General features: G+C 36.0%; 55 protein-coding genes and 2 tRNA genes (2 of these 57 cut by a window edge). 29 read left to right on the top strand and 28 right to left on the bottom strand.

Features of this window, described 5'->3' with window-relative positions; genetic code table 11:
* The 4 genes from IW15_RS02365 to IW15_RS02350 all read right to left on the bottom strand — a co-directional run.
* A protein-coding gene (locus IW15_RS02365) for a hypothetical protein (RefSeq protein WP_034709001.1) crosses the window boundary here: on the bottom strand, positions 1–444 show its 5' end (the start). Its footprint begins 543 nt before the window's first position; 444 of the gene's 987 nt are visible here — the first part of the coding sequence; the start codon lies at positions 442–444; its stop codon lies off the left edge, out of view.
* A 114-nt stretch (positions 445–558) separates the two neighbouring features.
* Positions 559–1,089, bottom strand: coding sequence for a hypothetical protein (locus IW15_RS02360; RefSeq protein ID WP_034709000.1), 531 nt, complete (start codon positions 1,087–1,089; stop codon positions 559–561).
* Between the two features lie 7 nt (positions 1,090–1,096).
* Positions 1,097–1,627 (bottom strand): hypothetical protein, encoded by a 531-nt coding sequence (locus IW15_RS02355; RefSeq protein ID WP_034708998.1) that lies wholly within the window; start codon positions 1,625–1,627, stop codon positions 1,097–1,099.
* A gap of 17 nt (positions 1,628–1,644) precedes the next feature.
* Positions 1,645–2,196, bottom strand: coding sequence for an RNA polymerase sigma factor (locus IW15_RS02350; RefSeq protein WP_034708997.1), 552 nt, complete (start codon positions 2,194–2,196; stop codon positions 1,645–1,647).
* Between the two features lie 96 nt (positions 2,197–2,292).
* Between IW15_RS02350 and IW15_RS02345 the strand changes: the two genes are divergently transcribed.
* The 4 genes from IW15_RS02345 to porW all read left to right on the top strand — a co-directional run bounded on the left by IW15_RS02345 (position 2,293) and on the right by porW (position 6,775).
* Positions 2,293–3,042 (top strand): Rossmann-like and DUF2520 domain-containing protein, encoded by a 750-nt coding sequence (locus IW15_RS02345; protein ID WP_034708995.1) that lies wholly within the window; start codon positions 2,293–2,295, stop codon positions 3,040–3,042.
* On the top strand, positions 3,032–3,550 hold the full coding sequence (locus IW15_RS02340) for a KdsC family phosphatase (RefSeq protein ID WP_034708993.1): 519 nt from the start codon (positions 3,032–3,034) through the stop codon (positions 3,548–3,550). Before IW15_RS02345 ends, IW15_RS02340 begins: the two co-directional genes overlap by 11 nt.
* A gap of 10 nt (positions 3,551–3,560) precedes the next feature.
* Entirely contained in the window at positions 3,561–4,115 is a 555-nt protein-coding gene (locus IW15_RS02335; protein WP_034708991.1) for a Maf family protein, read from the top strand.
* 86 nt (positions 4,116–4,201) lie between these two features.
* Complete coding sequence (gene porW, locus IW15_RS02330) at positions 4,202–6,775, top strand: type IX secretion system periplasmic lipoprotein PorW/SprE (RefSeq protein ID WP_034708990.1); 2,574 nt, start codon at positions 4,202–4,204, stop codon at positions 6,773–6,775.
* A 17-nt stretch (positions 6,776–6,792) separates the two neighbouring features.
* On the opposite strand, the gene tsaB is transcribed toward porW, so the two are convergent.
* From tsaB to rpiB, 8 genes are all read right to left on the bottom strand, one after another.
* Positions 6,793–7,473 carry a tRNA (adenosine(37)-N6)-threonylcarbamoyltransferase complex dimerization subunit type 1 TsaB gene (gene tsaB / locus IW15_RS02325; protein WP_034708989.1) on the bottom strand — a complete coding sequence of 227 codons (681 nt, stop codon included), beginning with the start codon at positions 7,471–7,473 and terminating at the stop codon, positions 6,793–6,795.
* Between the two features lie 84 nt (positions 7,474–7,557).
* Positions 7,558–8,307, bottom strand: a complete 750-nt coding sequence (locus tag IW15_RS02320) for an SDR family NAD(P)-dependent oxidoreductase (RefSeq protein ID WP_034709813.1) — start codon at positions 8,305–8,307, stop codon at positions 7,558–7,560.
* A gap of 56 nt (positions 8,308–8,363) precedes the next feature.
* Positions 8,364–8,735, bottom strand: coding sequence for a YraN family protein (locus tag IW15_RS02315; RefSeq protein ID WP_034708988.1), 372 nt, complete (start codon positions 8,733–8,735; stop codon positions 8,364–8,366).
* Positions 8,736–8,756: 21 nt separating this feature from the next.
* Positions 8,757–9,695 (bottom strand): S66 peptidase family protein, encoded by a 939-nt coding sequence (locus IW15_RS02310; protein WP_034708987.1) that lies wholly within the window; start codon positions 9,693–9,695, stop codon positions 8,757–8,759.
* A gap of 7 nt (positions 9,696–9,702) precedes the next feature.
* Positions 9,703–10,389 (bottom strand): LysE family translocator, encoded by a 687-nt coding sequence (locus IW15_RS02305; RefSeq protein WP_034708985.1) that lies wholly within the window; start codon positions 10,387–10,389, stop codon positions 9,703–9,705.
* The gene (locus IW15_RS02300) at positions 10,390–10,899 is read right to left on the bottom strand and encodes a hypothetical protein (protein WP_034708984.1); all 510 of its coding nucleotides are present in this window, start codon (positions 10,897–10,899) and stop codon (positions 10,390–10,392) included.
* Positions 10,899–13,052 (bottom strand): ribonuclease R, encoded by a 2,154-nt coding sequence (rnr, locus tag IW15_RS02295; RefSeq protein ID WP_034708982.1) that lies wholly within the window; start codon positions 13,050–13,052, stop codon positions 10,899–10,901. Before rnr ends, IW15_RS02300 begins: the two co-directional genes overlap by 1 nt.
* Before the next feature lie 528 nt (positions 13,053–13,580).
* Positions 13,581–14,015, bottom strand: a complete 435-nt coding sequence (rpiB, locus tag IW15_RS02290) for a ribose 5-phosphate isomerase B (protein WP_034708981.1) — start codon at positions 14,013–14,015, stop codon at positions 13,581–13,583.
* 554 nt (positions 14,016–14,569) lie between these two features.
* Between rpiB and IW15_RS02285 the strand changes: the two genes are divergently transcribed.
* On the top strand, positions 14,570–15,760 hold the full coding sequence (locus IW15_RS02285; protein WP_034708979.1) for a phosphoglycerate kinase: 1,191 nt from the start codon (positions 14,570–14,572) through the stop codon (positions 15,758–15,760).
* Positions 15,761–16,383: 623 nt separating this feature from the next.
* Here IW15_RS02285 and IW15_RS02280 read toward each other — a convergent pair.
* The 6 genes from IW15_RS02280 to IW15_RS02255 all read right to left on the bottom strand — a co-directional run bounded on the left by IW15_RS02280 (position 16,384) and on the right by IW15_RS02255 (position 25,250).
* Complete coding sequence (locus IW15_RS02280; protein WP_034708978.1) at positions 16,384–17,205, bottom strand: class I SAM-dependent methyltransferase; 822 nt, start codon at positions 17,203–17,205, stop codon at positions 16,384–16,386.
* Positions 17,206–17,320: 115 nt separating this feature from the next.
* On the bottom strand, positions 17,321–19,183 hold the full coding sequence (mnmG, locus tag IW15_RS02275; RefSeq protein WP_034708977.1) for a tRNA uridine-5-carboxymethylaminomethyl(34) synthesis enzyme MnmG: 1,863 nt from the start codon (positions 19,181–19,183) through the stop codon (positions 17,321–17,323).
* Positions 19,184–19,388: 205 nt separating this feature from the next.
* Positions 19,389–19,799, bottom strand: coding sequence for an rRNA maturation RNase YbeY (gene ybeY / locus IW15_RS02270; protein WP_034708976.1), 411 nt, complete (start codon positions 19,797–19,799; stop codon positions 19,389–19,391).
* A gap of 4 nt (positions 19,800–19,803) precedes the next feature.
* On the bottom strand, positions 19,804–21,960 hold the full coding sequence (locus IW15_RS02265; RefSeq protein WP_034708975.1) for a patatin-like phospholipase family protein: 2,157 nt from the start codon (positions 21,958–21,960) through the stop codon (positions 19,804–19,806).
* A gap of 3 nt (positions 21,961–21,963) precedes the next feature.
* On the bottom strand, positions 21,964–24,411 hold the full coding sequence (locus IW15_RS02260; RefSeq protein WP_034708973.1) for a bifunctional UDP-N-acetylmuramoyl-tripeptide:D-alanyl-D-alanine ligase/alanine racemase: 2,448 nt from the start codon (positions 24,409–24,411) through the stop codon (positions 21,964–21,966).
* 248 nt (positions 24,412–24,659) lie between these two features.
* Entirely contained in the window at positions 24,660–25,250 is a 591-nt protein-coding gene (locus IW15_RS02255; protein ID WP_034708971.1) for a thymidine kinase, read from the bottom strand.
* A 60-nt stretch (positions 25,251–25,310) separates the two neighbouring features.
* On the opposite strand from IW15_RS02255, the gene IW15_RS02250 reads away from it, so the two are divergent.
* From IW15_RS02250 to fabG, 3 genes are all read left to right on the top strand, one after another.
* Entirely contained in the window at positions 25,311–26,864 is a 1,554-nt protein-coding gene (locus IW15_RS02250) for a ring-infected erythrocyte surface antigen domain-containing protein (protein WP_034708970.1), read from the top strand.
* Positions 26,865–26,866: 2 nt separating this feature from the next.
* Positions 26,867–27,541, top strand: a complete 675-nt coding sequence (gene rsmI / locus IW15_RS02245) for a 16S rRNA (cytidine(1402)-2'-O)-methyltransferase (protein ID WP_034708968.1) — start codon at positions 26,867–26,869, stop codon at positions 27,539–27,541.
* 365 nt (positions 27,542–27,906) lie between these two features.
* Positions 27,907–28,650: a 3-oxoacyl-[acyl-carrier-protein] reductase gene (gene fabG, locus IW15_RS02240; RefSeq protein ID WP_034708967.1), complete on the top strand. Its 744-nt coding sequence runs from the start codon at positions 27,907–27,909 to the stop codon at positions 28,648–28,650.
* Positions 28,651–28,702: 52 nt separating this feature from the next.
* Here the strand turns inward: fabG and IW15_RS02235 are convergent, their stop codons facing one another.
* The 3 genes from IW15_RS02235 to surE form a co-directional block, all read right to left on the bottom strand.
* Entirely contained in the window at positions 28,703–29,743 is a 1,041-nt protein-coding gene (locus IW15_RS02235) for a GMP reductase (protein ID WP_034708966.1), read from the bottom strand.
* 223 nt (positions 29,744–29,966) lie between these two features.
* Positions 29,967–30,629: a GNAT family N-acetyltransferase gene (locus IW15_RS02230; RefSeq protein WP_034708965.1), complete on the bottom strand. Its 663-nt coding sequence runs from the start codon at positions 30,627–30,629 to the stop codon at positions 29,967–29,969.
* The gene (gene surE / locus IW15_RS02225) at positions 30,629–31,399 is read right to left on the bottom strand and encodes a 5'/3'-nucleotidase SurE (protein WP_034708964.1); all 771 of its coding nucleotides are present in this window, start codon (positions 31,397–31,399) and stop codon (positions 30,629–30,631) included. The genes IW15_RS02230 and surE overlap by 1 nt, the downstream gene beginning before the upstream one ends.
* 145 nt (positions 31,400–31,544) lie before the next feature.
* On the opposite strand from surE, the gene IW15_RS02220 reads away from it, so the two are divergent.
* Positions 31,545–33,674: a carboxy terminal-processing peptidase gene (locus tag IW15_RS02220; protein ID WP_034708963.1), complete on the top strand. Its 2,130-nt coding sequence runs from the start codon at positions 31,545–31,547 to the stop codon at positions 33,672–33,674.
* 54 nt (positions 33,675–33,728) lie between these two features.
* On the opposite strand, the gene IW15_RS02215 is transcribed toward IW15_RS02220, so the two are convergent.
* Positions 33,729–34,232 carry a superoxide dismutase family protein gene (locus IW15_RS02215; RefSeq protein ID WP_034708962.1) on the bottom strand — a complete coding sequence of 168 codons (504 nt, stop codon included), beginning with the start codon at positions 34,230–34,232 and terminating at the stop codon, positions 33,729–33,731.
* A 149-nt stretch (positions 34,233–34,381) separates the two neighbouring features.
* On the opposite strand from IW15_RS02215, the gene IW15_RS02210 reads away from it, so the two are divergent.
* From IW15_RS02210 to IW15_RS02165, 10 genes are all read left to right on the top strand, one after another.
* Positions 34,382–35,281: an AraC family transcriptional regulator gene (locus IW15_RS02210; protein ID WP_034708961.1), complete on the top strand. Its 900-nt coding sequence runs from the start codon at positions 34,382–34,384 to the stop codon at positions 35,279–35,281.
* 80 nt (positions 35,282–35,361) lie between these two features.
* Positions 35,362–36,012 (top strand): 4'-phosphopantetheinyl transferase family protein, encoded by a 651-nt coding sequence (locus IW15_RS02205; protein WP_034708960.1) that lies wholly within the window; start codon positions 35,362–35,364, stop codon positions 36,010–36,012.
* 185 nt (positions 36,013–36,197) lie between these two features.
* Positions 36,198–38,429 (top strand): TonB-dependent receptor, encoded by a 2,232-nt coding sequence (locus IW15_RS02200; protein WP_034708958.1) that lies wholly within the window; start codon positions 36,198–36,200, stop codon positions 38,427–38,429.
* 82 nt (positions 38,430–38,511) lie between these two features.
* Positions 38,512–39,162 (top strand): hypothetical protein, encoded by a 651-nt coding sequence (locus tag IW15_RS02195; protein WP_034708957.1) that lies wholly within the window; start codon positions 38,512–38,514, stop codon positions 39,160–39,162.
* Positions 39,163–39,290: 128 nt separating this feature from the next.
* Complete coding sequence (locus IW15_RS02190; RefSeq protein ID WP_034708955.1) at positions 39,291–40,607, top strand: 2TM domain-containing protein; 1,317 nt, start codon at positions 39,291–39,293, stop codon at positions 40,605–40,607.
* A gap of 10 nt (positions 40,608–40,617) precedes the next feature.
* Positions 40,618–40,917, top strand: coding sequence for a 2TM domain-containing protein (locus IW15_RS02185; protein WP_034708954.1), 300 nt, complete (start codon positions 40,618–40,620; stop codon positions 40,915–40,917).
* 62 nt (positions 40,918–40,979) lie between these two features.
* Positions 40,980–41,549, top strand: coding sequence for a methyltransferase family protein (locus IW15_RS02180; RefSeq protein ID WP_034708952.1), 570 nt, complete (start codon positions 40,980–40,982; stop codon positions 41,547–41,549).
* Between the two features lie 181 nt (positions 41,550–41,730).
* Positions 41,731–42,030 (top strand): 2TM domain-containing protein, encoded by a 300-nt coding sequence (locus IW15_RS02175; RefSeq protein ID WP_034708950.1) that lies wholly within the window; start codon positions 41,731–41,733, stop codon positions 42,028–42,030.
* A 9-nt stretch (positions 42,031–42,039) separates the two neighbouring features.
* Complete coding sequence (locus IW15_RS02170; protein ID WP_034708946.1) at positions 42,040–42,315, top strand: 2TM domain-containing protein; 276 nt, start codon at positions 42,040–42,042, stop codon at positions 42,313–42,315.
* A 59-nt stretch (positions 42,316–42,374) separates the two neighbouring features.
* The gene (locus IW15_RS02165) at positions 42,375–43,118 is read left to right on the top strand and encodes a LytR/AlgR family response regulator transcription factor (protein WP_084681351.1); all 744 of its coding nucleotides are present in this window, start codon (positions 42,375–42,377) and stop codon (positions 43,116–43,118) included.
* Between the two features lie 201 nt (positions 43,119–43,319).
* Here the strand turns inward: IW15_RS02165 and mnmA are convergent, their stop codons facing one another.
* On the bottom strand, positions 43,320–44,507 hold the full coding sequence (gene mnmA, locus IW15_RS02160) for a tRNA 2-thiouridine(34) synthase MnmA (protein WP_034708945.1): 1,188 nt from the start codon (positions 44,505–44,507) through the stop codon (positions 43,320–43,322).
* 116 nt (positions 44,508–44,623) lie between these two features.
* Between mnmA and IW15_RS02155 the strand changes: the two genes are divergently transcribed.
* Positions 44,624–45,151 (top strand): hypothetical protein, encoded by a 528-nt coding sequence (locus IW15_RS02155; protein ID WP_034708943.1) that lies wholly within the window; start codon positions 44,624–44,626, stop codon positions 45,149–45,151.
* Positions 45,152–45,286: 135 nt separating this feature from the next.
* Here IW15_RS02155 and IW15_RS02150 read toward each other — a convergent pair whose 3' ends face one another.
* A complete protein-coding gene (locus tag IW15_RS02150) occupies positions 45,287–47,815 on the bottom strand; it encodes an ATP-dependent Clp protease ATP-binding subunit (RefSeq protein WP_034708941.1) in 2,529 nt (842 codons plus the stop codon).
* 151 nt (positions 47,816–47,966) lie between these two features.
* On the opposite strand from IW15_RS02150, the gene IW15_RS02145 reads away from it, so the two are divergent.
* The 4 genes from IW15_RS02145 (at position 47,967) to IW15_RS02130 (ending at position 50,771) form a co-directional block, all read left to right on the top strand.
* Positions 47,967–48,194, top strand: a complete 228-nt coding sequence (locus IW15_RS02145) for a hypothetical protein (RefSeq protein ID WP_034708939.1) — start codon at positions 47,967–47,969, stop codon at positions 48,192–48,194.
* A complete protein-coding gene (locus IW15_RS02140) occupies positions 48,191–49,297 on the top strand; it encodes a glycosyltransferase (RefSeq protein ID WP_034708937.1) in 1,107 nt (368 codons plus the stop codon). Before IW15_RS02145 ends, IW15_RS02140 begins: the two co-directional genes overlap by 4 nt.
* Positions 49,298–49,377: 80 nt before the next feature.
* Complete coding sequence (locus IW15_RS02135; protein ID WP_034708936.1) at positions 49,378–49,797, top strand: SufE family protein; 420 nt, start codon at positions 49,378–49,380, stop codon at positions 49,795–49,797.
* 2 nt (positions 49,798–49,799) lie between these two features.
* Positions 49,800–50,771 (top strand): glycosyltransferase family 9 protein, encoded by a 972-nt coding sequence (locus IW15_RS02130; protein ID WP_034708933.1) that lies wholly within the window; start codon positions 49,800–49,802, stop codon positions 50,769–50,771.
* Here the strand turns inward: IW15_RS02130 and IW15_RS02125 are convergent.
* The 4 genes from IW15_RS02125 to IW15_RS02110 all read right to left on the bottom strand — a co-directional run bounded on the left by IW15_RS02125 (position 50,761) and on the right by IW15_RS02110 (position 53,507).
* A complete protein-coding gene (locus tag IW15_RS02125) occupies positions 50,761–51,882 on the bottom strand; it encodes a glycosyltransferase (protein ID WP_034708931.1) in 1,122 nt (373 codons plus the stop codon). The two genes, IW15_RS02130 and IW15_RS02125, sit on opposite strands and share 11 nt — an antisense overlap.
* 150 nt (positions 51,883–52,032) lie before the next feature.
* Positions 52,033–52,107, bottom strand: a tRNA-Val gene (locus IW15_RS02120).
* 35 nt (positions 52,108–52,142) lie between these two features.
* Positions 52,143–52,217, bottom strand: a tRNA-Val gene (locus IW15_RS02115).
* Positions 52,218–52,262: 45 nt separating this feature from the next.
* A complete protein-coding gene (locus IW15_RS02110; protein WP_034708929.1) occupies positions 52,263–53,507 on the bottom strand; it encodes a bifunctional folylpolyglutamate synthase/dihydrofolate synthase in 1,245 nt (414 codons plus the stop codon).
* 97 nt (positions 53,508–53,604) lie between these two features.
* Between IW15_RS02110 and IW15_RS02105 the strand changes: the two genes are divergently transcribed.
* The 5 genes in view from IW15_RS02105 to IW15_RS02085 are tightly spaced (at most 35 nt apart) and all read left to right on the top strand, a layout consistent with a single transcriptional unit that may run on beyond the window.
* Positions 53,605–54,951, top strand: a complete 1,347-nt coding sequence (locus IW15_RS02105; RefSeq protein WP_034708927.1) for a TolC family protein — start codon at positions 53,605–53,607, stop codon at positions 54,949–54,951.
* A 1-nt stretch (position 54,952) separates the two neighbouring features.
* A complete protein-coding gene (locus tag IW15_RS02100) occupies positions 54,953–55,543 on the top strand; it encodes a SprT-like domain-containing protein (protein ID WP_034708925.1) in 591 nt (196 codons plus the stop codon).
* 2 nt (positions 55,544–55,545) lie between these two features.
* Complete coding sequence (locus IW15_RS02095; protein WP_034708923.1) at positions 55,546–56,628, top strand: mannose-1-phosphate guanylyltransferase; 1,083 nt, start codon at positions 55,546–55,548, stop codon at positions 56,626–56,628.
* A gap of 35 nt (positions 56,629–56,663) precedes the next feature.
* On the top strand, positions 56,664–57,326 hold the full coding sequence (locus tag IW15_RS02090) for a hypothetical protein (RefSeq protein WP_034708921.1): 663 nt from the start codon (positions 56,664–56,666) through the stop codon (positions 57,324–57,326).
* Positions 57,295–57,671 carry the 5' portion of a GNAT family N-acetyltransferase gene (locus IW15_RS02085; RefSeq protein ID WP_034708918.1) on the top strand. Its footprint extends 157 nt past the window's final position, so only the first 377 of its 534 coding nucleotides appear in the window; the start codon lies at positions 57,295–57,297; its stop codon lies off the right edge, out of view. Before IW15_RS02090 ends, IW15_RS02085 begins: the two co-directional genes overlap by 32 nt.

Raw genomic sequence — 57,671 nt, 5'->3', positions numbered from 1 at the left:
TCTTGCCAGACTTTTCGAAAGGTACGCGGTAACTCTTGAAGAAATAGTTACTACAGTATCTTTTCTGTACAGAAAATGATAGCCATCATTTCTTTTCAAAAATGTGCTTGCTTTAAAATTAATTTTCCCTTCTGAATATTTTTCTCCTTGCTCTTCTGAAACATTTAATTTTTCCAGCATCAAAACCATATCATCATTTCCTCTTTCTTTATTGCTTTTATTAAACCATGTTTTAATATCTGTAACCGCATCATTTGGAAAAACAATGCTTACTTTTTCCTTGTTTTGCATAACTGTCCCTATCTCTTTATCAGCTCTCTGATCGATAACATCGAAACTTTTAACAGTAGATCTGCGGTCATTAATTGATTTACTGAGATTAATTGTCTCAATTTTCTGTGCAAAGAATATCACAGGGCACAAAAGAAAAAGTATCTTTTTCATCATTCAATTTTTTTTGCAAAAATAATAAATGTAAAACCTTTTTGGACCTATAAAATTAAACGACTCTCACAAAACTTTTCTGTGAGAGTCGTCCAACATTAAAAAAATAAACTATTATGGGTTTTGTTTGGGCCTTTCAGCACCACCATTCCCATTATGAGGTCTTCTTTCATTCATTTTATCCCTCATCATTCCCTCAGACTGGAATAGTTTCAAAACTTTCTGACAGGGTATTACCTGCTGCATTTTTTCTGCATATTTTTTTCTGTTATCCAATAATTTTTGTCCTACCTCGAAACTCTGCTGCAGTTTGGCTTTAGCCTCATCATCAGATAAGGTTTCAGGATTAAAATTAGAGTTAAACTGGCTTTTTATCTGTTTCTGGTTCTCCAGGTATTCGGTATATAAACTCGTGAATTCAGCTTTATCATTTGGGTCAATATTCAGATTTTCCATTACCATATTATTCCGGAACTTGGTAAGAAGCACCTTTCTCTCTTCCGGAGAAAGATTATTGATTACCTCTTTCCGCTGTTTAGGGTCCATCTTTTTCCAGTCATATTCTGAACTCTGAATATTTTGCGCATTTTGGGCATGCAGTCCAAAACCAGCAATAATAAAAAGCGTAAATAATAATTTTCTCATCTTTCCTTTAATTATATAAATCCAAATAAACGTCTTGAGTTGAGTTGCTTGCTAATTCTGAAATCTCAGAGTTAGAAAACGAATCCAAATATTCATTCACTTGCTTTTCTTCTTTTTTTGAAACAGCTTTTACCGGGGCTGCTTTTATTTTCTCTTCCCTCTGCTGTACATAAGAGTCAGTTTTAGTTTCCTGATTGTCAGAATTCTGATCATTATTATCAACAGAGATTACATCAGATTTCAACGTTTCATAAGCGATCTCGCTTTCTGTCTTTGGCTCATTTTTATTTTCTGCATATATTCCTTGTGAATTTCCAACATCTGTGGCAGGAGTATCATCAGAATTAAAAACAAAAGCTGCTCCAAAAATCAAAGCCAATGATGCCGCAGCTCCATATGCCCAATTCAGTTTAAAAATAGGGGCTTTTCTGGCTGGCTTTACATCATGCATTACTCTATCCTGAATATTTTCAAATAAATGTTCAGGAACTTTGTAAATGTTTTTACGTTCTAGTTTCTCTATGTCGAACTCTTTCATTTTTGTTTGTTCAAAAATTATTTTTCGTAATTTTCTTTAATATATTCTTCTATTTTCTGCTTGGCATAATGATAATTGGTTTTTAAGGTCCCTACAGACATATCTACGATTTTTGATATTTCTTCGTAAGGCAAATCATCATAATACCGCATCATAAATACCAGTTTCTGTTTTTCAGGCAGGCTTTGTATGGCTTTCTGCAATAAAATCTGTATTTCTTCTGCATCTCCTTCTGTATTGTCGGCCACAAGATTCTGCATATAATATTCAGGATCTTCATCGGTCTTCTGCATTTTCTTCATCTTATTTACCTGCTGTAACGCTTCGTTGGTGGCGATTCTGTACAGCCAGGTATATAACTGGCTATCATTTTTGAATTGGTGAAAATTCTGATAAGCTTTTATAAAAGTGTCCTGCAGGGTGTCCTGAGCAAGATCTCCGTCCACAATAATTCTTCTTATGTGCCAATACAGTCTACTCTGATAAGCATCCATCAGGGCACGAACTCCTTTATCCTGAGTTCGTGGGTCTTGCATCAGCGTAATAATCTCCGCGTCCTTAATCTTCATAAGATGCTTTCACTGTTTTGGATTACAAAAATAGCAGAAAGTTAAATTACTTCTTCAATTTTTAGTCCAAATATCATAAAATCTTATCTTTGTTAGATGCAAATTGTAATTATCGGTTCCGGAAACGTCGCCTATCACCTGGCAAAAGCTTTTGTTCTGAAAAACATTCCTTTAGCTCAAATCTTTGGAAGGAATACAGAAAATCTGAAGAAAATTTCTGAAGAATTACATGTTCCCTATTCCACAGAGCATTTGGAAGACGCAGATCTGTACATTATTTGTGTAAGCGATCAATCCGTGGAAAGTGTTTCTCAAATGATTACTAAAAAAAACTGTCTGGTCGCCCATACTTCGGGTTCCCTTTCTAAAGAAATTTTAATTGGTGGCTACAGAAAAGCAAGCTTTTATCCTTTACAGACTTTTTCAAAATCAAAAAATCTGGAGTATGAAAAGATTCCGTTTTTTATAGAAACTGAAACGGAAGAAGATAAAAAGCTTCTTTTTGACATCGCCTCCCAGGTTTCAAAAAATGTCATGGAAAGCAGTCATGAAAAAAGAAAATACATTCATCTTACCGCCGTTTTCGCCTGTAATTTTGTGAATCATCTTTTTTCTAAAGCTAAAGAAATATCAGATTCCCAGGAAATCCCCTTTGACTATTTCCTGCCGTTAATTGATGAAATGGTTCAGAAAATCCATGAAATAGATCCTAAATCTGCGCAAACCGGACCTGCGGTAAGAAATGATGTACGGGTGCTGGAAATGCACGAACAGCTATTAAAAGACGAAAGTCTTGCAATTTATAAAACAATGAATCACTCTATTAAAAAAATGTATGAGTTATAAAGAGAAATTAAAAGATATAAAAGCCTTTGTGTTTGATGTAGATGGAGTTTTTACCGATGGAAGCGTATATCTTCTTCCGGGAGGACATATGAGCAGGGTGATGAACGTGCTGGATGGGTATGCCGTGGTAAAAGCCTTAAAAAATGAATATCTCATAGGAGTTATTACCGGTGGAAATGACGAAATGGTGAAAAACAGGATCAATTATCTGGGTATTGAGGATTATTATCCGAAGTCTCACAATAAAATGACTGATTTTGAAAACTTTAAAAAGAAATATAATCTGAAGAATGAAGAGATTCTTACCATGGGTGATGATCTTCCTGATATCCGAATCATGGAAAGTTCTGCAATAGCTGCCTGTCCGGAAAATGCAGTTCCCGAAGTAAAAGGCATAGCGGATTATATTTCTCCTGCAAAAGGCGGAAGCGGTGCGGTGCGTGACGTCATTGAACAGGTAATGAAGGTTCAGGGAAACTGGCACGAAGACAATACCCAATCTATTTAATTAACTGATTATGAAAATACTTTTAGCATCACAGTCTCCCAGAAGAAAGGAATTATTGTTCAGTTTAGGTTTCGATTTTGAAGTGGTAAAAATTGACTGTGAGGAAATTCTTCCGGAACATATAGAAATAAAAGATGCCGCAGCTTATCTTTCTCAATTAAAAGCAGATACGTTTGAAAATCTTGCAGAAGATGAAGTTCTGATCACCGCAGATACGATTGTTGCCATTAATGATACCATTCTTGGCAAGCCTAAAGATGCAGCCGATGCCCGAAAAATGCTTCTGGAACTTTCCGGAAAAACCCATCAGGTATATACCGGAATTACGATAAAAACGTCTTCTAAAATGATTACTAAAACTGATGTGGCGGATGTAGAGCTTGAAATTCTTTCTGATGAAGAAATAGAGTATTACATTCAGAACTATAAGCCTTTTGATAAAGCAGGAAGCTATGGGATCCAGGAATGGCTGGGTATGGCGAAAATCAAAAAACTCTCAGGGAGCTTTTACACGATAATGGGGCTTCCCACCCATCTGGTCTACAAAATTTTGAAAGAAATATAAATTTTTCCCACATAAAATTTTATTATTTTTACAAAATCATCAAACAGCTTTATAATAAAAAGTATATTAGCGAGTTATATTGAATAATGAAAAAGAATATTTTATTCCTTTTAGCAGCATGTATCATTGTTTCCTGTACAACGAAGCCCAAGAAGCCGGAACAACGATCAAAGTTCATGAAAGGATTTTCCACATACTATAATACCCTATTTAATGCAAAAGACGCATTGAACAGTGAATTTACGACTCGAGATAAAGGACATAAGGATAATTTTTATGCTCCTTATATTCCTATCCTTACTTATGAAGATCAGCCTTTGGGAAGCGATCTGGGCCAGTCTGCAGCCTTTGCAGAGAATTCAATGAAAATGGCGGAAGTAAGCAGAGGACCTTCATCGGGAAGAACCAACCCGGGTATGCCTCCGGGAATGCCGGGAAATCAAGGCAACGGAGTACCAGGAATGCCTGACGAAGCCAATCAAGGCAAAGGGGCAACCACTTTAGAAATTGCCGAAGCTAAGGCTTTAAAAGCGATCAATAAATATTCTGTTATTAAAGGCGGGGAAGAAAAAAATAAGCAGATCTTTGAAGCGTACATGATTCTCGTACAATCCAGAATTTACCAGAATAAATCTCTTGAAGCATTGGATGCTCTGAATTATGTTTTTACTCACATGAAAGATGATAAAAGGCTTCCACTGGCGAGGATCTATCAAGGTCTGGCCTATGATCAGCTTAAAGACTATCATAAAGCTCATGAGGCGTTTGCAAAGCTAGAAGGTGAGGATATCAATAAAAACTATGCAAAACTGCTAAGTATTTATTATTCTGAATCTCTATTGGATGCCGGTAAAAAGGAAGAAGCAGCGAAAGAACTTGACAGAGCTTTTGAGCTTAATTCTAACAGAAAACTTAAAAGCAGAATCGCTTATCTGAAAGGACAGGTTTTTGAAAACCTTGGACAAAATGAGAAAGCCAGAGAAAGCTTTATGGCTGCCTACAAATACGCCAACGATTTTGAGTTTGAGGTGAAATCTCAAATTGCCATCGCCAAAACCTATAACGGAAAGGGCGATTATGCCGGAGCTAAAAATTATCTTGAAGGAATAAGCAAAAAAGGAACCTATGCTTCCAGAAAAAACGAATTCTATTATGCGTTAGGCTTAATGGCCAATAAATCAGGGAAGAAAGAAGAAGCCCAGCAGTTTTTCAGAAAGTCTTTATTTGAAAAGGTTTCTGATCCTCAGGTTCGTGGTCTTGCCTATTATGAAATCGGAAAAGATTATCTGGAAAGAAACGACTATATCGGAGCGGGAAGCTATTATGATTCTGCTCTTGCCGTTATGACTTATGAGCCTTCTAAAGTTCTTTTACAGGATCAGTCCGGGAACATCAAGAAGATTTCTAAAAATTATTATCTCATCAAAAAGAATGACAGTATTCTTTCTCTGGCTAAAATGAGTGATGCCCAAAAGAATGATTTTTTTGCCAAACACATCGCAAAACTGAAGCTTAAAGAAGAAAAGGATGAAATCGAAAGAAAACGTGCCGAAAGAAGCAAAGGCTTCGATACGGGAGATTATAATGCCAATTCGATGTTTGCCAACAATACGAATGCTTTCGAGGATTTTGGGGTAACAACTAAAGGTTTTTATTTCAACAATACCGGTACAGTAAGCAAAGGAACATCATCATTTAAGCAGACCTGGGGCGACAGAGCTCTTGCCGATAACTGGCGTTCTTCGAAAAAGATGAGTTCTATTGAAGATATGAAGAACGAGGCATTGGGAGTAACTTCAGCGCCTAACCCAAGACGTTTTGAACCTGCATTTTATATTGAGCAGATTCCTACGGATGCTTCGAAGCTTTCCCAGCTGAAAAAAGACAGAGATACGGCTTCATTAGGTCTAGGAGTGATGTATCAGAACTATTTTACCAATACTCCCCTTGCTACAAAAACACTGTATGATCTGGTAGATGTACAGCCTGAGGAAAAAGTAATGCTGCAGGCGTTGTATGAGATTTTTTCTATGAACTATGAGAAAACTCCGCAGGCATCGGACCGTGCGAAACAAATTTTATTAAAAGATTATCCTTATACATCATATGCAGAGTTTGCAAGAAATCCGAAGAACAATTCATTCGTAAAATCTTCTGAAGATGTAGAAAATGAATATAAAAAAGCATATGCTTTATTTGAATCTGAGAAGTTTGGAGAAAGCCGGGATATTATTGATCAGACCCTTCTAAAGTATCCTAAAGATGCACTTGTTCCTAAATTATATCTTTTAAATGCCTTTAATGCAGGAAAAGCCAGCGGAAAAGAAGTCATGATCTTACAGCTGGAGCAGGTTGTACTGAATTATGCCAAAACACCGGAAGGCGTCAAAGCCAAAGAAATGCTGAATTACCTGAAAAGTGATCTGAGCTTTCAGCCTACGGATAACAAAGGAAATGGTATTCCTCAGAATCCCGGAGTGCCCAACCAGCCTAATAATCAGAATAATATACTGCAGAACCCGGGAACTTCTGCTACTGACATTCAGCCGCAACAGTCTCCTATGAGTCCCAATCAGCAGAAGCTCAACAATAAGCTGCAACAGCAGCTGAAAAGGGCCAATGACAATAAACCTTCATCAGTTCCTATGAAGCCTCAATAAAATAAAAAAGCGAAGATCTAATCTTCGCTTTTCTTTTTCTTTACTCCATGGAAATCTTTTAAATAAAAAGGCTCGAAATAAGCAATATCTTCAAAGTCTTTCTGCTCTATTTTCCGGAGGGTATTTTTAATTAAGAATTGTGCTGAAGGATAAATATTTTCATTGTATTCAGCATTGGGAAACTGAATGATTTCTTTTGTTTTAGCCGCTCCATCTCCTATGAACAAGATTTTTTTATCTTTCAATTCTTCAAAAGAATGCTCGTCCAAAACTTTAGCCTCAGTCGGAACAACCTCTTCTCCAGTTTCACCGTCATAAACGGCCGTATACACCTCCATTCTCCTTGCATCTATTAACGGGACTATATAGTCGTAGTTCTGTCCTAAAAAGGGCGCTATCATACTCTCCATGGAATTGATCGCTACTAATGGAACCTTAAGCCCATAGCAGAACCCTTTAGCAGAAGATGCACCGATTCTTAATCCGGTATAAGATCCAGGTCCTCTTCCCAAAGATACTGCCTCAATTTCCTTGATAGAAATTCCGGCGCCTTCCAAAGCCCATTCTACAAAAGAATGAAGACTTTCAGACTGCTTGTAATTTTCAGATACTTCTTCGCAAACACACAGCAGATTTTCATCATCAGAAATAGCTACTGAACAGTTTTTTGAAGATGTTTCAATATATAAAATTTTCATTTTGATACAACATTTTAATGACGCGGTATACCACTCCTACTCTACCGCCGATATCTCCTGCAAATTTATGGCTTTATTTCGATACTACTTCCTGTAAATTGTTCTCGGCTCACTCTGAGCACTTGGATAAATTGTCATATCTGAAACCATGACATGCTTAGGGGCATTAACGCAATATGCAATGGCATCCGCAATATCTTCTGCTTTTAAAGCTTCATAGCCTGCATACACTGCGGAAGCTTTATCATTATTCCCTTTGAACCTTACCAGAGAGAAATCTGTTTCTACCGCGCCGGGTTGGATATTGCTAACTTTGATTCCAAATTCTGTAAGCTCCAGGCGCATTCCTTCTGAAATTACATCTACAGCTTTTTTAGTAGCACAGTACACTACTCCATTCGCGTAGGTTTGTCTGGCCGCTACAGAACTGATATTAACAATGTGTCCGGAGTTTCTTTCTTTCATTCCGGGAATGATCATTTTGGAAACATATAAAAGTCCCTTTACATTTCCGTCGATCATAGAATCCCAGTCTTCTGTTTTTCCTGCAGAAAGCGGATCTAAACCATGGGCATTTCCGGCATTATTGATTAATATGTCTATACTTTTCCATTCTTCAGGAAGCGAGTTGATCGCCGTTTCAACTTCTTCTAAATTCCTTACATCAAATATTAAACTAAATATTTCGGTAAAAATAGAAAGTTCAGTTTTCAGAGATTCTAAAACCTCAGATCTTCTTCCGCAAATGATGATTCTGTTTCCTTGTTTAGCAAGCAGTTCTGCTGTAGATTTTCCTATTCCGGAAGTAGCTCCGGTGATGAGTATTGTTTTCATTTTATTATAAAATGTATAATTGTACATCATACAAAGTAACAAGGTACTTTGTACTTTTAGTTTGCATCAAATGCTTCAAAGGCATTTTCAATATGTTCTATATTTAAATTTCTTTTTTCGTCGGCAAGAACAGACATAATATCAAATCTCACTTCCTGATTTTTATTAAACTCTTCCATAAAATAATTGGCCGCAGATACGATTGATTTTATTTTAGTTTTTGTAACAGCTTCCTGCGGAAGAATGAAAAAATCTGTAGATCTGGCTTTTACTTCCACGACGACAATCAGATGATCTTTTTCAGCAATAATATCTATTTCGTTTTTCTTAAAACGAAAGTTTCTGACAAGAATTTTGTAGCCGTTTTTTTTCAAATATTCAACCGCCAAATCTTCTGCTTTTTTCCCGAAATCATTATGAGTAGCCATTGATTCTTGATTAAAGATTATCTAGGATTTTAGAAACTCAATCTTAACATTTGTTCCGACTTTCATCTTTATAATTCCTCCAATGATCAAAGGTCTGTTGTCCTTAATATGTCCGTTGGGGAATCCAAATGCAGTAGGGAACATGTACCTGGAAATCCTTTCAGAAATCAGCTGATAGGCAAATTCATCGAAGCTTTCTCCGTATTCTTTATTCTCCTTTTCATCACCCATATTGGTCATTCCACCGATAATCAATCCTGAAATTTTATGGAAAACTCCGGCTAATTCTAAACTCATGATCATTCGATCCAGAGCATAGAAATTTTCTCCGATGTCTTCAATAAATAAAATTTTCTCCTTAAAATCAAAAGAATATTGAGTTCCCAAAAGGGCGTAAATCAATGCCAGATTTCCTCCTACCAATTCGCCTTTAACAGAGCCTTTTTTATTGAATTGGTGGAGTAGTAGGTTATAGGTTGGGACTTTCCCTTTTATAATATCAAAAATACCGTCATAACCTTCTTCTATCACTCCAAAACTGGATGTTTTGATGGTCTGTCCATGAATGGAAGCAAAACCTTTTTTTAATAAATAACTTTGGATAACAGTATTATCAGAATAACCGATATACCATTTCGGGTCTTTTGTAAAGCCTTTAAGAGATAAATGCTGAACCAGATGCTGACAGCCGTAACCTCCCCTGGAAGCCCAGACAGCAGCAATTTCACTGTCATTTAAAGCCCAGTTTATATCCTGTATCCTTTCCGCTTCAGTCCCGGCATAATTGTATCCGTTGGAAAATTTAGAATATAGATGTTTTCCCAAAACAGGTTCAAAACCTCTGGCTTTGATCATTTCTATTCCTTTCTCCAGCTGGGAAGATTCTACTGAACCGGCAGGGGAGATGACTGCTATTTTATCACCTTTTTTAAGGGATTTTGGAAAGGTATTTTTTTTCATTGTGCCTTTAATGTGTCTTTTGATATTTTACTTCTTTCTTTTCGGCTTCTTCTAATTTTTTATCAAACTGATTGAATTTTTTAAAACTCTGCAGGAAGATAAAAAAACTGAATATAATAAGGATAACTCCAACCACTCTACGAATCTGATTGGCTAATTTCTGAGTAAGCTTGTAGTGAAATTGTTTGGCAAGGAAGATTTTTAACAGATCAATTCCCAAATAGGTACATATTACCAATCCAATATACAGAATAAAATTATCGGTACCCGGATACTGATTTCTCACAGAAATAACCGTAACCAGCCAGAAAAGAATAACTCCTACATTTAAAATATTAAAGAAAAAACCATTGATAAAAGTTTTAAAATAATTCTGTCCGATCATCTTTTCCTCACCAGGCATATGCATTTTGGTTTTCGTAACCATCATCACAATTCCATAGACAAAGATAAGGATAGAGGTAATCCTGTAAAAACCAGGATGTTTATCAATGAGACTCACCAGATCCGCACTTGCATAATAGGCTGCCATGATGCACAGTAAATCAGCGGTAATAACCCCCACATCCAATGCTAAAGCATGTTTAGGACCTCTTGAGAAGCTCGTTTCAATTAATAAGAAAAATATAGGTCCTATAAAGACCAAGCTTAACATAAAGCCTAAAATAATAGCAGAAAGTACGAGTTCAAACATTTAATATAAACAATTTTCATTAAAAAAAAATTGATAATCTTTTCTGACTTTAAAACCAAAAATACCTCTCTCAAATGTATAGGTAACTTGGTTTTTAAAAAGCATCCTTTTATAATCAGTAAAAAAACTTCTTATATTATATTCATAAGCATAAGCATCATTACTCAAAAATATATAAGTTGTTTTCCCTACTTCACGACTATGTGCACCTCCCACATACGAAACCTGACCTCTAAAGCAATAAGTTTCTTTGGTAGGTTTCGTTCCGGTAAGATAATTTATCAGAAAAAATATATTTATCATTAAAGGAAATAAAACTAAAAAGAAATATTTCTTTCCTAAATTTCCTATTTTAATAAAACCTTTATTAATTAATAAATTAATAATAACACAAAGTAAAATAATAATACTTACAAACCAAAAGAAATTTAAAACAGTATTATAAACTACTGTAAAAAATAATATAAAATTAGTAATACTAATGACAATATAAGTATCAATTTTGGTCATTAATCAACAATTTTAAAGTCTAATTGCTTTTGAATTAAATTGGCTTTTACCACTTTGATCTGAACCTGATCTCCTAACTGGTATTTCTTTCCTGTTCTGGAACCATACACGGCATGGGTAGCTTTCTCATACGTATAAGAATCATCTACCAGATCTCTCAGTTTGATTAATCCTTCCGCACCGTTTTCAGGGATTTCTACCCAGAAACCAAATTCAGCAACTCCAGAAATTACGCCTGTAAACGTTTCTCCAAGGTGTTTTTCCATGAATTTTACCTGCATAAATTTGATGGAATCTCTTTCTGCATCCGCTGCCAGCCTTTCTCTTGCACTGCAGTGTTTAGCTTTGGTTTCCAGTTCTTCTCTGTTAGGCGATTTCCCACCGTCCAGATAATGCTGTAACAACCTGTGAGCAAGTAGATCCGGGTAACGACGGATAGGAGAGGTGAAGTGAGAATAGTAGTCGAATCCAAGTCCATAGTGACCAATCGGTTCTGTAGAATAGACAGCTTTGCTCATACTTCGCATAGCAAGCGTTTCAATCATATTTTCTTCGCCTTTCCCTTTTACGTCATGAAGAAGGTTATTTAAAGATTCAGCGACTTTTTTGGTATTTGCCAGGTCCATTTTATATCCGAAAGTAGATACAAAATCTCTTAAAGCTTCCAATTTAGCCGGATCCGGATCGTCGTGAACTCTATATATAAAGGTATTGTTAGTAGGAGATCCTTTTTTTGCTAAAGAAACAAATTCCGACACTTTTTTATTGGCCAGCAACATGAATTCTTCAATCAGGTGGTTAGAATCTTTACTTACCTTAAAGTAAACTCCAATAGGCTGATTATCTTCATTAAGATTGAATCTTACTTCACTTCTGTCAAAAGTAATCGCTCCGTTGTTGATCCTTTCCTGACGCATAATTTTCGCCAGTCTGTCCAACGTCAAAATTTCTTCTGTAAGATCTCCCTCTTTTGTTTCAATTCGTTCCTGCGCTTCTTCATAAGAGAATCTTCTGTCTGAGTGAATCACAGTTCTTCCAAACCATTGTTTCTCCACTTCAGCGTTATCATTCATTTCAAAAACAGCAGAAAAAGTAAATTTATCTTCATTTGGACGAAGTGAACATACATCATTACTAAGTACTTCCGGCAACATTGGGACAACCCGGTCCACAAGATATACTGAGGTAGCTCTATCATACGCTTCATCATCCAGCATTGTTCCCGGAACCACATAATGTGAAACATCAGCAATGTGCACTCCGATTTCCCAATTTCCATTTTCTAATTTCTGGATGGATAAGGCATCATCAAAATCTTTTGCATCTTTCGGGTCAATCGTAAAGGTACAGATATCACGCATGTCTCTACGTTTTGCGACCTCTTCGTCCGTAATTCTTCTGTCGATCTTATCTGCATCTCTTTCCACTTCCTCAGGAAATTCATACGGAAGGCCATACTCAGCAAGGATAGAGTGGATTTCAGTTTCATGTTCTCCTGGAGCTCCTAACACCTGAGTGATTTCTCCTTCAGGATTTTTATCTCCCGGTTTCCAGCCTGTCATTTTCACGACCACTTTATTCCCGTTTTCCGCATTGTTAAATTTTGTTTTTGGAATAAAAATATCTGTATTAATAGATTTTTTATCACACACAACAAATCCGAAATCTTTATGAGGTACTACCTGAAAAGTTCCTACAAATTCAGTTCTTGTTCTTTCCAATACTTCCACCACGGAGCCTTCCAGTTTTTTCCCTTTGAAATTGTACGTTACAATGAGAACTTTATCACCCTGCAATGCATCTTTCACATTCTTGGAATGAACAAAGATATCATCAGCGATTCCTTCTACTTTCACATAAGCATTTCCTGATTGGTTAAAATCGATCACTCCGGTTAGTGTTCCCTCAACTTTTAAGTTCACAATATATTTCCCTTTTTCAACTTCTGATATTTTTTCAGAAGCCTGAAGTTTATGTAATGCCTGAACAACAAGCTCACGCTGTCTGGGATTTTTATATTCTATCCCGTCTGAAATTTGTTTATAGTTATAGATCTTCGTCGAGTTTTCGTTCATAAAACGTACGATCAGTCTTCCGATCTCCATCAATTTATGATCGTTCTTTTGACTTATATATTTTCTTTTTTTTGGCATGTTAATTTATTTTTTTATTCTCGGTTACGCTCCGCCATGGGCGAACCTGTTTAAAAACTAAAAAATTAGTTAATAATCTTTATCTAAAATTTTAGTTGTATTATATTACTTTTTTCTTTAATTCTGATACATCAACTTTGCTTCCAATTTTTCACAATGGGAGTTTTAGTTTCGTATAAATTTAATACAAATATGGAGAAGAGGGGAGAAAACCTTCTATTAAATATCTATTAAATACTAAATAAGGTTGAGAGAATGATAGAACCTGTATGTATTTTACGTTGCAAAGATAAGAATTATTTTTAATATCAATAATATGATTTGATTTTCAATACTTTATAGATAAATTATTTTTACAGACTAGAGTAGAATATACCTGCATACGTCCTCCACAGAATATACACGCAAAATAACACTTCCGCTGTTCAACCTATGACTCAGGTTAATAACGGGTTTAAGCCAGCATAGCAGCCCTATCTTATAACAATAATGAAAAGCTCCGACCTATAAGTCGGAGCTTCAGTATATCTAGCAATAAGCAATTTTATCTACTCTGTTCTGATGGCGGCCACCTTCAAAGTCGGTTGAAAGGAATTTTTTTACAATATCAATGGCTACTTCCTTTGAAACAAAACGGGCCGGAAGGGATATCATATTGGCATCATTATGCTGTCTTGCCAGCGATGCAATCTCCGGCATCCAGCAAAGAGCACATCGAATCTTCTGATGCTTGTTCGCCGTAATCTGTACTCCGTTTCCGCTTCCGCAGATCAAGATCCCCAATTCATTCTCTCCATTCTCTACTGACGTTGCAGCGGGGTGTACAAAGTCAGGATAATCCACACTCTCTGTGGAAAACGTTCCAAAATCCTGAATATCAAACTGTTCAGAGAAAAAGTTCTTAACAATCTCTTTATATTCATACCCTGCATGGTCTGCAGCAATGGCAATTTTTCTTTTCATAATGCTTGTATTACGTCTATTAAAGATTTATTTCCTTACAAAGTTAGTAATTATAACAAACACTGTTAGTCTTTCGGGGGTAAATTGTTAATAGCTTTGTGAATAACTGTGGAAAACTTCTAACAACTTATTGTTTCATAATCCGTATAAAATGAGTATTGAAAGCAGCCTCCTAATTTTTACTCCACAACTTTCAAAAACTTTTTTCAGAGTAATCCTTATGTTTTCCATAAATCAGTCATCAACAATCAAATTGTGCAAAAGTTACTCACATTTGTTAGTAAGTAGGTGAAAAACCAGATTTTCAGTAAATTATATTGTTAATTAAATATGAATTAGATGAAAATTTAATGTTATCAAGTTTTTAGATGAAAGTTATCCCCGAAACTAACAACACTCAACAACATACAACAGTATTCTTTTTTTATAAAGAGAAAGATAATGTTGATTAGTGATTGTTGCCTTGTGGGAAGTTTTTGAAAACTTTTATTTCTTTCAATCTGTTCCAAATTTTTAAAATCTTACATTTGTGAAACGAAAATTCTACGATATTTATGAAAACAATCAATGATTTCAATTTTAAAGATAAGAAGGCTCTTGTAAGAGTAGATTTCAATGTTCCGCAGGATGATCAGCTTAAAGTTACAGACAATACCAGAATTGCTGCCGTAAGACCTACAGTAGACAAAATTCTTGGCGATGGAGGTTCTGTAATTCTAATGACGCACCTGGGAAGACCAAAAGGAGAAGTAAAAGACGAATTCTCTCTTAAACATATCCTGGATGAAGTGTCTAATGTTCTTGGCCAGGAGGTAAAATTTGTAGATGAGTCTGTAGGAGACAAAGCTATTCAGGCTGCAGCTGATTTGAAACCCGGAGAAATTCTTTTATTAGAGAATCTGCGTTTTCATAATGAAGAGGAAAAAGGAGACAGAGGATTTGCGGAACAACTTTCTCAATTGGGAGATGCTTATGTGAACGATGCTTTTGGAACTGCCCACAGAGCTCATGCTTCTACCGCTGTAATCGCCGACTTCTTTAGTTCAACTAAGTTTTTCGGTCTATTGATGGCAAAAGAACTTGAAGCAATTGACAGAGTTTTGAAAAATGGTGAACGACCGGTAACGGCAATTTTGGGTGGATCTAAAGTTTCAACTAAGATAACAGTTATAGAAAATGTTCTTCCGGCTGTAGATAATTTGATTATCGGTGGAGGAATGGCTTTTACTTTTATTAAGGCGTTAGGTGGAAAAGTTGGAAACTCTTTAGTAGAGGAAGACAAACTTCCATTGGCTCTTGAAATTTTAGGAAAAGCAAAAGAACATAAGGTGAAAGTTTATCTTCCTTCGGATACTTTGATTGCTGAAAGTTTCAGTAATGATGCCGAGAGAAAAGAAGCAGACATCTATGAAATTCCTGAAGGATGGATGGGATTGGATGCTGGACCAAAATCCAGAGATCAGTTTAATGATGTCCTTTTAAATTCGAGAACGATTTTATGGAACGGGCCAATTGGAGTTTTTGAAATGTCCAACTTTGCAGGAGGAACTATCGCTCTTGGAGAAAGTATTGCGGAAGCTACAAAATTGGGAGCTTTCTCTTTAGTAGGAGGAGGAGACAGTGTGGCTTTTGTTAAACAGTTCGGATATGCAGACAAAGTAAGTTATGTTTCTACCGGAGGTGGAGCGATGCTTGAAAGTCTGGAAGGATTGGAACTTCCCGGAGTTGCTGCGATCAACAAATAAATTTTTACTAAAAATATTTTTGAAGTCTGCTGAAGTTAATTTCAGCAGACTTTTTTTGTGTCTGTCATTTTAACCTGAGTTCGGCATATTTTTTTATTATGTAATGAATTTTGAACAGGGAATTTGTTAAGATTGAAACAGAACTAGCTTTATTAATTTTTGTATTCTGATAAAGTACAGCGAAGCAAAGTCTCCAGAAAATATATTCTTGCCAAGGTTTTAAACTTTGACGAGAATAATTTTGATTACAGATCTTTTTCCTAAGAAATAAAATTTTGAAGAAATAGAAAATTACATCTTCCGACTCTAATTTGAAGATGTAATTTTTTTAAGATAATTCCATACCGACCAGTTTTTATTTTTTACTCCGTTCTTATTTTCTTATCAAACAAAAAAATAAAATGGGGTAGGGGAGATGTATTTAATTTTTATTGGAAAAGTATAAGAAGTTTTATTTGAGTGATTTATGATTTCAGTTTTTCAAAAATGCTTCCTTATCATTTTTAAAATTAATTTTCAACTTCTTTGAAAAAAGAAAAACTCTGAAATTTTTCAGAGTTTTTTGATTTTTTTTGCAAAATTGGCGAAAATTGACCTTCATAAATGGCTTAAAAATCGATTTTCTATCTTTTTTCGATAATGTATATCAAACTTGAAAATTCGTTGGAAAAAAGTGCTTTTATGTTAGAAATCGTTCCATGAACAGTCGCTTTTAGCCAAAAAAGAGGTGATTTTTTGTATTTTTCGCTCAACATCGAGATATAATATGAGTCAAGAACAAGAGGCTTAATCTTTCTCATTTTCCAGTTGGGCTTTTTAGAAATGAGATTTTCCATTCCATTTTTTGAAAAATGATAGATGTGTCTTGGTACATCATAGGCTGCCCAATATTCTTTATAATGTTTTGCATCATAAGAAGTAGGGTTGGGAACTGCAATAATGAGTAATCCTTTTTCTTTTAATTTCTTATTAAAGATCTCGAGCATTTCATCCTGGTTTTCTATATGTTCGAAAACATGCCATAAGGTAATGGCGTCCAGGCTTTGATCTTCGATATTTTGAATATCATCGATTATTTTTGCTTTTATTATCTTACTTGTTGCCGCTTTTCTTGCATCTGCATCAGGTTCAAATCCGAAAGTATCAAAATCATTTTCAATATATTTCACAAATTCACCGGCTCCACAACCATAATCTAGAACTTTTGATCCTTTTTTTATTCTGTCAATAAGGATTGTTTTCTTATACTGAAGATTAAAAGACTGTAAGAATTTATATAGCTTTTCTTTTAAGCTTCCGGAATCCTGATGATGGGAAATGTAGTCTTCACTTTCATAATATTTGGAAATATTGGATGGAATAGGGGAGGTTTTGAAAACTCCTTTTGTATCCGTTTCTTTAATTTCAAATACTTCTTGCGTAAGAAAATGATCTTTTATTTTCATTTAATTGTCTTCTTTTATAGTAAAAATTAAGATATTTATGAAAGCTTGTACAGACTCATAAACACCTTAATTTTCGATCTTATTTTATAAATGTTTCACGTGAAACATTTTGTTTTTAACGTCCTAAATAGACTAGTAAAACGTTCATATCGGAAGGAGAAACGCCACTGATTCTTCCAGCCTGTGCAATGGTCTTTGGTCTTACTTTAGACATCTTCTGTTTTGCTTCTGTAGATAGACTGGATAGGTTGGTGTAATCAAAATCTTCAGGAATTTTAATATTTTCTAAACGGGTAAGCTTAGCAACATTCTCTTTTTCCTTCTCTATATATCCTTTATATTTGATATTGATCTGAGCCTGTTCTTTTACTTCGTCCTTAAATTGGGAAGTAAATTCTTTAATACTTGCAACATCTTCCAGTTTTTCCAGGGTCATATTAGGTCTGGTTAATATCTGAGCGGCTCTGTACGCCTGATCTACCGGATTGCTGTCTATGCTTTCTAAAATAGGATTAATCATTCCTGGTTTTAAAGAAAATTCTCGAAGAAAGTTTTCAAGTTCCTGACTTTGAGATACTTTAGCTTCTACATTTACTAATCTTTCTTCTTTAGCTAATCCTAATTTATAAGCCTTCTCTGTTAATCTGATATCGGCATTATCTTGTCTCAATAAGAGTCTGTATTCGGCACGTGAAGTAAACATTCTGTATGGTTCTTCAGTTCCTTTTGTGATAAGATCATCGATTAATACGCCTATATAGGCTTCATCTCTGTTTAGGATGAATTCGCCTTTCTCGTGTACTTTATTGTGAGCGTTAATCCCAGCCATTAGGCCTTGTCCCGCTGCCTCTTCATATCCTGTAGTTCCATTAATCTGTCCTGCAAAATAAAGGTTTTCGATTAATTTTGTTTCTAAGGTATGCTTGAGTTGGGTAGGAGGGAAGTAGTCATATTCAATAGCATAGCCCGGACGGAATACTTTTACGTTTTCAAATCCTGGAATATGTTTCATTGCTTTAAGCTGTACGTCTTCCGGTAGAGAAGAACTGAAACCATTGACATAGATTTCTACTGTTCTCCATCCTTCAGGTTCTACGAAAAGCTGATGTCTTGTACGTTCTGCAAAACGGTTGATTTTATCTTCAATACTAGGACAATATCTTGGTCCTAAGCTCTGAATAGTACCATTGAACATTGGGCTTCTGTCGAATCCTTCACGTAAGATATCATGTACCGTTTCATTGGTATATACTATATGACAACTTAATTGTTTTGTTAATTTAGGAGTATCTAAATAGCTGAATTTTTGAGGATTTTCATCTCCTTTTTGTTCTTCCATTTTAGAATAATCCAGGCTTCTACCATCTACTCTCGGTGGAGTACCGGTTTTCATTCTTCCTGCTTCGAAACCTAAAGAAACAAGTTGTTCTGTAATTCCGAATGCTCTTGGTTCTCCCATTCTTCCACCTCCTAATTGTTTGTCTCCAACGTGGATCAAACCGTTAAGAAATGTACCATTGGTTAGTACAACAGATTTTGCTTTTATTTCAATTCCGAGAGAAGTGATTACACCCACTGCTTTACCATTTTCTATAATAAGCTGTTTAACCATATCCTGAAAGAAATCAAGATTGGGTGTATTTTCTAACGCCATTCGCCATTCTTCTGCGAAAAGCATTCTGTCATTTTGTGTTCTTGGAGACCACATTGCAGGACCTTTTGAAAGGTTAAGCATTTTGAACTGGATTGCAGATTTGTCTGCAATGATTCCAGAGTAACCTCCCATTGCATCTATTTCTCTTACAATTTGTCCTTTTGCAATACCGCCCATCGCGGGGTTGCAGCTCATCTGTCCGATGGTCTGCATATTCATTGTAACCAGTAGTGTTTTTGATCCTAGGTTGGCGGCGGCAGCTGCAGCTTCACATCCGGCGTGGCCAGCACCTACTACTATTACATCATATATTTCTGAAATCATTATTGCTCTATTTTAAGCCTTATTTTTTAATCTTTTTCACAAATGTTTCACGTGAAACATTATTTAAATACAAAGTAAATTTTTACATTTAGTCTTGTATTGTTTCCATTGGAATATCCTTTTATGTAGTGCATATTACAGAGGAACCGTTTCAATTAAAAGATTAAAGTATTAGGCATTATAAACTGCGAAATTTCTTATTCTTTTAATTCTCAAATTTATTTAAATAAAAATCTTCTTTTCTTCGCATTTCTTCTTCTTCTTCTTCACTTTTGTCCTTGTATCCTGAAAGATGAAGGATGCCATGTGCTAAAACTCTGCGCAGCTCTTCTTCATAATTTTTGGATAGGGTAGAAGCATTGTCTGAAATGCGCTGCAAAGATACGAAAATCTCTCCGCTTATTGTTTTGCCTTTTACATAATCGAAAGTGATGATATCTGTATAATAATCATGCTGTAAATAGTCCTGATTTATCTTAAGCAGATATTCATCATCGCAGAAAATATAATTGATTTCTCCAAGTTTCTTTTCTTCTGAAAGAATAATATCTTCCAGCCATTTTTTGTAATCTGCCGATACAGATTCCGGTAGGTTTTCGTAAAAAAATTGTATCATTGTTTTAAAACCAGTGTCCTAAAATAACACTGAATATGCCTTTTTGATTGTTTTTAAGTGAGTGGCTAAAGTTAATCTTGATCTGCCCGAAAGGAGATTTATAACCTGCCATAAGCCCAATAGAGCTATAATTTACTTTTGCTGCATCTTTAAAATTAATATCTTCTGAAAGATTGGCAAAGGTAAAGTTTCCGCTTATGAAATAGTTTTTATTGAATTTAAACTGAAGATCATTAGAAGCAAGAACCACATTGTTGGTGTTAAGTTGTGCGAAGTAAAAGCCTCCGAAACTTTTGAAGTTAATCATATTCTGCTCAAAGATTCCTCCCAACCTGAACTGGTAAAATTCCGGAAGGTATTCACCGATAGTAATTCCACCATATAAATTAAGGCGGTAGGAGAATTGTTTTGAAATAGGAACGTTGATTCTGATGTCTGCTTTTACCTGGACGATTCTTTTTTCCACCTCTGATTTTAACAGGTCGATTACTTTACCTTCCGCTGCAAGATAGATTCCTCTTGAAGGGAAGTCCTTGTCGTTCTGAGTATCGCTTTTTAAGAACACATAAGGGCTCAAAAAACGACTTGATCTCCTGTTGTCACCATTGATCTCAGCCTGGAAAACATCGTGGCTTATTCCGCCTCCCAGAGCGAATTTATCTTTCCATACAGATTGGATATACATTTCATTTCTAAACCATTCCCATTTGTCAATACTGTTATTGTCTACATTCTTCAGATCGAAACTCATTCCTGAAGAATAGATACCAAATCCAGGAATGTAACCATTATCGATAAAATAGTTTAGATAATATCTGGGTTTATCTCCAACGACTACATCTAAAGAGAGATTTGAATTTTTAAATAAAAGACGTTTTGCAGAATAATTCAGTAAAAGCCCGGTCTTAAATACTTCATCGTAATGCAACCCGAATTTTAAAAAGTGACGGGTGTCATCTTCGGTGACATATAATTTGAGGTAGTTCGCATTATTTTCTGTGACGATATCATAATTGATGAATCGATAGTTATTAGTGGCAATAAGCTTGTCAATTTTTTTGTTGATACTTCCATAGGTCTGCATAGAGGGAAGGCGGAGTCCCATTTTTCCCAGAACATAATTTTTGCCATATATTTTGCCTCCGTCTATGGAAACGCTGTCGATCTTATATACATTAGAATAGATTGGATTAACGCTTTGTCTGAGGCGATCAAAAGAACGTTTTGGAAGCTGGTCGAGTACAGCAGTATATTTCTTGCCTTCTGCATAGCCGCTATCGAGTATTTTTTTCTTTTCGTCGTAGCTGGTAGCAGTCATGCCTTTCAGATTAGGCTTGATATTGATGTCCGTATATTTGTATTGTTTTCTTGTATCTTTTTTAATACCGAAATCAATCACCTGGTTCAGAATGGCGATGATATTATTTAAATCTTCTCTTTTAGAAAGATCCTGGTTAAGATCAACTCCGATAACAATATCAATTCCTTTATCCTTTAAAGGTTTTGATGGATAGTTTACCGACATGGCTCCATCTATATAAATGCTGTCGCCGATTTTTACAGGGTCCATCAGAGAAGGAAATGCGGAACTCGCCATAATAGACTGTACAAGATCTCCTTTTTCAAAAATTTCCATATTGCCGCTCTCAAGATTGGTGGCAACACACATGAAAGGAATCGGTAGTTTTGAAAAGTCATCGATACTGGATACATTCTTGAAAAGCTCTTTCAATAAGTATACATTTTTCTGACCGGTGCTTATGGAAGAGGGTAGGGTGATCTTCCCATTTTTAAGAGGAATGGATAAAAGATATTTGTCGACAGACTTATTAAAAAAAGTACTTTCCTGTCTGGATTTGGGATCCATGATCAAAGAATAAAAATCGGTATCCATTACGATCTTTTCTATTTCCTTTCCTGAATATCCGGAGGCATATAATCCGCCGACAATAGCCCCCATACTGGTTCCGGCAATATAATCCACCTTCACTCCCAATGAGTCTAGTATTTTAAGTACCCCAACGTGAGAAAAACCTTTGGCTCCGCCACCCGCAAGTGAAAGTCCTATTTTGGGATTTTTTGGAATAATTAAATCCTTTTTTACTTGTGACTGAATCAAAAGTAAGGGGAATACAAATAAAAGAATCAGGAGTTTTCTCATAAGTTAATCTTTTATATAAATCCGTTTCACCCTGGGGGAAATAGATGTTAATACTTCATAGGTGATCGTTTTGCAGTAGGATGCAAATTCTTTCAGACTTGGGTGAGCGTTAAATATAACTACAGTGTCACCTTCTTTTACATTGGCAATATGATCTACATTAATCATCATCATATCCATACAGATATTTCCGACAATAGGCGCAAGATTTTTATTCACGCCGAGGCTTCCTATCTGATTTCCTATTAACCTTGGAATACCGTCTGCATATCCCACAGGTATTGTTGCTATTTTTGTTGTATGATCTGCTTTAAATTTTCTGCTGTATCCTACTGATTCTCCGTTTTCTACCGAAGAGATCTGTGAAATTACGGTTTTAAAACTTACAACAGACCGAAGCTGTTTCTGTATTTCACTATTTGGTGATTCTCCAATCATTCCGATACCGATTCTTACCATATCATGCTGATGGTCTGTATAGCTTGTTATTCCTGAAGAATTTAAAATATGAAGAATCGGCCGGTATCCCAACTTACCTACCAGATAACTTGAGTTTTTATCAAAAATATTCAGCTGCTGTAGCGTAAAATCTTTCTCTTCCGGCATATCGGAAGATGATAAATGGCTGAGGATGCTCTGAACCTTAAGATTTTTATGAAGTAAAGTTTCACTGAGTTCATCCAGTTCAGGTCCTTTAAACCCAAGACGGTGCATTCCGGTTTCAAGCTTAATATGAATGGGATATTTTTTATCATATCCTGATTTTTGTACTGCTTCATAAAAAAGTTCCAATACCCTGAAGCTGTAAAGTTCCGGCTCTAAATTATATTCAATAATAGTCTTATAGCTGTGCTGCTCGGGGTTCATGACTACGATAGGAGTGGTAATTCCTTTTTTGCGGAGTTCTACCCCTTCATCGGCATAGGCAACTCCCAGATAATCAATATGGTGATGCTGTAAAAATTCAGAAATTTCGTAACTTCCTAATCCATAAGCATTTGCTTTAACCATTGCCATCATTTTGGTCGTTGGTTTCAGCAAAGATTTATGATAGTTGATATTATGAAGAATAGCGTTCAGATTGATTTCCAGTACAGTGTCATGCTTTCTGAGTTCAAGGATATCTTTCAGTTTTTCAATCTCAAATTTTCGGGCTCCTTTAAGAAGGATAATCTGATTGTTGATTTCTGTAAGATGTTTACTTTCAATAAGCTCCTGAGTATTAATGAAAGTAAAAGTTGCAGCTTTAAAAAGTTCTTCAAATTTGGTAATTTCATCACCTATCAGGAAAACGGTATCAAATTTCTGTTCGTTAACCAGTTCTGAAACTTCCTCATACAATTCCTGGGAATTAGAATTTACCCCCACAATGTCCGTTAATACCAAAGACTTTTGAGGTTTATTGTATTCATTTAAAAACTGTAAAGCTGTTTTTAAAGAATCGAGATCCAGATTAAAAGAATCATTGATGACGATATTGCCTTTAATTCCTTCAATCGCTTCAAGACGCATTTCAACGGCCTTTAAAGCATTGATTTTTTCTACGATCTTTTCGTTTTCGATACCTAGCTCCTTTAATACTGTAATCAGGGCTAATGCATTCGTTAAAGTGGCTTCATCCCTTTGGTGTACAGGAAAACTGATTTCTTCATTACCATATTCTACAATAATGTTTTCTTCCCGGGAAATATTATTTTTAATAAAGACCTGATTACCATCTTTAAAACCATAGGAGATTAATTTTTTACTTGAATATAATTCCTTTATTTTTTGATCAACCAAAGGATGATCTCCATTATAGATGATGACTTTTGAATCTTTAAAGAGTGTAATTTTTTCATCGATTAATTCTTCCTCAGACTGAAAATTGGCAGCATGTGCCGTTCCTATATGGGTAAGAAGTCCGATTTCAGGATGGAATATATTTTCCAGCTTTTCCATTTCGTGGGGATTGGAAATTCCCACTTCGAAAATTCCAAGCTTATGACTATCATTAATCTGAAGCAGCGATAGGGGAAGACCTATCTGCGAATTGAAACTTTTAGGGCTTTTCACCGTTGGAAATTCATTCCACAGGCATTGATACAACCATTCTTTCAAAATCGTTTTCCCATTGCTTCCGGTGATTCCTATGGATTGTAAATGAGAATGCTCAAAATGATATTTGGCTAATTTTTGAAGGAACTCAACAGAATTTTCTACAACAATCCAGGTGATATTTTCAAATTGCTGATGCTGATGCTCGGATATAATCACATTGATGCCTCTGTCAATGGCAGATTCAATAAACTTCTCTCCTGAGTTTTTAGGAGTGTTGATGGCAATAAATGCAGTATTTTTTGTAGAATAAATGATCCTGCTGTCAAAAGCTATATTTTTGATCACTATATCTTTGTTTCCAATAACCTGCGCATTGGTAATTCCTGCAATTTCCTGTACTGTATAATTCATAATTCCTTTTCAGCCTTACTTATTCTCTAAAATGTAAAGGATAAAATCGCAAATCGTAAAATTCATTTACAGTATGGAAAAATAAAAAATTAACCTTTTTGCGAAATTGATTTTAGAAGATCAGCTTATTTAAAATATTAGCTTTTTGTTATTTTGGTTCATCACCAGGGTATACAATAGGATCAATTAATTGTGATGAGTCATTTTGTGCCTAGTGATTTGTTTTAATCTTAGTCTAAGGTATGATTTTATTTTCTCTTTTTAGAAAGTACTTCATCAATAAATACGCGGCGGCTTACTGCTTCATAGCTTTCCGTTTCACCTAATTCAACAAGATCATTTCCTGCGGAAGTTCTCAAAGAATAGTTGGCAAGATTACCCGTTCTTTTGCAGATCGCATGCACTTTCGTTACATATTCTGCAGTAGCCATTAAATTGGGCATAGGACCAAATGGTCTTCCCAAAAAGTCCATATCCAACCCTGCAATTACGACTCTTACTCCGCTATTTGCCAGCTGATTGGCAATATCCACGATGCCTTCATCGAAAAACTGAGCTTCGTCAATTCCCACTACATCACAGTTGGAAGCCAGCAAAAGAATTTCGTTGGGATTGTCTACTGCTGTACTGCGTATCTTATTCTGATTATGCGAAACTACATCTCCATCAGAATACCGTGTATCCAATCTGGGTTTAAAAATTTCTACATTCTGTCCTGCCATTTCTGCTCTGCGTAATCTTCGGATCAACTCTTCGGTTTTTCCAGAAAACATAGAGCCACAAATAACTTCCATCCAACCACTTTGTTTGGAATGATTAATTGTATTTTCTAAAAACATTTGTTAAATTAGCCGTATATTTTTAACATCAAAAGTAAGCAATTTTAACAAGATTATTATATGCAGAACATCCAAGATTTAAAGGAAAAGATTTTTTTCGAATCCAAAAATATCATTGATATTCTGGATAAAATAAATAATGTTGACGAATTACTTTCCAAGCAGGACCTCGTAGATGAGCTTGCTAACAGGATTTCTTTCTTAAGATTATTAGAAAAAAACATCGAATATTTCATACAGGATCCCCAGGGGAAAACCTCAGAAAATCAGGCGTATGTTTCTTCCTCCAACAGTGGAAGTGAAGCCAATGAGTCTAATCATGAAGTAACGGAAGAGGAAGCTATTTTCAATAATGAATTCAATGAAATAGATGAAAGTTCAGAGGGAATTCAGGAAGAATTCAGCAGTACAATGGAAGAAGAGGCGGTTTTTAACAACCAGCTGAATGAAATTGTAGAAAATGAATTTCATGAAAATATTGTAAGCTTTGCAGAGGAAATGGAGCACCCTGAAACCGTACAGGAGAAATCCGCGTATGATCAAACGACGGAAGAAGCTGTTTTCAATAACCAGATCAATCAAATGGCTGATCATGAAAATTCAGACGATCAGATCCCTGTTTTAAGCTTTGTAGATGAAGAAAGGATTCTGGCGAATGCTGAACCTGAAAGCGATGACGATTTTAATGAAGGAATTTTCAGGCATACTTTATCTGAAGAGGAAGTAATTTTTAACAATCAGCTGAATGAAATTGATGAATTTGAAAATGAAATTTCTGATGATCAGGGAAATAATCTAAAGGATTTTGAAGAAGAAGAAACCATTCAGAAAAGCTTTGAACCTGAAGTTAAAGAGAATGGCGAAAAAACAGCAGTTCAACAAAAATCAGAGCCATCCGAAAGAATTCCAAGCATTTTTGATACAGATTCTTTTGAAGAAGATGAAATTCTGGTTGAAGAGAATGAAGAGCAGTTCATTGCTCCAAACATGACGATCGAGCAGGGTGAAATGGCCACTGATACTTCCAGTGTTGAACATATTCTTGCCGAGATTAAGCACGATTCTTCTCCGCAGGAAAAAGAGGAAGAAGTACCATTGGCTGAACCTACTGACCGAAGAAAAATAGTTGAAATCGATAAACCTCATTCCGAAAATGAAAACGACAGGCATGCTTCTGATGAAAGCTTTGAAAACCTGGACGAATATCATATGGAAAGAAAGATTAAACTGGCAAATATTAAAGGTCTTAAGGCGGTTCAAACTCTTTTTGATGATGATCCTTTAGATAGAGGCACTCCACAGGAAAGGCCGAAACCTGCTTCGAAAGAAGATACAGGAGGCATTCTGAAAACAAATATTCCTACAGGTTTTATGGAAGCTGAAAAGCAAAAACCTGAATTTAAACTGGATTTGAACGACAGAATTGCTTTTACAAAAATGCTTTTTAACGGAAGCCAGACAGACCTTAACGATACTATAGACTATTTAAATCAATTCAAAACGCTGAAAGACGCGAAAGAATATCTTAGTGACCTTTATTACGACAGAAAATGGAATAAAGTGGATGAATATGCCCAGAGGCTCTGGGTATTGGTAGAAAATAAATTTTTATAATTTTGAGCGGAATACTTTATTTTGTCCCTACACCGGTAGGGAACTTGCAGGATATGACTTTCAGAGCGGTTAACGTACTGAAGGAAGTTGATTATATTTTATGTGAAGACACGAGAACCTCCGGAATTCTTTTGAAGCATTACGAGATCTCTAAACCTTTAAAATCTTATCACCTTCATAATGAGCACCAGACCACGGAAAAGGTAATTACGGACCTTAAAAGCGGACAGAATGTTGCTATTATTACAGATGCGGGAACTCCGGGAATTTCAGACCCCGGCTATCTGCTTTCAAAAGCAGGTTCGGATAATGATATTGAAATGATCTGCCTGCCGGGAGCCACAGCTTTTGTGCCTGCACTGGTAGTATCAGGACTGCCGAATAACGAGTTCTTATTTGCCGGTTTCTTACCTCAGAAAAAAGGAAGGCAGACTAAGCTTAAACAGCTTGCAGAAGAAAAGAAAACTATTGTTCTGTATGAAAGTCCTCATAAAATCAATACAACGCTGGAACAGATCAAAGAATTCTTCGGCGAACACACGAAAGCGAGCTTAAGCCGTGAAATATCAAAAAAATTCGAAGAAACTAAACGCGGAACAATCAATGAATTAATTGAATTTTCTAAAAGTAAAACTTTAAAAGGAGAGATTGTTCTGATTGTAAATAATTCTATTTGAGACTGAGCTAAGAAAGTATCCAGCCAGTATATAAAGATCCTTTTTATTAAAAAAGATAGAGAAGGAGGTAAGGTTATATTCAGATGCGTACGTAATGATTATTAGATAGAAAAGAATCTCTTAAAATAGAAGAAGAAAAGAAATTTGAGTATATTTATTTCACTATATTTAGAAATATGAATGCTTCCCATTAGCAGATATGACAAAAAACAGACAAAAAAGTGAAGTAATTTGATGATTTAAAATACTTTGAATAACAAATTATAATATCTTTGCGGACTGTTTAATTTTGATACAATTGAACACGTTATACGAGCCAACTTTTAAAAGGCTAGTTAGTTATAAGAAAATAATTGTCAAGAAATATGAAACTATTAGAAGGAAAAGTAGCACTAATTACCGGAGCTACAAGAGGTATCGGAAAAGCGATTGCAGAAGTTTTTGTGCAGCATGGTGCAAAAGTAGCATTTACCTATGCCGGATCTGTAGACAAAGCTAAAGAATTAGAAGCAGCTTTAAGTTCTGTAACTCAAATTAAAGGTTACCAATCTGACGCATCAGACTACGATGCCGCTCAAAAATTAGTGGATGATGTAATGACCGAATTTGGGCAAATCGATATTTTAGTTAATAATGCTGGAATTACAAGAGATAATCTGCTATTGAGAATGTCAAAAGAAGATTGGGATGCTGTAATGAGTATTAACTTAGATTCAGTATTTAATCTTACAAAAGCAGTTATTAAGCCGATGATGAAGGCAAAATCCGGTTCTATCATCAATATGACTTCTGTTGTAGGGATCAGCGGAAATGCAGGTCAGGCCAATTATGCTGCTTCTAAAGCAGGGGTTATTGGTTTCTCAAAATCTGTTGCGCTTGAATTAGGTTCAAGAAATATCCGATGCAACGCGATTGCTCCGGGATTCATTGAAACAGAAATGACTTCTGTGTTAGACGAAAAAAGAATTCAGGAATGGAGAGATAGTATTCCAATGAAGAGATTAGGAAATACACTAGATGTTGCAAATGCATGCGTCTTTTTAGGAAGCGATATGGCGGCTTACATTTCAGGGCAGACCTTGAATGTTGACGGTGCAATGCTTACATAAAATACAATATATCAATATAAAGAAAGCCATATCAGTGATATGGCTTTCTTTTTTAGTCTTTAAAAATTTGGTTTTCCTGCTCCTGTACCCGTATGAAAGTAGTTCTCTTAGACAATTCTTTCAATTTGGAAGCCCCAACATATGTACAAGTTGAACGTACGCCGCCCAAAATATCTTTTACCGTTTCAGAAACAGGACCTTTATAAGCTGCTTTTACGGTTTTACCTTCAGATGAACGGTATTCAGCTACCCCTCCGGAATGTTTATCCATCGCTGTTTTTGAGCTCATTCCATAGAATAGGCGGAATTTTTTGCCGTTTTCTTCAATCATTTCGCCGCCGCTTTCATCATGGCCGGCAAACATACCGCCAAGCATAACGAAATCTGCTCCACCACCAAAAGCTTTTGCCACATCGCCGGGAACCTTGCATCCACCGTCTGCAATAATATGACCTCCTAAGCCATGTGCTGCATCAGAACATTCTATAATAGCTGAAAGCTGCGGATAGCCCACACCCGTTTTTATACGCGTTGTACAAACAGAACCGGGTCCAATTCCTACTTTGATAATATCAGCCCCTACCAGAAGAAGTTCTTCTACCATTTCTCCGGTAACAACATTTCCTGCCATGATAATTTTATCCGGGAAATTGCCTCTTGCTTTCTTCACAAAGTCCACAAAATGCTCGGAATATCCGTTTGCTACATCAATACACAGAAACTCGATTTTTGGGTGCTTTTCAAGGATTAATCTTATCTTCTCTTCATCCGCTTTCCCTGTTCCTGTACTCAAAGCAATATACTGATGAATGCTTTCAGGCTGGCTGTCTAAAAATGCAGTCCATTCTTCAACAGAATAATGTTTATGAACGGCCGTAATGATTTTTTCTTTTGCCAGTTCTACCGCCATTTCAAAAGTCCCTACCGTATCCATGTTGGCCGCAATAATCGGGATACCCTGCCATTTCTTTTTCGTATGTTTAAAGGTAAATTCTCTTTCAAGATTAACCTCGGAGCGGGATTTTAAAGTGGAACGTTTAGGACGGAACATTACATCCTTAAATCCTAACTTTATATCATATTCTATTCTCATATTTGGAAAAAATTAAGTCATAATAAATGTAGGAAAAAGATTTAATGAAAACCCCGAAATACGGGATTTTATGTTTTTTTTATGTAAAAAGATGAATGCTTAAACCTCTTGAATTCAATTGATTTTCAATAAGTAACCTTATTTTTGTATTGCATTTAGTAAAAAACCGCTAAGACATAGGAATACCCAGTCTTAACGGTTTATATTTTGATAGGATAAGGAATTATCCCTTAATACCCCACAAATTTATTTTTCCTCTGTGATGGAAACCCAGTTTCTCATACAGTTTTTTGGCACCTTCATTACTTTCAGCAACATGGAGAAAAGGCGTTTTGCCGTCTTCAAAAATTTTACCGGCAACGAACGCTACCAGCTGTTTGGCATACCCTTTACCTAAATAATCTGTATCGGTGATTACGGCACTTACTTCCGTCATATCATTCATCTGCATTCTTTCGCCCGTGACAGCCACAAGCTTATCATCTTTGAAAATTCCAAAATAACGTCCTAATTCCGGTGTTCTGTTTTTAAAGTAATGAGGATAAAACTTTCTGACAAAAGACAGCAGTTCATCCTGGTTTTCCTCCTGTAAAAGAACAATTTCTTCAGTAAAATCAATTTCAATATTGTTTTCCAGAACATACTGATCACAGACAAGCCTGGAAAAATCGGTAAAGTTTTTTGCATCAGGTTTCGTCCCGAAAACCAAAAAATCATCGCAGATCTTTTGATAGCCGGCGAGTTCACTTTCGGTTGCTTGCTGTAAAGAACCTCCAAAAGCAGCTACTTCAGGGGTATAGAATTTAGTATCACCAAAGGATAAGCAAAACTTCTGATGATATTCATTAAGTGAATGATAGACAGGATTATCTAATTTCTCGTACATTAATTAAAATTCATTACTTCTTCCAGCGTTTTCATATACTCATAAGCGGTCATATCAAACTTTACCGGAACAATTGAAATATATCCATTGGCTAAAGCCGTTTCATCAGCATCTTCAGACTCATCCATATTATTGAAATAGCCTGTCAGCCAGTAATATTTTTTACCATGAGGATTGATTCTTTCATCAAAGCTTTCTTCCCATTTTGCCTGGGCCTGCTTGCATACTTTTATTCCTTTGATCTCTCCGGCGGAAAGCTTCGGAATATTTACATTTAACACAATTCCTTTCGGCATTGGATTTTCTAATGTTCTTCGGACAATATTCTGAATAAATTCTTTAGCCTGTGTGAAATCTGCCTCCCAGCTGAAATCAAGCAGAGAGAATCCAATGGCAGGAATACCTTCAACCCCTGCTTCTACGGCTGCAGACATAGTCCCGGAGTAGATCACATTGATAGAAGAGTTGGCTCCGTGATTGATTCCTGAAACAACGATATCCGGTCTTCTTGTTAAAATTTTATCAAGTGCCATCTTTACACAATCTACAGGAGTCCCACTGCATGAAAAGTCGGTTTGAGGCCCTTCTAAGCTTACTTCTTCAAAACTTAAGGTAGAATTAATGGTAATGGCATGTCCTTTTCCACTTTGAGGAGAATCGGGTGCTACAACAACCACTTCTCCAATCTCGTTCATAAAACTGATAAGGTTTCTGATTCCTGGTGCTGTAATTCCATCATCATTAGTAACCAGAATAAGAGGTCTTTCCATAAAATATTTTAATTTTAACAAAAATACTTAAAACTATTCGATAATTGTAAATAAGGTATTAAATTTGATAGTTTGTAACAGCGAATTAAATGTTGCTACTAATATCAGTACATACTTTAAAAAAAATAATAAATCCAGACAGTTTATGTGGAAAAATTTTAAACTAAATAAATTTTTACTCCTAATTCCATTAACAAGTCTAATGTTTTGCTTCAACTCACCTAAAAATGATGATGAAAAAATGCAGACAATAATGGTGAGCGTTAAAAATACACTTTCTTACTTGCATTATAGTCCCAAAGCTATTAATGATGCCTATTCAAAGGATGTTTACAAGCATTATTTTGAATTAATTGATTCCGGAAAAAGATATTTCCTGCAGTCGGATATGGACGAATTCGGAAAGCATGAAACCAAGCTTGATGATTATATCAGCCAGGGAGATTTGACTTTCTATAAACTTACCATCGACAGATTGTACCAAAGGGTAGATGAGATTGATAAAATCACTCAGGATATTTTCAGCAAGCCTATTAACCTGGAAGAAGACGAATCCCTTACTCTTGAACCGAAACTTAAAAAAGTGCCGGCCAATAAGCAGGAACAGTATAATGAATGGAAAAAATTCATTAAATACAATATTCTTCAGGAAATAGAATCAATGAACAGCAAAGAAGAAGCTCAAAAAGAGAAAAAAGATTCTGTTCAGAAATATAATTTAAAAGATACTATTAAATTTCAGCCGCTTTCTCCTGATCAAAAAAGAATCAAAGCGACGGACGAAGTGAAAGATCTTGTAAAAGAAACATTCACCAGATTCAAAAAGAGAAAGAAAATGGATTGGTTTACTGTGTATATGAATGCGTATACTGAAGTATTCGATCCGCATACCAACTATTATTCTCCGAAAGACAAAGAAGATTTCGATACCCAGTTTAAAGGTAAAGTAATCGGTATTGGAGCACTTATTCAGGAGAAAAAAGGAAATCTGTATCTGGGTGCTTTAACGATTGGTGCACCGGCATGGAAATCTAAACAGCTTTCAGAAGGAGATAAAATTCTAAAAGTAAGATCTAATCCGAAAAGTGACGCTGTAAATGTAGTGGGAATGCTTTCTGATGAAGCAGTACGATTGATCAGAGGAGAAAAAGGAACACCAGTAACATTAACGGTTCAGAAAAAAGACGGTACAACGAAAGATGTAACGATGATCCGTGAAGAGGTTGCCATTGAAGATACTTTCGCAAGAAGTATTGTGGTAAACTCTCCAAACGGGAAAAAATACGGTTTCATCAACCTTCCAAGCTTTAATGCTGATTTTGAAGATGCCAAAGGGAGAAATGCTTCTGATGACATTAAAAATGAAATCATTAAACTGAAATCTCAGAACATCGAAGGAATCGTGCTAGATTTGAGAAACAATGGAGGTGGTTCTTTAACGGAAGTTGGAGATATCATGGGACTTTTCATGGAAGCAGGACCTTATGTTCAGGTGAAAGACGGAAACGGTAAAATTCAGACCTTAAAAAATAAAAATGAAACTCCGATCTGGACAGGGCCATTAGTAATCATGCAGAATGAGCTTTCAGCATCGGCATCAGAGATTTTGGCAGGAGTAATGCAGGATTACGGAAGAGCAATGATTATCGGTTCTCCGCAGTCATTTGGAAAAGGAACTGTACAGACCTTTGTTGATTTAAACAGATTCCTGAATACAGAAGATGATTTCGGATCTTTAAAACTGACTATTCAGAAGTTTTACAGAATTACAGGAGAATCTACCCAGAGAAAAGGTATTGTTTCTGATATTCAGATGAAAGACTTCTTTACTTATGCTGAAGTAGGAGAGCGATATGATGATTATGCATTGGCATGGGATAAAATTCCAGGAACAAGCTTTAAAAAATTAAACTACTTCAATGCAGTAGCCCTTGAGAAATCAAGTGCAGAAAGAATGGCTAAAAACAGCAATTATCAGCTGCTATTAGAATCTGCTCAGTGGAGAGAAAAACTGGATAAAGAAGAAACCATCACACTTAATATCAATAAATTCAATGAATTGATGAAGCAGAGAAAAGCTCAGATTGAAAAATTCAAGGCGTTAACCAAATTTGAAAACGGCCTTCAATTCACGATGTATCCGGGAGAAATGGAAAGAGAGAAAAAAGATGAAGCCTTCAAGAAAAAATCTGATATGTGGATCAAAAACCTTAAAAAGGATCCATACCTTCAGGAAGCAATGAATATCGTTGCAGACATGGGGACAAAATCATAAACATAAAAAATCCGCTGATTTTTCATCAGCGGATTTTTTATTTCAAATACTTAATTATTTAATTTCTACACAACCTACTCTTCCGCCTGCATTCCCTGTTGGCTGAGTATGGAAGTCATCAGCTGCTGCGTGCACGATAAGACCTTTTCCGATGATGTTTTTCGACTCATCTGTACACCCAAGGCACCATTTGTCCGTCTTGAAAGTCAGCGTAGCATTACCGCTCTGGTCTGCTACCAAATTACCGATATCTCCCATGTGGAAATGCTCGGCACCCCATTTTCCGTGGTCGTCCTTAGCAGGATTCCAGTGTCCACCTGTTGAGGTTCCGTCTGCTGCAGAGCAGTCACCTTTTTCATGAATATGTACCGCGTGAATTCCCGGAGTAAGATTTGTGATATCAAGCTTCATTACCACCTCATTTCCTTTTTGGGTAAACTTAGCAGTTCCTCCTGTCTGTGTTCCGCTTTTAGCGTTTACAGGATAGGTTTTCATTGTTCCGCAAGAAACAGCAAATAATGCGCATCCCGCCAATAATGCTAATTTTTGTACTTTCATTGTATATAATTTTAAGTGATTTAATAATTATATAAATGTAGAGATTATTTTTAAAAGACTTTATGATTGCAGTTCTTTTTCAAAAAGCAGCAATAAAAGACAACTTCAATTGAGGCTATCTTACTACCTTTACCGATAAACCCTTCGAAGTGGAAGAATATACCAAAAGGATTGTAAAAACCATCCAATATATTGATGATCATCTTGATGCCGATCTTTCTTTAGAGAAAATTGCAAAGATCGGTGCCTATTCGCCATTTCATTTTCACAGGATATTTAAGCTCATAACGGGAGAGACGCTCCAGGTCTATATTGTAAGAAAGAAAATAGAAAAGAGTGCCTTTTACCTGGCTGTTCGGAAGGAGATTGAAATAAAAGAAATCTATCTTGATCTGGGATTTTCTAGTCATTCAGTATTCTGTAAAACATTTAAAAAATACTATGGAATATCACCGTCTGCGTTCCGGAAATCAGCACCGGAAACCTTTCATAAAATTATACAGAAAGAACGCAAGAACGGACAAATTGCCCCGGTTTTCGACCCCTACATTTGTAAAATAGAAAACCTGCTAAATTGGTCAGCCATGAATTTAAAAATCGAAGTAAAAGAACTGCCGGAAATGAATCTGGCCTCTGTAATGAGTCTTGGAATTGCGAATGTAGAGCCTTCCTATACCATTCTCATAGATTGGGCGAAAAAGAAAAACCTCTTTCCTGCAGAGCACGTTAAAATGATCTCTGTATACCATGACAGCTTCAAAGTAACTCCTCCGGAAAAGGTTAGGATTCACGCCTCCATGCTTTTGAATAAAAAGATGAGCAAACCGGAAGGGAAAATTTTCCCTGAAATCATTTCCGCCGGAAAATGTATTATCGGAAGCGGGGAGATGACATTGAATGACTTTGAGCAATGTTGGGTATCCCTTTTCCTATGGATGAACGAAAATAAATATTCTATGAGAAAAGCTTTTCCTTTTGAGATCTATCATTCTAATTTTAAAGAACATCCGGAAGGTAAAATGCTGGTCGACTTCTGTATTCCGGTCTGATAATCTGAATCTATGTCTTTCTGTGAAATTATGCAGGAAGACATTTTTAGTAGTATTTTTGAAAGGATAAATAATAGTGAATGATCATCTTATATGCATTTATACACGAAGAGAAACATCAGGATCTGCTGGATAGATACTTGTCGGTTTTTTCCGGAAAATTCAGGGAAGATATCCTTAAATACCGTAGATGGCAGGATGCACAGCTGTCTTTACTGGGAAAGGTTCTTTTAGAACATGGACTGAGGGTATATTACAATCTGCAAGATGTTGAAATAGATGTATTGGCGAATAAGAAACCTATTTTAAAGGGGCATGATATACATTTTAATATCTCTCATTCCAAAGATCTGGTGCTTTGCGCTATTGCTGAGGCTCCGATAGGTATCGATGTTGAATTTTTAGATCCGCAGATCAATTATCTGGATTTTAAATCTCAGATGACGCCTGATGAATTTCACAGAATACACCATTCAGACTCCAAAATCAAAAGCTTTTTTACTTATTGGACGAGTAAAGAAGCCGTATTAAAAGCCCATGGAGACGGCATGATGATTCCTTTAGAATCTTTTGAAATTAACGGAAATGAATGTAGCATTGACAATGAAAAATTTTATGTGAAAGAACTTTTTATCGATAAAAAATATCAAAGTTGTATTGCATCAGCAGACATCAATATTAAAGAAGAAAATAGCATGTATGTGCATGTGAAGCTTGAAGACCTCTTTTAACACAATAAAGACAGCATTTTGAGACAAAAACTAACCGGTTAAAAAGAAATTGTCATCCAGACCAACCCTCATTTTTGATGATTATCCCATAATATGCTGTTCAGTAACGAAAGAATACCTTTCAGTAAGTTTTTTTTCCAACGAAGACATTTCCGCACGTATTTTTGAATCGAAAATTAATAACAATGAAAACACGAGGACAGCGATTATTACTTCTGATTACTTTTTTATCCTTCTTTCTGGGATATGCTCAGGTGAAGGTTTCCGGAAAAGTAGCATTCAGAAATAAAGGCGTAGCTGATGTAAATGTCACTTTAAAAGATACTTATGATGGGGCCACCACGGATGCACAGGGAAATTTCACCTTTGAAACTTCAGAAAAAGGAAATCATATCCTGACTTTTACCCATCCCAAATATGAAACGGTTGAAAAACCAGTATTGATTGAAAATCAGGATCTTTCAGTAAGTACAGATCTTAAAGAGCAGATCAGTGAAATTGATGCCGTTGTAGTTTCTGCAGGTTCCATTGAAGCAAGTGATAAAAAAAGAGCCACAGCATTACTTACTCCCATTGATATTTATACAACGGCAGGAGCAGACGGACAGATTTCTTCAGCATTAAATTATCTTCCGGGCGTTCAGAAAGTAGGAGAATCAGAAGGACTTTTCATCAGAGGAGGTACCGGAACAGAAGCTAAAATTTTTATGGATGGCAGTTTGATCAATAATTATTTTTCCAATTCCGTTCCGGGGATCGCGGGCCGGGATCGTTTTAATACCTCGCTCTTTAAAGGAAATATCTTTTCAAGTGGTGGATATTCTGCGCTGTACGGGCAGGCTCTTTCAGGAGCCCTGATGCTGGAAAGTGTAGATCTTCCGGATCAGAGTTCTTATGATGTTGGAATTTCTCCGATATTTTTAAGTGCCGGATTTCAGAAATTAGGCGACAATAAGAACTATTCTTATGGAGCTACTTTAGGATATTCTATCCTGAGTCTGATGCAGAAGGTGCTTAATTTTAACACTGATTTTATTGATGCTCCGCAAGGGCTTAACGGCGATTTTAATGTCAGAATTAAAACAAAATCCGGAGGTTTTTTCAAGTATTACGGAATGTACGACAGCAATAAAATGGGAGTAAAGTCAGAAAGCCTGGAGCCAGGTTATGATTTTAACATGATCAGATTGAAAGGAAAAAGTACGTATCACAATCTTTCTTTCAGACAGAAATTCGGGAAATATCTATTAAATGCTGGAGCTTCCTATTCATACAATCAGTCGGACCTTAATTTTTCAACACAGACAAATGATGTAGAATCGGAAAGGACAAAGCTTTTAACAGATGGAAATTATATCAACTTCAAAGCTGTTTTAGAAAGGAAAATCAATAAAATTAGTGCCTTAAGAGGAGGTTTTGAGTTCAATAATACCGATGAAAAACTCAATTTTGAAGCAGTAAACAAAGATTACAAAGATTTGATTTCTTCCGTATTTGCAGAAACAGATTTAGGATTCAGCAATGCGTTATCCGCAAAAATAGGAGTGAGGGCAGAACATTCTTCTTTCCTGGACAAAAGCAATATCGCACCGCGTTTGGCACTGGCATATCGTTTAGCAACAAACTGGACAACATCTCTGGCTTACGGGTTGTTCTTCCAGAATCCGGAAAGTAAATATATCAACGGGCCTGCGGATTTAGATTTTCAAAAATCTCAACATTATATTTTACAGATTCAAAGAGCTTCGGAAGGAAGAAGTCTTCGGTTGGAAGCTTTTTATAAAAAATACGATCAATTGGTCAAAACCATCAATATCACACCGAATGTCAATCAGAATCAACAGATTCAAAGTGCCTTCAATAATAATGGGTATGGATATGCAAAAGGCCTGGAACTGTTCTGGAGGGATAAAAAAACCTTTGAAAATATCGATTACTGGATCAGTTATTCATTTCTGGATTCAAAAAGGGATTTCATGAATTATCCCATGAGTTTAAAACCCAATTTTGCTTCTGCACACACGCTTTCTGCTGTTGCTAAAAGATTTATCCCGGAATGGAAGCTAGGCGTTAATCTTTCCTACACCTATTCAAAAGGAAGACCGTATTATGATATTCTGACTCAGAATACCACGAATATCATCCGCCATGAAGGATCCCTGAAAGATTATAATGCCCTGAATATAAGTTTTAATTACCTGCCCAATCTTGGAAAAAAAGATTCGAAAGCCTTTACCGTATTCGTATTAAGCATTTCCAACGTGCTGGGAGCAAAAAATGTATATGGGTATAATTTTTCTATGGACGGCGCAAGAAGTTCGGCAGTCGTGCCTCCGGTGAATACTTTTGTCTTTGTAGGAGCTTTTATCAGCTTCGGAGTCGACAGAACACAGGATGCCATCAATAATAATCTGTAAAAATATTGGTATGTAAAAAGCTATACAAACCACGGAATACATATCTTAGAACAAAAATATAAACCTTAAAAAAATTAGAAAAATGAAAAAATACTTATTAAGTTTTGCTTTAGCTTTCGTAAGCTTAACAGCTTTTGCTCAGGCAGATTATGACAAAATCATGTCTGACAAAATCGCAAAAATAGAAACCTGCAAAACTCCTGAAGATTTTCAGACGTTAGCCAACGATTTTCAAAGGATTGGAAGTAAAGAAAGCAGTAAGTGGCTGCCCGCATATTATGCCGCATTCTCTACCATACAGAAGGGAAGGGTAATGATGAGAAACGGAAATACGCAGGCGTTGGATGGTGTTGCTGACGAAGCAGAAAAATACCTTGCCACTGCTCAGAATCTTGCAGGAGCTGATAATGCTGAGATCCGTCTTCTGAAAAAAATGTCCTACTCACTAAGAATGATGGTGAACCCGCAGCAGCGTTATATGACAGATGGAGCCAGAGCAACTGAGGAAATGAATACAGCAGAAAAACTGGAACCGGATAATCCGAGAATTGCACTGATCAAGGCCGAAGACGTTTACTTTACTCCTGAACAGTTCGGGGGAAGCAAAACCAAAGGTCTGGAAATGTTTAAAGATGCCTTAGCAAAATTCAATGCATATAAACCGAAAACGGCATTAGATCCTAACTGGGGCAGGGCAGAAGCTGAATATTTCATCAGCCAGCCGGTAAAATAACAAAACAATCAAACCTTCCGATTCAGGAAGGTTTTTTTATGCCGTTCGGAACACAAAATCAACCCTTCGGTAAGAAATTATTTTTGATACCTTTAATATGAACTATTTTTGAACCAAGAAAAACGACAATGAAACGCAAGAACCTGATTGTACTGCTTTGGGTATCCATCGGAACAGCACTATTTTTCTTTTTATTCTTTACAGATGAAAAGACTCTCCACAATTTTATCCTTTCCTTTGCGATATCAGCATTGTATTCTTTCTTTTTAGGCATTGGAAACGGGCTTTTAAACGATTTTCTCAATAAAAAGATTCCATGGTCTGAAGCCACTACGAAAAGAGCTGTAATAAGCATTATTTCTATCCTTGTCGCCAATTTTATTTTAGTGTATCTGTGTAACTACATCAATTTTGTGATTTTTCAGAAAGCGGCTACACCCGCAGAGTTCTTCTCCGGAAAATACAATTTCATGAATTGGTTTATGGTGAATATTGCCTTGCTTATTTCTGCTTTCCTCCACGCTAAAGGCTTTATGGAAGAACTTAAAAAGACTTCCAAAAAAGAAGTGGTAGAACAAAAATTAATCGCTACATCAGCAAATGCACAGTTTGAAAGCTTAAAAAACCAGCTGGATCCTCATTTCCTGTTTAATTCTTTGAATGTTTTAAGTTCATTAATTGATGAAAATCCGAAGCAGGCTCAGAAGTTTACTGCTTCAATGTCAAAGATTTACCGATATGTATTGGAACAGAAAGATAAAGAGCTGGTCACCGTAGAAGATGAAATAGAATTTGCAAAAACGTATTGCGATCTGTTAAAAACAAGGTTTGAGGATAGTGTAGATTTTATCTTTGAAGTCAATAAAGAAGATTACCGACGATATGTCGTACCGCTTTCCCTTCAGCTGCTGCTGGAAAACTGTATCAAACATAATTTTGCCACTTCTTCAAAACCTTTAATTATTAAGATCTTTTCAGAAAATGACATCCTGTGCATTGAAAATAATCTCCAGGAAAGAGAGCAGATGAAAGAAAGTGCAGGAATTGGTCTCGCCAATATTGTACAGCGGTATTCACTGCTTACCAAGAGAAATGTCTTTATAGAAAGATCTGAAGATTATTTTAAAGTAAAACTTCCGGTACTATCTGTTAAACCCAATACGATCAGCACAAAAATAGATAACACAGATAAGGCTTATGAAAAGGCTCAGAAACGGGTGAAAGAAATAAAAGGGTTTTATGGAAACCTCATTTCGTACTGTATTGTTATTCCGTTTTTAATTATTGTAAATCTGGTTACCAGTCCCAAAAATATTTGGTTTTTCTTTCCGATGCTAGGATGGGGAATTGGTCTTGCAGCTCATGCAATGAATGTTTTTGCAATAGGTAAAAACTGGGAAGAACGAAAGATCAGAAAGATTTTAGAAAAGCAAAATAAACAATAAATCTATAGCCATGAAAACAATCGATGAAAATGATATGCAATACAGGGAAGCAGTACGCAAAGTAAAAAGAATCAAAAACTTTTATCTATCTGTTTTCATTTATGTGGCAGTAAACCTCTTTATTTTATACCTTAATTACAGAGAGTTAGATCAAAATGAGACGATCTGGCATATTGAATATTTTATTCTTCCTATTATTTGGGGAGCAGTGTTACTGCTGTACGGAATGTCAGTCTATTTTTCAGGATTTATGCTGGGTCGTAAATGGGAAGAAAAGAAAATCAAAGAACTCATGGATAAAGAAAAGTAAACAAATTATCTGCTTAATGAATTCATTTTTAACTATAAATAATAACCATAAAATCTCAAATAATGAACCCTTTACAAATCATATTTTACTTGTCCATGGCAGCATGGTTTATCAGTGAATCTCTATATAAAAATATGCTGAAATCAGGAGAATCAGACAAACAAAATAAAGATAAATCGACCCTGAATATCTTATGGACCGCCATTCCTTTTTCCATTGCTACCTCTTTGATAGCCTCTAATATGACGAGGCTTCCGATTACGAATGAACAATCAATCTATTATATAGGAGAAGCTCTTATTCTCATTGGGCTAATCGTCAGATTTATAATCATTAGATCATTAGGAAAGTATTTTACAGTAGATGTTACGATAAAGCAGGACCATAAAATTAAAAAAGAAGGCTTCTATAAATATCTCCGTCATCCTTCTTATGCTTTTTCTCTGCTGACATCGCTGGGGCTTGGACTTTATTTAAATAACTGGCTGTCATTACTTTTAGCATTTATCCCTCCCTTTCTCGCCTTTAGCTACCGAATTGCTATTGAAGAACAAGCGCTTATAGAGCAATTTGGAGAAGAATATATTGAATACAGAAAAAAGACAAAGAAATTAATTCCTTTTATCTATTAAGGCACTTCAAGTTACAGGGTAGATCTAAGAAAAGCAGAATTCTTTTTCATAAAAATGCTCCTTTTTACAGCTCAGATCTGAAATTCTACAGTTCGGTAAGATAAAATTGATAGAGCCCGATTTCCACCCTACATTTGACTCAACAAAACATACAAACCCGACAATTTTAAAACAAATACTTATGGAAACAATATCAGTAAACAAAGAAACGATAGCTTACAGAAAAGCATCAAGAAGAGTAAAAGAACTGAAAGGATTTTATGGAAACCTTACTTCCTACTGTTTGGTAATTCCGTTTTTAGCAATATTAAACCTTATTACGGCTCCTGAACATTTATGGTTCCTTTGGCCAATGCTGGGATGGGGAATGGGACTTTTTGCCCATGGAGTGAATGTATTCGGAATCGGAAAAGCATGGGAAGAGAAAAAGATCAAAGAATTGATGGAGAAAGATGCCCAACCATTTAAGAAAACTTTTTAAACGAATATCATGGACTATAATAATGCACATAAAAGAGTGAATGAATTAAAGAAATTCTATAAGCACCTGGCCTGGTTTGCCATCATTGTTGGAATTTCAGTCATTAATAACTATTCAGGACATGGAAGCTTTCATTTAAGTCTGTTCAATGGTTCAGTCCTATTGCTCATCTGGGGAGCTGTTTTAGCGATGAAAGCCGTAAAGCTTTTTATTTTCAACTCAGACTGGGAAAAAAGAATCCTGGAAGAAGAGCTTAAGAAGGATAAAACACCAATAAATTTCTAAAAGCCATAAGTTTTATTTACTTTTAGCACTTAAATTTTAAAACTAAAAACCGCAGGTCAATGATCAGAACTGTCATTATTGAAGACGAAAAGCCAGCTTCAAGAAAATTAGAAAGAATGTTAAGCATTTTTACTGAAATTCAGTTGGTTGCAAAATTAGAATCCGTAGAAGAAGGAATTGCCTGGTTTTCTGAAAATGAACATCCGCAGCTTATTTTTTCGGACATTGTTTTGGGGGACGGTCTGTCATTCGATATTTTTGAAAAAATTCCTACAAAAAGTTTTATTATCTATACGACAGCTTTTGACCAGTATACGCTGAAAGCCTTTAAGCTAAACAGCATCGATTATCTGCTGAAACCTATTTTAGAAGAAGATCTGGCGGGCGCGATCGAGAAATATAAATCATTTATTCCTTCAGATAATGCAGTCAGCTCACAGGAAATTAAACAGCTAATAAAAAAAGATAAAAGTACCCTTTCCCGGATTTTGGTGAAAATCGGCTACAATTTAAAAATTGTCCAGACGCATGAAGTTTCCTGCTTTTACAGCGAGAATAAGATTGTGTATCTGCAGACGCAGGAAAGAAATTATCCCTCAGATTTTACGCTGGATGAATTGGAAGAGGTGCTGGACGAAAAGAAATTTTTCAGGGTAAACCGACAGTTTATCATCAATTCAGATTTCATTAAAAACATTCACACTTCACCTAATTATAAAGTAGATTTAGAATTTCAGCCGCAGGAAGAAATTACAGTAAGCAGAGACAGAGTAAAAGATTTTAAAGACTGGCTGGTGTGTTAACTAATTGTCATTAATTTGATTATATTGAATGTATTCAAGTTGTTTTTAATTGAAAAAAACCTCTTTATTTTAATTAAAATGATCAAAATAAAACCTTGAACACAAGTGCTCAAGGTTTTAATATATAATAACTGTTTATTCTTTATGATCCTTTTCCTTTGTCTGTATTGAGTAAATATAATAATTACGGAAAATAAACCTTTACGAAATCACTCCGCTTCCTAAAAGCTCATCACCAATATACCACGAAGCAAATTGTCCCTCAGCAATCGATGATTGTTCTTTTTCAAATTCCATATACAATGCATTATCAAACTGGTAAATTGTTGCTTTTTGCAACTCCTGTCTGTAACGGAATCTTGCCATTACTTCCATAGATTCTCCGGATTTCAGTTTTAAATCTTCACGAACCCAATGAATTTCTGAAAGATCAACTTTAAGTGCCTTTTTATGTAAACCAGGGAAGCTGTGTCCTTCGCCCACAAAAATAATGTTGTTTTCCATATCTCTGGATATGATAAAACAGCTTTCTTTATGGCCTCCTATTCCAAGCCCCTTACTTTGGCCGATCGTGAAAAACTGAGCCCCCTGATGCTTTCCTATTACTTTTCCGTCAGTTTTTTTATAATTGATTTTTTGAGACAGGAACTCCAGCTCTTCTTCTTTTGAAGAAAATTCCGGTTTTCCCTGAGAAAAAATTGGAGAATCTTTGAAAATTTCTACAATTTCACCTTCTTTAGGAACTAATTGCTGCTGCAAAAACTGTGGCAGGCTTACTTTACCGATAAAGCATAATCCCTGAGAATCCTTTTTATCAGCAGTGACCAATCCAATTTCTTTTGCAATTTCTCTTACTTGTGGCTTTGTAAGCTCTCCAATAGGGAATAATGCTTTTGACAATTGATCCTGATTCAGCTGGCAGAGAAAATAAGACTGGTCTTTATTATTGTCTTTTCCAGCCAAAAGATGGAAAATTTCCTTTCCGTTTTCATCAAAAGTAGAATTTACTCTTGCATAATGACCTGTAGCCACCTTATCGGCACCTAAAGACATCGCTGTTTTCATGAAAACATCAAATTTAACCTCTCTATTACACAAAACATCTGGATTGGGAGTTCTTCCTTTCTGATACTCATCAAACATATAATCTACGATACGTTCTTTGTAAAGGTCACTCATATCAATCACCTGAAATGGGATTCCCAGCTTCTGGGCTACCATTAAGGCATCATTGCTGTCCTCAATCCAAGGGCATTCATCTTCTAACGTTACCGAAGCATCGTTCCAGTTTCTCATAAATAAAGCCACGACTTCGTGACCCTGTTGCTGCAGCAGATATGCTGTAACACTGGAATCCACACCTCCGGATAATCCTACAACTACTTTCATGTTATTTCAATTTTACGAAACTCTTAACGGGAGTTCTTAGTTTGACGCGGCAAAAATACGATTAAAAAGATTCGCAAAAAAATGATAATTTTAGAGATTGATAAAAACGATATACTATGAAAAAAATTACAATTGCAATGATGCTGATGCTTTCAGGATCTGTTTTTTGCCAGGTTTCGGTCGGTACGGCCCCACAGGAAACGAATAAATGGACCTTTGGAGGTGGAATTGGTCTTGGCTTCGGAAGTAACAGCGCATTCTATCTTCAGGCTTCACCAAGGGTGGGATATAGGCTTACTGACGATCTTGAAGGAGGTGTTGTTGGAAGCGTATCCTGGCAGACTTCAAATTCATATAAATCAACCATGTTTGGAGTAGGACCGTTTGTCAATTATTATTTTGCGAGATCTTTTTACGTAGGAGCAAATCTTCAGCATTATTTTATTAACTATAGAGATAAGTTTTACGACTATAAAGTAAATGGAGAGGAAACCGCTTTATACCTTGGTGGTGGATACATGCAGCGAATAGGAGGGAACTCTTTTATGCAGCTGGGATTGATGTATAATGTACTTTGGAAAGAACAATCAAGTGCTTTTTCCAGTGGATTGGTGCCCAATATTGGTTTTGTAGTAGGACTTTAAATGAATGTAAATAGTGAATTGTTATTCATTTGGTTAACAAAAATATTCTGGGATTTAATTTGTGAAATCTATCTAATTACAAAAAGCATCGAGTTATCTCGATGCTTTTTTATGTATTAAATAATTAATGTATTATTAAGAAGATTTCTCAGCAGATTTTTTTGTTTTCTGTGGTTTTCCGGCTAATCCATCTTTCGCTTCGTTTACATCCAGTGTAATAGTTTCACCTTCGTTCAATTGTTTATTTACCAGCATTTCAGCTAATAAATCCTCAATGTACTTCTGGATCGCTCTTTTCAATGGTCTTGCTCCGAAATCTTTATCCCATCCTTTTTCAGAAATGAAATCTTTGGCTTCTTCAGTAAGATCAACTTTGTAGCCTAATTTTTCAAGTCTGCTGTATAGTTTGTTCAATTCAAGATCAATAATTTTCTTGATATCGGTTTTTTCAAGAGAGTTGAAGATCACGATGTCATCAATTCTGTTCAGAAACTCAGGGGCAAATGCTTTTTTAAGGGCATTTTCAATGGTACTTCTGGCTCTTGTATCAGAATTTGACTTTTTAGCAGAAGTTCCAAATCCTACACCGTCTCCAAAATCTTTAATATCTCTGGTACCAATGTTTGAGGTAAGGATAATGATCGTATTTCTAAAGTCAATTTTTCTTCCTAAACTATCAGTCACGAATCCTTCATCCAAAATCTGTAACAGAATATTGAACACATCCGGGTGAGCTTTTTCAATTTCATCCAAAAGAACGACTGCATAAGGTTTTCTTCTTACGGCTTCAGTCAGCTGACCACCTTCTTCGTATCCAACGTATCCCGGAGGCGCTCCAACCAATCTTGAAACTGCGAATTTCTCCATGTATTCACTCATGTCAATTCTGATCAGTGATTCATCAGAATCAAAGAGTTCTCTTGCCATTACTTTAGCAAGCTCAGTTTTACCGACACCGGTAGTTCCTAAGAAAATGAATGTTCCGATAGGGCGATTAGGATCTTTCAGACCTGCTCTGTTTCTTTGAATCGCTTTAACGACTTTTTTCACAGCATCTTCCTGACCGATTACTTTTCCGTTCAGTTTTTCATCCATCTGAGCAAGTTTATCAAGCTCATTCTTACCAACTTTAGTTACAGGAATGCCGCTCATCATAGAAACAACTTCAGCTACATTTTCATCCGTAACGGTTTCTTTTTTCTCTTTTACATCTTTATCCCATTTTTCCTGGGCTACATTCAGTTCCATTTGAAGACGTTCCTCTTCATCTTTAAGCTTTCTGGCCTCAAGATAATCCTGAGCTTTTACAGCTTTCTGTTTCAGATCCTTAATCTCTTCAATTTTTTGTTCAAAATCAATGATTTCGGTCGGAACTTTCATGTTTTTAATATAAACACGGGAACCCGCTTCATCCATTGCATCAATCGCTTTGTCCGGTAAGAAACGGTCTGTAATATATCTTGCAGTCAAATTGACACAAGCCAGAATAGCTTCCGGAGTATATACTACATTGTGATGCTCTTCATATTTATCTTTGATTTGATTCAGAATCTGAATGGTTTCATCAATAGAAGTTGGCTCTACCATTACTTTTTGGAATCTTCTCTCCAGTGCTCCGTCTTTTTCAATGTACTGACGGTATTCATCCAGAGTAGTGGCACCAATACATTGAATTTCGCCCCTTGCCAAAGCAGGTTTGAACATATTGGATGCATCAAGACTTCCTGTAGAACTTCCTGCGCCTACAATCGTATGAAGCTCATCAATGAATAAGATTACATCACGGTTTTTCTCTAATTCCGTCATGATGGCCTTCATTCTTTCTTCGAACTGTCCACGATATTTGGTTCCTGCAACTAAACTTGCAAGATCCAGCGTGATCACTCTTTTACCATACAGAACTCTTGAAACTTTCTTCTGCTGAATTCTTAAAGCCAATCCTTCTGCAATGGCAGATTTACCTACTCCCGGTTCCCCGATAAGCAGTGGATTGTTTTTCTTTCTTCTCGATAAGATTTGAGAAACTCTCTCAATTTCTTTTTCACGGCCGATTACGGGATCTAATTTTCCGTCTCTTGCCAGTGAAGTAAGGTCTCTTCCGAAATTATCCAGGGTAGGTGTTTTGCTTTTTGCAGAACCTAAATTTCCTGAAGGTTTTCTCATTTGCTCAAAATCTTCTCTTTCATCGTCATCGTCATATGCACTCATTTGAGGCGCCTGTCCGGAGTTTTTAAGCATGGTTTGATATTCCCTTGAAACACCTTCATAATCTATATCATAAGCACCTAATATACTTGAGGTAGGATCTTCATATTTGTAAAGGATGCCGAGAAGCAGATGAACGGTATTAATTTCATTGCTTTTATATTGTCTGCATTCCAGTTCTGCACGCTTAATGGCATGATCTGCCATCTTCGTGAAAGAAATATTGGTAACCTCCTCAGAAATAGGATTAAGACTTGCTGTATTTAGAGTTTCAATTTTTCTTCTGATTTGTGTTAAATCCGCATTAAGGTTGTTAAGGATTTCTTTAGCAGAGTTTTCCGTTTTTATAATACCTAAAAGTAGATGTTCTGTATTAAGAAATTCACTTTTCAGCCTTTTTGCTTCATTTTTGCTCTGTTTGAACACTTGGCTCAAACCTTGTGAAAACTTATAATCCATAATATATCTCATTAGAATAATGGCAACATTACCATTTATCTATTATCTAAATTACAAATATTTTACCAAAAACCAATAAATGACTTTATGGCAGAAAAAATTTTATTATCTTATTGAAAATGATTAAGTTTGTTTCCCTTAAATTCCTCTTATGACTCCCGAATTTGCTAACTATATCGGATATGCCGCTTCCCTTTTTATCGTACTAAGCTTTGCATTAAGAAATTTACGGAAAATCAGAATTGTTAATTTAATCGGATGTGCCTGTTTTGTAGTATATGGTATTTACAGCGGAATGCTGTGGCCGGTTATTATTCCTAATGGTTTGCTCTGTTTTGTGCAGGTGTACCATTTGATCACAGGAAAGAACGGAAAATGAAAAGGAAAAAAATAATTACCTCCGCTTTTAGTAATTTATATACAGACCAGCGTATTGAAAAAATCTGCCGTACACTGCATGATAACGGCTATGAGGTAGAACTGATAGGAAATAACTGGAAAGGATCGGAAGAAATGGCGCGTCCTTATCCGTTTTCAAGAATACAATTATTCTCAAAAAGTCTGAAGACTGCTTACTTTGAATTTAACTGGAAACTGTACCATGAATTAAAGAAAAAAGCAGACCGGAACACGATTCTCCATGCGAATGATATTGATGCGCTGCTGCCTAATTATCTGATCGCAAAAAAATTAAATATTCCTCTGGTTTTTGACAGTCATGAGATTTTTTCTGAAATGCCGGCAATTCAGGGCAAAATGTCACAAAAATTATGGCGTTATCTGGAAAAAACCGTAGTTCCAAAGCTTGAATTCATGATAACGGCCAGTGGAAGCTATGCGAAATGGTTTCAAAAAAAGTATGGCGCAGATCCGGTTGTTATTCAAAACGCACCCAGAAAAATAGATTTTCAGACAGAGATTCCAGAAAATAATCCAAAGATACTTCTTTACCAGGGTGCCATAAATCCTTTCCGAGGAATCGATAAGGCCATTTTGGCAATGCATCACTTGGATCATGTTATATTTACCATTGCAGGTGATGGTCCAAGGAAAAAAGAATATGAGGAATTGGTTATTCAGGAGAACCTTCAGGATAAAGTTCGGTTTCTGGGGAAATTATTGCCCGATTCTTTACGGAAAGTTACGATGTCTGCTGATGTCGGGATGAGTATTGAAGAAAATGGGGGTGACAGTTATCTTTACTCGCTTCCAAATAAAGTTCTGGATTGCATCCAGGCACGACTTCCCTTGATTATGGCGAGCCTTCCGGAAATGGAAAATATTAAAAAGCAGTTTGATGTAGGAGTGATTATAAAAGATCACCAGCCAGAAAACATTGCTGAAGCAGTAAGAAAGGTTTTAAATAAAGGTAGAAAAAGCTATCAGAAGGAACTGGAAAAAGCCTCAAATGCTCTTTGCTGGGAAAATGAAGAACAGAAACTTTTGAAAGTTTTTGAAAAAGCATCTGATTCAGTAAGATGATGTTCACATTATTATATTTGCGAACAGTTTACCACTTTAAGCCTAAAGCATAATTTAGTATCTTTGCAGAAAGTATAGAAATGACCATTAAAGAAAAACAGCAGGAAATAATCGACGAATTTGCATTTCTTGATGATTGGGAGCAAAAATACGAATACATCATTGATCTTGGAAAAGAATTGAAAGGGCTTTCTGAAGACAAGAAGGTAGACGAAAACCTGATCAAAGGATGCCAGAGCAAGGTGTGGATCGATGCTGAGTTCAAAGATGGGAAACTTTTTTTCAATGCCGACTCTGACGGAATTCTTCCGAAAGGAATTGTTTCTTTACTGGTAAGCATTTATAGCGGCCATTCTATGCAGGAAATTTTAGACTCTGATTTTGAATTTATTTCTGAAATCGGACTGCAGGAATTTCTTTCTCCATCCAGAGCCAACGGATTGATGGCCATGACCAAGCAGATTAAATTTTACGCAGTTGCCTATCAACTGAAATCGTAGTCGTGACAAGAGTTTTAGCATATCGTTTTTCCGCTTTTGGCGATGTCGCAATGACAGCGCCTGTTTTTCGGGAATTTTTGGAACAAAACCCGGATGTTGAAATCATTATGGTTTCCAGAAAAAATTTCGAGGGGCTGTTTGCCGGTATTCCCAATGTCATATTCAAAGGGATTGATCTTGATGATTATAAAGGATTCTTTGGTTTAAGAAGGCTAGCCAGCGAACTTATTAAAGAGTTTAACCCGGATTATATTGCGAATCTTCATGATGTGATCAGGACTAAAATTTTAGATAAAATTTACAGACAAAAAGGGCTTAAGGTATTCAAGATCAATAAAGGGAAAGAGGAAAAAGAGCGGTTAACCGACATCTGGAATCTGGATAAAGTGCAGCTTAAAAAAACAGTTGAGCGTTACGCGGATGTGTTTCGTGAAATGGGATTTAAGGTTGAGCTTTCGCATCAGCTAAGACCTACATGCGACCAGAAATCAGGAATAGGCTTTGCTCCTTTTGCCCAGCACAAAGGAAAAATGCTTCCTTTGGAAAAATCATATGAATTGGCGAAAATTCTTTCTAAGAAACATACCGTTTATTTTTTTGGAGGGGGTAAAAAAGAAACTGAAACCCTTGAAAAATGGGAAACGGAGATCCCAAATACAAAAAGTCTTTCCGGAAAATTAAGCCTTACTGAGGAACTTCATAAAATATCTGAATTGGAATTAATGATTTCAATGGATTCTGCCAATATGCACCTGGCGAGCCTTATGGGAACCAGATGTGTTTCTGTTTGGGGGTCTACCCATCCCTATGCTGGCTTTCTTGGTTTTGGTCAGAGTGAAGATGATGTAGTGCAGGTTACGGATTTGACATGCAGACCCTGTTCGGTATTTGGTGATAAAGAATGCTACAGAGGGGATTGGGCATGTCTGGAAGAGCTTAATATCCAAAAAATTGTTCAGGCTGTTAATCTTTAAAAATAACAGCGACTATTTCCTTTGCTTTAGCTTTATCCGAATAGTTTTGTTGTAAAATTTCTTTTCTCTCAGCAGTTAAATTATAATTCTGTTCTGCTAACGTCATAATATGCGCACGAATTTCTTCAATGGTAGAACCGTAGCTGCATAAATTGATTAAATCTTTATCATCAGTAATATTAGGATTAATGATCACAAACCTGCTGTTGTAAAGTGCATTGAACAGCTTCACCTTCGTCCCTGAATTTTGGTAAGAAAGGAGAATATTGGCATGGGCATTTTCAAAAAGAAGGTGCAGATTGTCATCGTTTTCGATGGGTACAAGCCGGATGTTCTCAATCTTATTGATTTTTTTCTTTATACTTTCATTGGCGCGGTCGGAGGCTACTATCAATGGGTAGTCAGGAAGGCTTTTAAACAGTGAAATTGTCTCGTCTAACGCTTTTTTGTTGTCAGAAGTAGTCAGGTCTCCATGAAACAGAAAATAATCCCCTTTTTTGTCTAAATTTTTCACCACTTCATTTCCATGAAACAGATGAACGAGTACAGCGTTTGCTGAAAGGTTGGATGTTTCCATATATTCCTTTTGAGAAAGGCAGAAAACAGCGTCGAATTTCTTTAAAAGCTTATTCTGGTAATGATGAAACTTAAAGCTTTCAAGTGTGTAGATAATTTTTTTAAAAATATTTTTTTCTGATTTCGCAAGTCCCTTATAGTAGGCTGATTCGTTATTATGAAGCCGAAGATAGAGCTTGAATCCCTTGTTTTTAAAACAGTTAATAACAGCTGTAGTCTGGAGTCCTTCAAATAACAAAGGGGCTTTATAAGTATTTAAATTCTTAAGCAAAGCCTCTGAATTTCTTATCGCAGCAGCAAAAGGTTTTCTGGAGAAATAGAGCATTGGATTTTTCTTCTTCTCATAAAAGAAAATATTGGCAACGAGACTCTTTATTTCATCATCAACCTTTTGTGGGATTTTATCTACAAAACAGTGCAGATGGATGACAACGCCAATTTCCGACAGGGCTTTAATTTTATAGTAAACGTCAATGATTCCACCGTACGTAGGAGGGTAGGGGTAATTAAATGATATAATGTGAAGTTCCTTCAAAGCTTAAAAATATTAATAAAGCCAAACAGGTCGTAAAGGTAAAGAAATATAGATGGAATACCATTCCTTGGAAGAGTTTGTGAAAATATTTGTATCAAATAGGAATAGTAAAGACATAAAAAAAACTCTCAATTTCTTGAGAGTTTTGTGTGGGCCCTGAGGGATTCGAACCCCCGACCCTCTGGGTGTAAACCAGATGCTCTGAACCAACTGAGCTAAGAGCCCTGAATTTTTTTTGAAAGGCTTCAGTTACCTTTGTGTGGGCCCTGAGGGATTCGAACCCCCGACCCTCTGGGTGTAAACCAGATGCTCTGAACCAACTGAGCTAAGAGCCCCTATGTATAACGATTATCTCGTTTAGAGTGGTGCAAATATACGACTTATTCGGAAATCTCCAAATTTTTTTCTAAAAATTCTCCTACAACAAAGTTACTTCCGCCGATAAAAATCATTTCTTCGTTTGTACATTCCTCTTTTGCAGAAAGATAGGCTTCTTGCACCGAATTGAAAATTTTATAAAAAATTTTTGCTTCGATCAGTAGGTTTTCATAATCTTCGGGATGTCTGCCCCTATGGATAGACGGTTTTGCAAAATAAAATATAGAATTTTCGGGAAGCATATTCATCACTTCATCTATTTTTTTGTCATTCACAAAGCCCAAAATAACATGCTTGCGTCGGTCAATAGAATTAAGCTGGCCAAAAACCTGCTCTAATCCTGCCTGGTTATGGGCAGTATCACAGACCGTCAGGGGAGTTTGTGAAAATTCAAACCAGCGGCCTATGAATCCTGTATTTCTGTGAACATGTAATAAACCCTGTTCAATATGTTGGTCGGAGATTTTTACCTGTAATTTTCTTAATTCTTCTATCAAAGCCAGCACAACTTTGATATTCTTTTGCTGATAATTGCCTCTTAAATCTGACTGTAAATCCGACTGTATCAGAGAAGCATCAATAAACCGTGCATTTTCCTGTCTGGCTTTCTCTTTAATGATATTTTTAACCACTTCATGATCGTCTCCGAAAACAATAGGAGTATTGTTTTTAATAATTCCTGCTTTTTCTCTGGCAATTTCCTCAATGGTATCTCCTAAAATGTTTTGATGGTCAAGCTGAACATTGGTAATCGCAGCAACCAATGGTTTGATAATATTGGTTGAATCCAGCCTTCCTCCTAAACCCACTTCAATAATGGCAAAATCTACCTTCTGCTGATGAAAATATTCAAAAGCCATAATCGTAGTAAATTCAAAAAAAGAGGGTTGAATATCGTCAGGAAGATTTTTAAGTTTTTGAATAAAATCAAAGACAAACTCTTTATTACAGTTTTTACCGTTAACTTTTATACGTTCTGTAAAGTCAATAAGATGAGGTGAATTATACAAACCCACTTTATAACCCGCTTCCTGAAGAACTGAAGCCAGCATATTACTCGTAGATCCTTTTCCGTTAGTCCCTCCAATATGGATGCATTGTATGCTTTCCTGAGGATTACCAAAGAAATCACAAAGTCTTATAATGTTATCTAAACCAGGCTTGTACGCTTTTTCTCCATCAATCTGATAGTTGGGAGCCTGCACAAAAAGCCAGTCTACCGCTTCTTGGTATTGTTCGTTTGTCATGGTGCAAAATTCTCAAAAGTTTTTTTAAAATAAAATAATAATTTTTAAAACTGTAACTTTTTTATATTTGAGTCGTCTAATAAGTTAAAATATTAATATGAAAAAAGTTTGGATTATCGTTTTTGGATTAAGCTGTCTGGGGATCAATGCTCAGAAAAGGTGGTCCTTAAGAGAATGTGTAGACTATGCAGTGGAGCATAATCTTCAGGTTATCCAAAATCAATATTCAAAACAGATTCAGGATTCTAACCTTAAAATGGCGAGAAAACAATATCTGCCCTCTGTATCCGGAACCATGTCTAACAGCGTGAGTTTTGGGCAGACTTCATTCGGAACCGGAAGTTTGAGGAATGACAGATTCAGCAACAGTTCTAATTTGGGTGCAGATATGTTAATTTACAATAACGGAAGACTGGAGAAAAACATTAGAAAAAGTGAGTTTGATGTAGAAGCCAGCCAATATGATATTGAAACGATTAAAAATGACATTTCCCTGCAGATCGCACAGCAATATCTTACCACTTTATTAAATAAAGAAATTGTAAAGATCTCTGAAAGTGCGGTTGAAAATGCTCAAAAGCAATATGACAGAGCAAAAATAACAACGCAGGTTGGAACTACAGCTCAGACTATTTTAGCAGAAGCAGAAGCGGCATTAGCAAGGGAGAAACAAAACCTTAAAACAGCAGAGATCAATGTTGGAAGAAGCCTTTTTGCCATGGCACAGCTTTTACAGCTATCAGATTATAAAGATTTTGATGTTGAAAATGTAAATGTGCCTGATCAGCTAGAACCGCAGTTAAAATCAGTAGACGAAGTACTTACTACAGCATTTGAAAACCAGCCTCAGATCAAGGCCGCAGAAAGCAGAATAAATTCTGCCATCGCACAAACGGAAGTGAGTAAAACAGCTTTCTGGCCTACTATTTCTGCAAGTGCCGGAATTGGAAGTTTTTACAATAATCTTTTAACTACAAATATAACAGGATATGATGTGTTTGGAAGCCCTGTTATGGAAAGAAATTTATTTGGACAGTATAAGGATAACTTTGGACAGCAGGCAAGTATTTCACTGAATGTTCCTATTTTCAATAAAGGAATTACCAAACTTCAGGTAGAACAGTCTAAAATAAATGAAAGTATTGCTAAAATTACATTGGAGCAACAAAAACAGACGGTAAGACAGAATGTACAGAAAGCACAGTTTGACGTAGATGCTAACTATGAAACATTTTTATCAGCTGTGGAAACAGAAAAAAGTACAAAGCTGGCCCTGGATTTTGCAGATAAAAGCTATACAGCAGGAAGAACAACCATCTATGATGTGAATGTTGCTAGAAATAACTACGCTAATGCACAGGGATCTGTGGCACAGGCTAAATACAATTACCTTTTCAGCCTTAAACTGCTGAATTTCTATGCCGGAATTCCACTAAGTTTATAAAATGTCTATTCAATCCTTAGAAAAATATTTACCACAAGATACACTTCAGTATTTAAAAATATGGTTTTCAGATTATTATATCCATATAAAAATTACACGAAATAGGAATTCTAAACTGGGAGACTACAGAAAGCTCCCAGATAATTCCCATGAAATTACGATCAATTCTACCTTAGCTCCACAGCTTTTTTTCTTTGTTTTGACTCATGAGCTGGCTCATTTAATCGCCTTTGAAAAATACGGACGCAGAATCTCTCCCCACGGCAATGAGTGGAAGGAAACTTTTAGAAAAATGCTTCTTGAAAGTCTTCAGGTGTATGACGAAGATTTAAAGCCTATCATTGTGAAATTTTCAAAATCTCCGAAGGCCAATTTTATGGCCAGTCCGGATCTTGTAAAATATTTTCATATTGAAACACAAGATGATAGCCTTCAGTTTATTGAAGAACTTCAAAAAGGAGATTTTTTTATATATCGCAACGAAAAGTATTTATTAGAAGGTCTGATTAAAAAAAACTATCTTTGTAAGAACCTGGCTACAGGAAGGAAGTATTCTTTCAAGCCTCTGGCAAGGATAGAAAAATGTAGTTAAGAATGTCAAAATCATATAAATACTGTGTCATAATGGCGGGAGGAATCGGAAGTCGGTTCTGGCCTATGAGTACGCAGAAATTTCCAAAACAGTTTCAGGATATTTTAGGAGTGGGGCGAACCATGATCCAGCAGACCTATGACAGGATCAGCAAGATTATTCCTAATGAAAATATATTCGTCATTACCAATAAGGAGTATGTAGCGCTTTCGCACCAGCAGCTTCCGGAGGTTCCTGAAGAAAATATTGTCGGCGAGCCGTTGATGAAAAACACCGCTGCCTGCAATTTGTATATGGCCAATAAAATTGCTGAAATTGACCCGAATGCTACCATGATCGTATTGCCGGCAGACCATTTGATTTTAAAGGAAGAGACTTTCCTTCAAAAAGTGGAAATTGCTTTTGATCTGGCATCAAAAAATGACTATCTGGTGACTTTAGGAATTACTCCTACAAGACCTGATACAGGATATGGCTACATTCAGTTTGTAGAAAAAAAGAACTCAGATTTTTTTAAAGTGAAAACCTTCACCGAAAAACCTATTCTGGAACTGGCTCAAAGTTTCCTGGAAAGTGGAGATTTTCTTTGGAATGCGGGGATATTCATCTGGAATGTTAAAAGCATCCATCATGCTTTTGAAATGTATCTTCCGGAAATGACACAGCACTTTATGGCCTGCGAATACAATTCTCAGAAGGAGAACTCATGTATTGAAAACATTTATCCGAAAGTTCAAAAGATTTCTATCGATAACGGAATTTTAGAAAAAGCGAAAAACGTATATGTAATCCCTTCTGACCTGGGATGGAGTGATCTGGGAACATGGACTTCTATCTATGAAAATACGGAAAAGGATACCAATAATAATGCGGTAAAACTAAAGCATCTCCTGACCTACAATGCGAAAGGAAATATTATCCGCTTAAAAAATAATAATAAAGCCGTGATTATTGACGGGCTTGAAGACTATATTATTGTAGATACAGATAAAGCACTGTTGATCTGTCCAAGAGCTAATGATCAGCTGATAAAAGATTATGTCCTTGATTTGAAGAGTTTCAAAAAAGGAGAAAAGTTTATGTAACAATCATTGGTATACTTTCTGCTGATTTTTAATCTATGAAAAAATTTACAACCCCACTTATCTTGCTTATTTTCTTGTTTTTAGGATTCTCAGGGAATGCTCAGGAGAAGAAAAATTTTGCAAGCATTCAGAATATTCTATATGAAATCGTCCCAAACGACAAAATAGATTCTTGGGTGTTGGTATACAACAGCTATGGAAAAAACCAGGAAGTAAAAACCTCTGGCGGAAAGAAAGAATACACGCCGCAGTTTTCCGGGTTTAATTTATTTCCCAGTGAAGACAGTTTTTACTATATTGCCTATGCTGCGGGCGGAAAAATGAATTATGTAACAGATCTTGAAGGACTTAAAAAGTTCATAGGAAAGATTGATAATGTGGAAGAAGCGGCCATTGCAATGACAATTGATGGATATCTCATTGATGAAGAGTTCAAAGATATTGCCGGGAATTATTATGAAGATCGTTCCAATTATTACTTAGATATGGGGAAGCTTACTTCAAAAGAATGCCCTTACCAAAAGACACATTATACGCTAACCATCAATAAGTCGACCGGAGCCGTTAGTCAGGTAAAAGATAACGGAACCTATATCGAGCTTTATAATAAGAAATGTGCAAATAATCCCAGACTTTTAAAAATAGAAAAAAAAGAAGAACCAAAGGATGGAGCCAAAAAAACAACCAAGAAAAAATAGTTCTTACGAAACGGAAAGACTGATTATCCGTCCCATGTCACTGGATGATAAAGAATTCATTTTTGAGCTTTATAACCGTCCTAAATTCATACAATACATCGGAGACCGTAATATTAAAACTATTGCTGATGCCGAAAATTATATCAGAGACCGCTTTCTTCCGCAATTTGAAAAGTTAGGATTCGGGAACTATCTGGTAGTCACCAAAGATGAAAATAAGAAAATCGGGGGAGTAGGAATCTTTGAAAGAGAAGGACTTGATGTTATGGATATTGGGTTTTCGCTGCTTGAAGAATTTGAAGGCAAAGGATATGCTTATGAAGCTGCCCTAAAAGTAAAATCCAT

The organism is Chryseobacterium soli (assembly GCF_000737705.1).
In the GTDB taxonomy this organism is placed as follows: Bacteria; Bacteroidota; Bacteroidia; order Flavobacteriales; family Weeksellaceae; genus Chryseobacterium; species Chryseobacterium soli.
Note: the sequence above shows the minus strand (reverse complement) of the source record. Positions and strands in the feature narration are given on the sequence as shown.

What these genes read in the sequence shown, in the direction of transcription:
- IW15_RS02200 (WP_034708958.1), top strand. Translation starts at nt 36,198, where the DNA reads ATGAAAACACGAGGACAGCGATTATTACTTCTGATTACTTTTTTATCC.
- IW15_RS02095 (WP_034708923.1), top strand. Translation starts at nt 55,546, where the DNA reads ATGTCAAAATCATATAAATACTGTGTCATAATGGCGGGAGGAATCGGA.
- rpiB (WP_034708981.1), bottom strand. Translation starts at nt 14,015, where the DNA reads ATGAAAAGAAAAATTGCCATTGCTGCAGACCATGCAGGGTATGAATAT.
- IW15_RS02250 (WP_034708970.1), top strand. Translation starts at nt 25,311, where the DNA reads ATGCAGAACATCCAAGATTTAAAGGAAAAGATTTTTTTCGAATCCAAA.
- IW15_RS02110 (WP_034708929.1), bottom strand. Translation starts at nt 53,507, where the DNA reads ATGACAAACGAACAATACCAAGAAGCGGTAGACTGGCTTTTTGTGCAG.
- IW15_RS02180 (WP_034708952.1), top strand. Translation starts at nt 40,980, where the DNA reads ATGAACCCTTTACAAATCATATTTTACTTGTCCATGGCAGCATGGTTT.
- IW15_RS02215 (WP_034708962.1), bottom strand. Translation starts at nt 34,232, where the DNA reads ATGAAAGTACAAAAATTAGCATTATTGGCGGGATGCGCATTATTTGCT.
- IW15_RS02255 (WP_034708971.1), bottom strand. Translation starts at nt 25,250, where the DNA reads ATGTTTTTAGAAAATACAATTAATCATTCCAAACAAAGTGGTTGGATG.
- IW15_RS02190 (WP_034708955.1), top strand. Translation starts at nt 39,291, where the DNA reads ATGAAACGCAAGAACCTGATTGTACTGCTTTGGGTATCCATCGGAACA.
- rnr (WP_034708982.1), bottom strand. Translation starts at nt 13,052, where the DNA reads ATGCCAAAAAAAAGAAAATATATAAGTCAAAAGAACGATCATAAATTG.
- fabG (WP_034708967.1), top strand. Translation starts at nt 27,907, where the DNA reads ATGAAACTATTAGAAGGAAAAGTAGCACTAATTACCGGAGCTACAAGA.
- IW15_RS02320 (WP_034709813.1), bottom strand. Translation starts at nt 8,307, where the DNA reads ATGAAAACAATACTCATCACCGGAGCTACTTCCGGAATAGGAAAATCT.
- IW15_RS02170 (WP_034708946.1), top strand. Translation starts at nt 42,040, where the DNA reads ATGGACTATAATAATGCACATAAAAGAGTGAATGAATTAAAGAAATTC.
- IW15_RS02345 (WP_034708995.1), top strand. Translation starts at nt 2,293, where the DNA reads ATGCAAATTGTAATTATCGGTTCCGGAAACGTCGCCTATCACCTGGCA.
- IW15_RS02100 (WP_034708925.1), top strand. Translation starts at nt 54,953, where the DNA reads ATGTCTATTCAATCCTTAGAAAAATATTTACCACAAGATACACTTCAG.
- IW15_RS02220 (WP_034708963.1), top strand. Translation starts at nt 31,545, where the DNA reads ATGTGGAAAAATTTTAAACTAAATAAATTTTTACTCCTAATTCCATTA.
- IW15_RS02155 (WP_034708943.1), top strand. Translation starts at nt 44,624, where the DNA reads ATGAAAAAAATTACAATTGCAATGATGCTGATGCTTTCAGGATCTGTT.
- surE (WP_034708964.1), bottom strand. Translation starts at nt 31,399, where the DNA reads ATGGAAAGACCTCTTATTCTGGTTACTAATGATGATGGAATTACAGCA.
- mnmG (WP_034708977.1), bottom strand. Translation starts at nt 19,183, where the DNA reads ATGATTTCAGAAATATATGATGTAATAGTAGTAGGTGCTGGCCACGCC.
- IW15_RS02105 (WP_034708927.1), top strand. Translation starts at nt 53,605, where the DNA reads ATGAAAAAAGTTTGGATTATCGTTTTTGGATTAAGCTGTCTGGGGATC.
- IW15_RS02305 (WP_034708985.1), bottom strand. Translation starts at nt 10,389, where the DNA reads ATGTTTGAACTCGTACTTTCTGCTATTATTTTAGGCTTTATGTTAAGC.
- IW15_RS02090 (WP_034708921.1), top strand. Translation starts at nt 56,664, where the DNA reads ATGAAAAAATTTACAACCCCACTTATCTTGCTTATTTTCTTGTTTTTA.
- ybeY (WP_034708976.1), bottom strand. Translation starts at nt 19,799, where the DNA reads ATGATACAATTTTTTTACGAAAACCTACCGGAATCTGTATCGGCAGAT.
- IW15_RS02135 (WP_034708936.1), top strand. Translation starts at nt 49,378, where the DNA reads ATGACCATTAAAGAAAAACAGCAGGAAATAATCGACGAATTTGCATTT.
- IW15_RS02175 (WP_034708950.1), top strand. Translation starts at nt 41,731, where the DNA reads ATGGAAACAATATCAGTAAACAAAGAAACGATAGCTTACAGAAAAGCA.
- IW15_RS02315 (WP_034708988.1), bottom strand. Translation starts at nt 8,735, where the DNA reads ATGGCTACTCATAATGATTTCGGGAAAAAAGCAGAAGATTTGGCGGTT.
- IW15_RS02355 (WP_034708998.1), bottom strand. Translation starts at nt 1,627, where the DNA reads ATGAAAGAGTTCGACATAGAGAAACTAGAACGTAAAAACATTTACAAA.
- IW15_RS02265 (WP_034708975.1), bottom strand. Translation starts at nt 21,960, where the DNA reads ATGAGAAAACTCCTGATTCTTTTATTTGTATTCCCCTTACTTTTGATT.
- IW15_RS02195 (WP_034708957.1), top strand. Translation starts at nt 38,512, where the DNA reads ATGAAAAAATACTTATTAAGTTTTGCTTTAGCTTTCGTAAGCTTAACA.
- IW15_RS02335 (WP_034708991.1), top strand. Translation starts at nt 3,561, where the DNA reads ATGAAAATACTTTTAGCATCACAGTCTCCCAGAAGAAAGGAATTATTG.
- porW (WP_034708990.1), top strand. Translation starts at nt 4,202, where the DNA reads ATGAAAAAGAATATTTTATTCCTTTTAGCAGCATGTATCATTGTTTCC.
- IW15_RS02230 (WP_034708965.1), bottom strand. Translation starts at nt 30,629, where the DNA reads ATGTACGAGAAATTAGATAATCCTGTCTATCATTCACTTAATGAATAT.
- IW15_RS02280 (WP_034708978.1), bottom strand. Translation starts at nt 17,205, where the DNA reads ATGAAAATAAAAGATCATTTTCTTACGCAAGAAGTATTTGAAATTAAA.
- IW15_RS02260 (WP_034708973.1), bottom strand. Translation starts at nt 24,411, where the DNA reads ATGAATTATACAGTACAGGAAATTGCAGGAATTACCAATGCGCAGGTT.
- IW15_RS02285 (WP_034708979.1), top strand. Translation starts at nt 14,570, where the DNA reads ATGAAAACAATCAATGATTTCAATTTTAAAGATAAGAAGGCTCTTGTA.
- IW15_RS02165 (WP_084681351.1), top strand. Translation starts at nt 42,375, where the DNA reads ATGATCAGAACTGTCATTATTGAAGACGAAAAGCCAGCTTCAAGAAAA.
- IW15_RS02185 (WP_034708954.1), top strand. Translation starts at nt 40,618, where the DNA reads ATGAAAACAATCGATGAAAATGATATGCAATACAGGGAAGCAGTACGC.
- IW15_RS02310 (WP_034708987.1), bottom strand. Translation starts at nt 9,695, where the DNA reads ATGAAAAAAAATACCTTTCCAAAATCCCTTAAAAAAGGTGATAAAATA.
- IW15_RS02205 (WP_034708960.1), top strand. Translation starts at nt 35,362, where the DNA reads ATGATCATCTTATATGCATTTATACACGAAGAGAAACATCAGGATCTG.
- IW15_RS02140 (WP_034708937.1), top strand. Translation starts at nt 48,191, where the DNA reads ATGAAAAGGAAAAAAATAATTACCTCCGCTTTTAGTAATTTATATACA.
- mnmA (WP_034708945.1), bottom strand. Translation starts at nt 44,507, where the DNA reads ATGAAAGTAGTTGTAGGATTATCCGGAGGTGTGGATTCCAGTGTTACA.
- IW15_RS02145 (WP_034708939.1), top strand. Translation starts at nt 47,967, where the DNA reads ATGACTCCCGAATTTGCTAACTATATCGGATATGCCGCTTCCCTTTTT.
- IW15_RS02150 (WP_034708941.1), bottom strand. Translation starts at nt 47,815, where the DNA reads ATGGATTATAAGTTTTCACAAGGTTTGAGCCAAGTGTTCAAACAGAGC.
- IW15_RS02350 (WP_034708997.1), bottom strand. Translation starts at nt 2,196, where the DNA reads ATGAAGATTAAGGACGCGGAGATTATTACGCTGATGCAAGACCCACGA.
- tsaB (WP_034708989.1), bottom strand. Translation starts at nt 7,473, where the DNA reads ATGAAAATTTTATATATTGAAACATCTTCAAAAAACTGTTCAGTAGCT.
- IW15_RS02235 (WP_034708966.1), bottom strand. Translation starts at nt 29,743, where the DNA reads ATGAGAATAGAATATGATATAAAGTTAGGATTTAAGGATGTAATGTTC.
- IW15_RS02300 (WP_034708984.1), bottom strand. Translation starts at nt 10,899, where the DNA reads ATGACCAAAATTGATACTTATATTGTCATTAGTATTACTAATTTTATA.
- IW15_RS02360 (WP_034709000.1), bottom strand. Translation starts at nt 1,089, where the DNA reads ATGAGAAAATTATTATTTACGCTTTTTATTATTGCTGGTTTTGGACTG.
- IW15_RS02340 (WP_034708993.1), top strand. Translation starts at nt 3,032, where the DNA reads ATGAGTTATAAAGAGAAATTAAAAGATATAAAAGCCTTTGTGTTTGAT.